Genomic DNA, 48025 nt, shown 5'->3' on the forward strand with positions numbered 1-48025 from the left:
CGTGGTGCTTGTGGGTCCGTCGGGTGGCGGCAAAACCACCCTTGTAGAAGCCCTGTTGGTCGCCGCCGGTGTGTTGACCCGAAGCGGCTCGGTCGCCGACGGCAGCACGGTCTGCGACTATGACGACGCCGAGATTCGTCAGCAACGGTCGGTGGGCGTTGCCGTGGCGTCCCTGTCGCACGACGGCGTCAAGGTCAACCTGGTCGACACACCCGGATACGCCGACTTCGTCGGCGAGTTGCGCGCCGGGCTGCGGGCCGCGGACTGCGCGCTGTTCGTGATCGCGGCCAACGAGGGCGTCGACGAGCCCACCAAATCGCTGTGGCAGGAATGCAACCAGGTCGGCATGCCCCGCGCGGTGGTGATCACCAAGCTCGACCATGCCCGCGCCAATTACGCAGAGGCGCTGGCAGCCGCACAGAATGCGTTTGGCGACAAGGTTTTACCGCTCTACCTGCCCACCGGCCTGCCCTCCTGCACCGGCCTGATCGGACTGTTGTCACAGCAGCGCTACGAATACATTGACGGCACACGAGCCGTGCGGCCACCGGATTCCTCTGACGCCGAGCAGGTCGAGGAAGCGCGCGGCACCCTGATCGAAGGAATCATCGAGGAGTCCGAGGACGAGTCGCTGATGGATCGCTATCTCGGGGGCGAGGCCATTGACGAATCTGTGCTCATCGCGGATCTGGAGCGGGCCGTCGCCCGGGCCTCGTTCTTTCCGGTGATCCCGGTCTGCAGCAGCAGCGGCGTCGGCACCCTGGAATTGCTGGAGGTCGCCACGCGCGGCTTCCCCGCCCCGAGGGAACACCCGCTGCCGGAGGTCTTCACGCCGGTCGGTGCGCCGCACGCCGGCCTGACATGTGATCCGGACGCGCCGTTGCTCGCAGAGGTGGTGAAGACGACGTCGGACCCGTACGTGGGCAGGGTCAGCCTGGTCCGGGTGTTCTCCGGCACCATCAGGCCCGACACGACGGTCCATGTGTCGGGCCATTTTACGTCGTTCTTCGGCGCGACCAACGGCAACGGCCATACGCACCCCGACCACGACGAGGACGAGCGCATCGGATCGCTGTCCTTCCCGTTGGGCAAGCAGCAGCGCCCGGCGGCAACCGTGGTGGCGGGCGACATCTGCGCGATCGGGAAGCTGACCCGGGCCGAAACGGGCGACACGCTCTCGGACAAATCCGAGCCGTTGGTGTTGAAGCCCTGGACCATGCCCGAGCCCCTGCTGCCGGTCGCCATCGCGGCGCACGCCAAGACCGACGAGGACAAGCTCTCGGTGGGGCTGGGACGGCTGGCCGCCGAAGATCCGACGCTGCGGATCGAACAGAACTCCGAGACACACCAGATCGTGCTGTGGTGCATGGGCGAATCGCACGCCGGCGTGGTGCTCGGCGCGCTGGCCAATCGGTACGGGGTCACCGTCGATACCGTCGAACTGCGGGTCCCGCTGCGAGAAACGTTCGGCGGCAAGGCGAAAGGTCATGGCCGCCACGTCAAGCAGTCCGGCGGACACGGCCAATACGCGGTGTGCGACATCGAAGTGGAGCCGCTGCCGGAAGGTTCGGGGTTCGAGTTCGTCGACAAGGTGGTCGGCGGGGCGGTGCCGCGCCAATTCATTCCGAGCGTGGAGAAAGGCGTGCGCGCCCAGATGGAGAAGGGCGTGCACGCGGGCTACCCGGTGGTCGACATCCGCGTCACGCTGCTCGACGGCAAAGCACACAGCGTCGACTCGTCGGACTTCGCGTTCCAGATGGCCGGCTCCTTGGCGCTACGGGAGGCCGCCGCGGCGACCAGGGTGACGCTGCTCGAGCCCATCGACGAGATCTCGGTCCTGGTACCCGACGATTACGTCGGTGCGGTGATGGGTGACCTGTCCAGCCGCCGCGGCCGGGTGCTGGGCTCCGACACCGCGGGCAACGACCGCACCGTGGTCAAAGCCGAGGTGCCCCAGGTGGAACTGACCCGTTACGCCATCGACCTGAGGTCGCTTGCGCACGGCGCGGCATCGTTCACCCGGTCGTTCGCCCGTTACGAACCCATGCCGGAGTCCGCTGCCGCCCGGGTGAACGCCGCCGTCTAGGGCGCCGCCCCGTCAGGCCTTGCCCGATGACGGCGACCCGTCCCCCGCAAGCGGGAGGTGCCCCCGGCGACAGAACCGCTCGGCCACCGCGCGGCGGTCCAGCGAGCCTTTCGCGGTGTGCGGCAATTCATCGGACTGCAAAAACTCGGCCGGCACCTCGAAGGGGGCCAACCGGTCCCGGCAGAACGCCGCCAATTCGTCGGGCGTCGGCGCGGCCGTTCCCCGCGCGACGATGACCGCGGCCACCGACTCGCCATACAGCTCGTCCGGCACACCGAACACCCCCACCTCGAGCACGTCGGGGTGGCTGGCCAGGACGGCCTCGACGCGCTCCGGCGAAATCTTCTCCCCACCCCGGTTAATCAACTCCTTGATTCGCCCGCGGATGACGAGATCGCCGGCCGGCGACAGGGTGCCCAGGTCACCGGTGTGCAGCCATCCCTCGGTGAAGTTGGCGGCGGTGATGGACGGGTCGCCGAGGTAACCGCGCACCACGGTGGGGCCGTGCAGCCAGACCTCGCCGACCGTCCCCGCGGGCAGCGCGCGACCGTCGGGCCCGACGATCCGGATTTCCGGACCGGTCGACCGGCCCACCAGGCCTGGTGTGGCACCGGGGTTTTCGCTATGCCCGGCACCGTCGATGGCCGTCGTTGCCACCTGGTGGGTCGACTCGGTCATCCCGAACGCGCACACCACCGGCGCCGAAAACGTGTCGTGCAGCGCCTGCGCCGTTTCGGCGGTCAGCGGCGCGCTGCAACTACGGATGAACCGCAGGGCGGGCCTGCTGCCCGGCTGCTCGGTTCGGGCGCGCTCCAACAGGATTTGATGGATCGTCGGGACGGCGGTGTACCAGGTGGCGCCCACGGCCTCGATGTCATCCCAGAACGTGTGGGCGGAGAACTTCCCGCGCGCCGGCAGCAGCACCGCTCCCCCGGAGACCAGCGTGCCCAGCAGCGCGGCGAGCAGCCCGTGCCCGTGGTAGAGCGGCATCACCGCCACCGTCGCGTCGCTCGGACACAGCCCGTACCCGGCGACGATGGCGCCCACCGAGCCGGCGATGTTGCGGCGCGTCCACGGAACCATCTTTGGCACACCTGTGGTTCCGCCGGTGAACATGATCATGGCGTCGTCGTCGCGCAATCCCTCCGGTGCCGCCACGTCGCGCCGGGGCGCCGCGGCGGCGTCCAGGCTGACCGCCGGGGCGGTTCCGTCGGGCCCGACCGTCACCGCGATAGGCCACCGCGGCGGCGCGGCCTGGTCGGTCTCGGCCTCGCCGGGCTGGTCCACGAGCACCACCCGGGCACCGACCGCCTCGCTGCGGGCATGCTGATCGGCCAGGGGAAGAGCCGGATCCAGCGGCACCACAACGAGATTCGCGCGCGACGCCGCCAGCAGCCCGACGACGAACTCGGCATTGCTGCCGGCGCGCAGCGCAACCCGGTCCCCCGGCCCCAAGCCGCCGTCGATCAACCGTGCGGCCAGATCATCGACGAGCGTCATCAGGTCGCGGTAATTCACGGGGATGCGTTCGGCGGTGACAACCAACGCCCGTGCATCCGGCGACCGGCGTGCCGCCGCCTCGACCAGGTCGGCCAGCCCGGGGCTCGCGGACTCCGTCGGCCGCTGGCCGCTGTCGATCGCCTCAGATGTCATCGCCGCACTCCTTCCACTTCGACCATTCGATGCCAACCCTGCCGCGTGGCCTTCTCCACCGTCCAATATCGGTTAACTCACTACCGATAACCGCCGGCTATCGAAACGCTATTGCGACGCCTTGACCTGGCACGATAGACAACGCAAATCGCCGGATAGTGCCTTCGTCTTGGACATGCGGTATGGCTGGGGCCACAGTGATGGCGACAGCAGTACCCGCCCGGCGCGTCGACCCGCCGACCGCAAGCATCCGAGGAGTCGCCACATGTCCACAGCTTCGGCATCTGGAAACCCGGCGCCCGAGCCGACACGTCTGACCGACGGCTTTCACCTCGTGGTGGACGCGCTCAAGGCCAACGACGTCGAGACCATCTACGGCATCGTCGGCATCCCGATCACCGACCTCGCCCGCGTCGCCCAGGCGTCCGGAATCCGCTTCATCGGTTTTCGGCAGGAGACCTCGGCGGGGAACGCGGCCGCCGCGGCCGGATTCCTCACCGGCCGGCCCGGGGTGTGCCTCACGACGTCCGGGCCCGGCTTCCTCAACGGGCTGCCCGCGCTGGCGAACGCCGCCACGAATTGCTTTCCGATGATTCAGATTTCCGGCTCCAGCGATCGAGCGCTGGTGGATCTGCAGCGCGGCGACTACCAGGACCTCGACCAGCTCAACGCCGCGAAGCCGTTCGCGAAGGCCGCCTACCGGATCGGCCGGATCGAGGACATCGGGCGCGGCGTCGCGCGCGCCATCCGCACCGCGGTCTCGGGACGGCCCGGCGGTGTCTACCTGGACATTCCGGGCGAGGTGCTGGGCCAGGCCATGGACGCCGTCGCCGCGGCGGACACGATCTGGCGGGTCGTCGACCCCGCACCCCGGCAGCTGCCGGCGCCGGACGCAATCGAGCGTGCGCTGGACGCGCTGGCCCAGGCGCAGCGACCGCTGATCGTGCTCGGCAAGGGGGCGGCGTACGCCCGGGCCGACAACGTGATTCGCAGGTTCGTCGAGGCGACGGGCATTCCGTTCCTGCCGATGTCGATGGCCAAAGGCCTACTGCCCGATTCGCACCCGCAGTCCGCCGCGGCCGCCCGCTCGCTGGCGATCGCGCGCGCCGACGCCGTCCTGCTGGTCGGCGCCCGACTGAATTGGCTTCTGGGCCAAGGGGATTCGCCGCAATGGAGCCCGGGCGTCAAGTTCGTGCAGGTGGACGTCGCCGCTTGCGAGTTCGACAGCAACCAGCCGATCGCCGCCCCACTGGCCGGCGATATCGGCTCGGTTGTGTCGGCACTGTGTGACGGCGTGGCCGCCCGGCCGATCATCGCGCCACCGGAGTGGACCGGCGAGCTGGCCGAGCGCAGCGCCCGCAACGAGGCCAAGATGCGCGAGCGCCTGGCCGAGAATCCGCACCCGATGCGGTTTTACAACGCCCTCGGCGCGATTCGCGCTGTGCTGCGGGACAACCGGGACGTGTATGTCGTCAACGAAGGAGCCAATGCGCTCGATCTGGCCCGCAACGTCATCGACATGGAGCTGCCGCGCCACCGGCTCGACACGGGCACCTGGGGGGTGATGGGCATCGGGATGGGATATGCGATCGCCGCGGCCGTAGAGACCGGCAAGCCGGTGGTCGCAATCGAGGGCGACAGCGCGTTCGGCTTCAGCGGCATGGAGATCGAAACCATTTGCCGCTACCGCCTGCCGGTCGCCGTCGTCATCCTCAACAATGGCGGCGTCTATCGCGGCGACGAGGCCGCGCTCGGCACGGCCGCAATCGGATCCGATCCTGCCCCAACCGTACTGAACGCGCGGGCGCGCCACGAGCTGCTCGCGGAAGCGTTCGGCGGCAAGGGATATCACGTCACCAACCCGTCGGAGCTGCGCGCGGCGCTGATCGAGGCGATCGGCGCCGGCGGCCCGTCGATCATCGACTGCGAACTCGACCCGGCGGCGGGGGTGGAGAGCGGGCATCTGGCCAATCTGAACCCGGCCAGCGCGACAACACCGCGGGCCACGGTCAGCGCCGGCGGGTGAGTCCTACCAGCTGCGCGTCGAAGAACTCGTTCAGCGCCAGTTGCCCGGCGGATGTGGCCAGTGCGCGGGCGATCGGCGACCCGGGCCCGATGGAGTTGGTGGCCAGGGCGACATCGGCTTTGAGCACCGGATCGACCATTTCCACCGCCCGGATGTCGGTACCCAACGCCGACATCCACAACCACGTATGCGGCACGATCGACGCACAGTTGCCCGCCGACGCCTGAGCGAATAACGATGCCACAGAGTCGGTTTCGACCTGAGGGCGGACGGCGATGGAGTGGTCGGCGAAGGCCTCGTCGACGATCTGGCGATCGCGCATGTCGGGCGTGAGCAACGCCAACGGCAGCTGCGCGGCCTGGGCCCAGTTCATCGTCGCCGCACCGGATCCCACCATGTCCCCCGGCGCCAGCAGCACGTAGCGCTCCTGGTAGAGCGGAACCAGGTTGACGTCGTGCGCCTCGTCGGGCGCCGCGTGCACGATGGCGGCATCGAGCTCGAACTCGCGCAGGCGCCGGTACAGTTCGCTTGCCGCCAGCCGGGACAGGATGTGCACCTTGACCAACGGCTGTGCCGAACAGAACGCCGAGAGCACCAGGGACGCCGTCGTGGACGCAGTCGGGACGGTGCCCAGCCGCAGCGTCCCCGTGATGCCCGAGCGCACGGCGTCCACCTCGGCTTTGAACGCGTCGTGCTCGGCGAGAATCCGCCTGGCCCACACCACCAACCGCTCCCCTTCGGGCGTAAGGCCCTCGAAGCTGTGCCCGCGGTTGATCAGCGTGACGTTGAGTTCCCGTTCCAGCTTGGCGATCGCTGCCGACAGCGCGGGCTGGGATACGAAGCACTTTTCGGCCGCCCGGGCGAAGTGCCCCTCGGAAGCGACCGCAACGAAATACTCCAGTTGACGGAAGAGCACCCGCACTCCCTCGTATTCGGGCTCGGCCCTTGGGCACCGATCCCGCTGAGGCTAACGCGTTGCGGCGGGCGGGCCAAGCAGGTCCGCGCGCCGCGGTCCGCCCGGCTGCGGCGAAGGGTCGACGCACCCGGGCCGCCGGACGCCGCGGTCCCGCGAGAACCGAAGCATCGGTGCCGCTTTCGCGCAGGTGCGGCCCGAGTCCGATGCCCTGCCCGCGGGACGGCCCTCGGCCGCCGCGCTTTCCGGTTCGCTCCTGGCGCAACTGAACCCGATCGGTGACCGGATCGTTATCGTCGCGAGCGGACCGAGCTGTCATTGTTTGCTGAAACCGGTGATCGCTGGGTAACCAGTAGGATATTCGTGTGTTGATCGCACCATTTCGAAGGGTGGACGCTATGCGTCGAGGCGTTCGTTATCTAATTGTTATGGTCGCGATCACGGCGCTGGCCCTGGTGGGGCCGGTCGGTCATAGCACCGCCGCCGTGCCGTCGGCGCAACCCACCCCCGAAGTTGCCTCGGTTTTGCCCGCTAATGGCGCTGTGGTGGGGGTAGCCCACCCCGTCGTGGTGGCATTCACCGCCCCGGTGGCCGATCGGTCCGCGGTCGAGCGGTCGATTCACGTGACCTCGCCCAGCGGTACGCCCGGGCACTTCGAATGGATCCAGAACACGGTCGTGCAGTGGGTCCCAAACCAGTACTGGCCGGCCCACACCCACGTCTCGGTGGGCATTCAGGCCATGACGACCGGCTTCGATACCGGTGAAGCGCTGCTCGGCGTCGCCAGCATCTCCAAGCACACCTTCACCGTCAGCAAGGACGGAGAGGTGCTGCGCACCATGCCGGCGTCGATGGGCAAGCCCAGCCGGCCCACCCCGATCGGCAGCTTCACCGCGCTGGAGAAGCAGCGCACCGTGGTGATGGACTCGCGGACCATCGGCATACCGCTCAGTTCTCCCGAGGGATACAAGATCACCGCCCAATACGCCGTGCGCGTCACCTGGAGTGGCGTCTACGTGCACTCGGCGCCGTGGTCGGTCGATTCCCAGGGTTACGCCAACGTCAGCCACGGCTGCATCAACCTCAGCCCCGACAACGCCGCCTGGTACTTCAACCAGGTAAATGTCGGCGATCCCATTCAGGTCGTGGCCTGAGTCGCACGCTTACGCCGTCCGGGTTCACTGCCGCGCGACCTCCGCGGTGTGACAACCGTCACAACCATTGAACGGAAGCCCGGCCCATGGAGGTTCGTTCCGGTAGACGACCGGATCGAAGCGAGAGGCGGGCCATGACCGATGAAGCGAAGCGCGCGAAAGGTAGCTCCACGGGCCCGATCAGCGCGGTGCGGCAACAGGTAGCCCAACGCATCGGTGATCTGGACGCCCGCGACGAACAGTTCCGCACCACCAAACCCGAACCCGCCCTGCAGAGCGCGGCGCGCGAAACCGGCCTGCGGCTGCCGCAGATCCTGGAAATCTTTGCCCAGGGTTATGCCGAACGCCCCGCACTCGGCTGGCGCGCCCGCTCCTTGACCACCGACCCCGACACTGGCCGCACCGCCACGCAACTGCTGCCCCGGTTCGACACCATGACCTATCGCGAGCTGTGGGCCGATGTCCGCGCCATCGCCGCCGCATGGCGACACGCCCCCACCAACCCCGTTGCGCCCGGGGACTTCGTGGCCACCGTGGGTTTCGCGAGCGCCGAATACCTCACCATCGACCTGGCGTGCGGCTATCTCGGGCTGGTGGCCGTGCCGCTGCAACACAACACGACGGCGGCACGACTGAAGCCGATCGTCGACGAGGCCGAGCCATCCGTATTGGCCGCCGGTGTCGGCTATCTCGACCTTGCCATCGACGCGGCGCTCAACAGCTCTTCGTTGCGGCGGGTGGTGGTTTTCGACTACCAACCCGAGGTCGATGACCAACGCGAGGCCGTCGAACGCGCACAGGCGAAGCTGTCCGGCGCCGGCATCGCGGTGACCATCGAGACGCTCGCGGAGGTGATCGAGCGCGGACGGAGTCTGCCGCCGGAGCCGATGTTCACCGGCGACACCGATGAGCGGCTGGCCATGATCATGTACACCTCGGGCAGCACCGGACTGCCCAAGGGCGCCATGTACACCGAGCGAATGCTTTGCAAGCTGTGGACCACCGAACTGATGCCCGATTTCCCAGACACGCCGGTGATCAACGTGAACTTCATGCCGCTGAATCACCTGGGCGGCCGGATACCGTTGTCGACGGCATTCCAGGCCGGTGGCACCAGCTATTTCGTCCCGGAAAGCGACCTGTCGACGTTGTTCGACGACTGGAACCTGGTGCGCCCCACCGAAATGGGCCTGGTACCGCGGGTAGCGGAAATGCTGTACCAGCGCTACCAGAGTGCGGTCGACAGGCTCGATGCGTCGGGCGCCGAGTCCCCCGAGGCGCAGGCGCAGGCCGAGCTGCGCGAGCAGGTCCTCGGTGGACGCGTGGTGACCGCCTTCTGCGGCACGGCGCCGCTGGCGGCGGAGATGCGCGCCTTCATCGAGACCTGTTTGGACGTCCACGTTTTGGACGGCTACGGCCTGACCGAGGTCGGCATGGTGACCAAGGACGGGTGGATCACCCAGCCACCGGTGTTGGACTACAAGCTCATCGATGTGCCCGAGTTGGGGTATTTCCGCACCGACAAACCATATCCGCGAGGCGAATTGCTGGTGAAGTCGTTGACCGGCACGCCCGGATATTTCAAACGACCCGATGTCACCGCCAACGCGTTCGACGCCGACGGCTATTACCGCACCGGTGACGTGATGGCCGAGCTGGCGCCGGGCCGGCTCGCCTATGTCGACCGCCGCAACAACGTGCTGAAGCTGGCCCAGGGTGAGTTCGTCGCCGTCGCCCGCCTGGAAGCGGTGTTCTCCAGCGCGGCTCTGGTCCGTCAGATCTTCGTCTACGGCAACAGCGAGCGGCCCTATCTATTGGCCGTGGTCGTTCCAACCGACGATGCCGCACGAAGGTTCGCCGGCGACGCCGACGGGCTCAAGGCCGCACTCGGCGAATCCCTGCGCCAGACGGCGAAACTCGCCGAGTTGCAATCCTATGAGGTGCCCGTCGACTTCCTAGTGGAGACCGAGCGGTTCAGCGAGGACAACGGCCTGCTGTCCGGGGTTGGCAAGCTGCTGCGGCCAAAGCTGAAGGAGCGCTACGGAACCCGGCTCGAAGAGCTCTACGCGGAGTTGGCCGAGAACCGGGTGACCGAACTACGCGCCTTGCGCGAAGGCGCGGCCGACCGCCCGGTGATCGTCACGCTCACCCGCGCCGCCGAGGCGCTGCTGGGCCTGGCCGGCGGTCCGCCGTCGCCCGACGCGCTGTTCATCGATCTCGGCGGCGATTCCCTCTCGGCGCTCACGTTCTCCAACCTGCTGCGGGACATCTTCGACGTCGAGGTGCCGGTCGGGATGATCACCGGACCGGCAGCCGATCTGGGTCAGCTCGCGAAATACGTTGAAGCCGAGCGTGAATCGGCATCACGACGGCCGACGTTTGCCACCGTGCACGGGCGGGGTGCGACGCAGGTCCGGGCCGCGGATCTCACACTGGACAAGTTCATCGATGCCACCACCCTCGCCGATGCGTGGGCGCTACCGCGTGCGACGGGCACGCCGCACACCGTCCTGCTGACGGGTGCCAACGGCTACCTCGGACGGTTCCTGCTCCTGGAGTGGCTCGAGCGAGTAGCACAGACCGGCGGGAGAATCATCTCCATCATCCGCGCCGCGGACACCGCGGCTGCCGCCAAACGGCTGGAAAGCGTCTTCGACAGCGGAGATCCGCAACTGCTGGAGCGGTTCCGCGCCCTGGCCGCCGATCACCTCGAGGTCATCATCGGCGATATCGGCGAGCCAAAACTCGGCCTGTCGCAGGCTAACTGGGAGCGCCTCGCGCAAAGCGTGGACCTGATCGTGCACCCGGCCGCGCTGGTGAACCACGTGCTGCCGTACGACCAACTCTTCGGCCCCAATGTGGTGGGCACCGCCGAGCTGATCCGCCTGGCGCTCACGACGCGGATCAAACCCGTCACGTACATGTCGACCGTCGCGGTGGCCCTATCGGTCGATCCGGCCACGTTCGCCGAGGACGGTGACATCCGCACTGTCAGCGCATTGCGGCCGGTCGACGACAGTTACGCCAACGGCTACGCCAACAGCAAGTGGGCCGGCGAGGTGCTGCTGCGCGAGGCGCACGACCTGTGCGGATTGCCGGTCGCCGTATTCCGGTCCGACATGATCCTGGCGCACAGCCGCTACGCCGGCCAGCTGAACGTGCCGGATGCGTTCACCCGGCTGCTGTTCAGCTTGCTGATCACCGGCATCGCACCGGCCTCCTTCTATCAGACGGATCCACACGGAAACCGTGCGGTGGCCCACTATGATGGGCTGCCCGCCGACTTCGTCGCCGAGGCGGTCGCCACGCTCGGTGAGCAAATCGCCACGGCCGCTGGGGCTTCCGGGATTTACCGATCGTTCGACGTGATGAACCCGCACGACGACGGCGTCTCACTGGACGTGTTCGTCGACTGGCTGATCGCCGCCGGGCACGACATCGGGCGCATCGACGACTACGACGAATGGTTGAGCCGGTTCACCACGGCCATTCGCGCCTTGCCGGAGAGGCAGCGTGCGCATTCGGTGCTGCCGCTGTTGGACGCCTACCGGAAGCCGGAGACACCGCTGCGCGGGGCGCCGGCCCCCACCGACGTGTTCCGCGGGGCCGTGCAGGACGCGAAAATCGGTGCAGAGCAAGACATTCCGCATCTGTCGGCGGCGCTGATCGACAAGTACGTCGCGGATCTGAGCTTACTGGGCCTGTATAACGGCGCCTGAGCTAGGCGGGGAGCCCGTGTTTGATCGCAACATCCTGCTTGCGAGCGATGTCGAGGGCGACCGCCGGATCGATCGGGTCGTTGGGTGCACTGTCGAATTCCAGGGTGACCAGCGCCTTGCCTTCGGTGAAGACCAACACCGTCATCGCCTGGGAGTTGTCCGCCGAGGTCCCCGAAATCATCACCCCGTTCGCACCGACGGCCAGCGGCTGCCAGTTTCCGCTCACCTTGCCGTTGTAACTGCCTTGAGTGGTGGCTAATTCGGCCGCTGCCGCCGACGGATCGGCGGCGACCACGATGGTGTCCCACAACCGGCGACTGCTGTCGGCGTTGGCGAACAGCTGCGCGACCCCGGGGGCGTTGTTGGGGTTGAGCATCGGTGACTGGGGCGCGGTCAACCCGCCGCCGACATCGTTCGGCTTGATCAGCAAGAAGCCGTAATCCGATGGCTGACCCGACGGCGGGCCGGTGACCGCGCTCGAACCGGTCGACGTGGGGGCACTCGAAGACGACCGCGGGGCATGGTCGGCACCGCCGCATCCGGCGCTCGCGGCACCGGCCACGACGACGGCAACGGCGCAGCCGGCGATGCCGATCCGACCAACTCCCACGCGTGCCCCTCCCACGTGTCACCGGTATCCAACCCTCACCGCGGCTTGCGACACCGCGGGCGAATGGTGGTGTAGACCAGGCTTCCTACGAACATATGCCCACTCGACGTCCGGTGGGTAGCACTTCGGCGTGCTTATGCTGACGTGGGTAACAGCATCTCGCGCAGAAGGAGATCGATATGACGGCCGCAGCGGCGCGCGCAGTACGGTTCGACCGTTACGGGGGACGCGAGGTGTTATACGTGGCGGACATCGAGATGCCCTCCCCCGGCCCAGGTGAGGTGGTCGTCGACGTGCGCGCCGCGGGGATAAACCCCGGCGAGGCCGGCATCCGGACCGGGGCGATGCACGAGATCTTCCCCGCCACCTTCCCCTCCGGCCAGGGCAGCGACCTCGCCGGCGTCGTTACCGCCGTGGGGACGGGCGTCACCGAGTTCTCGGTCGGCGACGAGGTGCTCGGATTCAGCATGCGCCGGTCCAGCCACGCCACCCACACCGCGGTTCCGGTGGGCCAATTGATTCGCAAGCCTGCTGAACTCCGTTGGGAGGCAGCGGGTTCGCTCTACGTGGTCGGCGCGACGGCCTATGCGGCCGTGCATGCGGTGGCGCCGCAGCCGGGTGAGACGATCGCCGTGTCGGCCGCCGCGGGCGGGGTGGGCAGCCTGGTCGTGCAGCTGCTGGTGCTGCGTCAGGCCCGAGTGCTCGGCATCGCGGGGCCGGGCAACGTCGACTGGCTGCGCTCGCGGGGGGTCATTCCGATCGCCTACGGTGACGGGCTCGCCGAGCGACTGCGTGCGGCGGCGCCGAACGGGATCGACGCCTTCATCGATCTGTTCGGCCCGGACTACGTCCAGCTCGCGGTCGATCTCGGCGTGGCACCCGAGCGGATCGACACCATCATCTCCTTCCAGAAGGCCGGCGAAGTGGGCGCCAAGACCGAGGGCAGCATGGAGGCCTCGACGCCCGAGGTACTGGCCGAGATGGCCGAGCTGATCGTGTCCGGCGCCATCGAGTTCGACATTGCCGCGACCTACCCACTGGACCGGGTCGCCGACGCCTATGCCGAGCTCGAGCGGCGGCACACCCACGGCAAGATCGTCTTGCTGCCGACCAACTCACAATGAGGCGGCCGGGCCGACGACGCCGGCCTGCATGATCTTGATGATGACGAGGGCGACCGCCACCACCAAATAACCCCGCAGCGTGAACAGCCCCGCCCGGCGCATCGGCGACATCGCCGGCCGATCGAGCAACGCAAGGTTGGGCGTTTGCCAGCTCGCGCGGTCCTGGCGACGTATCGCGCGCCGCTCGGCGCGCGTCAGCGACGCCGCATCGTCGAGTTCGTCCACCTCCTCCGGGTCCAGGCCGCCCCCGAGCGTGCGCACAATGGCCTCGGCCTCGGCCAGATTCCGGTGCCGCCGCCCGACGACTATCAGCACCGCGCCGCCGACGATGCCGACCGCCGCACCGGCCGCCAGCCCCGCCTCGATGGTTTCGGTGGCGAGATCGGGGAAGAAGGTGGTCGCCGTCAATGCCAGCGAGAGCAACACCAGACACCACACGATGGTCCACGCAATGACGTTCTGCCGCACCGTGTTCACCCACGGCCCCAGCACCGCCCGATCGTTGCACAGCAGCACCAGGAAGACGGTCGCCGAAGGCAGCAGCACACCGGCGAGGGCCTGCACGCCCTGGGTCACCAGGCCCAGGATGTGATCGGGGCTCAAGGAGATCGCCGCCGAGACCCCGAGCAGCAGCGCGTAGCCGCCGTAGAACAGCGGGGCCTCGCTGATCTTCCAGTGCAACGAGTGCCGCTTGCCCATGGCATCACCGACCGCATAGGTGGTCGCCAGCCCGACGGCGTTGGCGCCGATCAGCGACGCATCCAGCAGGATGATGGCGAACAGCACCCCGACCGCTCGCCCCACGTGCTTGGACAGCGCCGAGGCCACCGCGCCCCCGTCGGTGAAGTGACCCGCATCGGCGGTACCGGCCAATCCGAATGCCGCCACCGCCATCAGAGCCGTCGCACCGACCATGACCACGACGATTCCGATGGCTAAATCCGCTCGGCCGTAGGGGATCCAGCGGGCGGTGATGCGTTTGTCCACCACGTTGGACTGCTGAAAAAACAGCTGCCACGGCGCGACCGTGGTGCCCACGATCGCCACCACCAGCAGCAGCACGGTCGAGTTGAGCCCGCCGGGGAATTGCGGGATCAAGCCGGCGGCGGTGGCTTTCGGGTCCGGCTGCACCAACAGCACCATCGGCACGATCAGCAGATTCACCGCGATCAGGAAAAACATCAGGCGCTCCCAGCGGCGGAACGACCCGCCGGCCACCACGGCGAACAGCAGGACGGCGGCGGCCGGGACGGCGACGATCGTCGGGCAGCCCAGAAAGCCGAGAGCCAGTGAGACGCCGATGAATTCGGTCACGATGGTCAAGGCGTTCAGGATCAACAGATCCCCGACGCTGAAGGCGCCCCAGAACTTGCCGAACCGCTCGAAGATCAACCGAGCGTGGCCGACCCGCGCCACCGCGCCCAGGCGCAGCACCATCTCCTGGTTGACGTACAGCACCGGAATCAGCAGCGCCAGCGTCCACCACAGGCCCATGCCGTAGTTCTGGCCGGCCTGCGCGTAGGTTGCGACGCCACCGGCGTCGTTGTCGCCAACCATGACGATCAGTCCGGGACCAGAGATGACCGCCAGCGTCCGCAGGCGCCGCCAGCGTCCGCTGAACACCCCGTAACCGCCGGTCCCGTCGCGCCGGATGCGCCCGAACGCGCCGACGATGTCGCCGGCGTGCGTGGAATCCAGCACGGTGGCGCTTTGGGCGCCGCGGGCGTGGATCGAAGTCATCGAATCCTCGCTATCTCGAACAGTTCTCACACCGGGGTAAGGCGTTTGAGGCGGTCGCGGTTGCGGCGCTTAACGCGACGGCGACGAAACGGCTCAACGGTGGTTGCTGTCGGGGGCCGAGGCGTGTCCGCCCAGCGACGCGGTGACCACCGCGATGGGCATCCTCGAGACGTACAGGTTGGCCCGCTCTTGCGGAGTCAGGCCGGCCCGCAGGTGGAACCTGTCGGCCAACAACCGGCCCGCACGCAGCACGGACCGGCCGCGCATCCTGGTAGCAATGGAAAAACGGTGCGTAACAACAAAAGCCATGATCATCTCCTGCCGATGGGACCGATCGGCATCGGCATGGCGGTTCAGCCGCGCGAGACCGGGCGAGGGTCAGGCGGTGAAAGAAATGCCGGAACCGGATCGGGACAAGACGGATTTCGGATAGGGACTATCGCCGGGACTCATCTCGCCCTCACCTCCTCACGGCCAAGACACACGCGGGTGTCACCACATTCACCTGAACGAGAGAAGCAGAAGACCCGCGACACCTGCCGCGGGCCGCACCCCTCTCGTCGGAGCTTCGGCACTGCACGGCGTATCCGGCCTTAACCGATGGTCGCGACCCGCCACGCCCGGCTGCGCCGCGCTTGCGATCGCTCCTCGTCCGGAAGCCACTTGGGCTCAACCCTTAGTCCGGGAAGAGCTGTCCTGACCCGGGGCGTCTCTCGACGTTCGGGGTCAGTGGCCTGTATCCATGCAGACGCCTCACCTACCGAGGTGCCAGCGGTGTCCATAGTGACACCGCGGTCGCGGACTCGTCAAACGCATTGACCGTTCCCTGCCCGTCCACCGCGGCGCTCCCAGCGTCCGCTCAGGCCGCGCGCTTAGGGTCAACGTCATGACCACAACGTTGCAGGATGGCCGGGTCGCGTCGGTACTCGACCGCATGTACGCCGAGTCGAAGAACCAGATGTCGCTGTTGCGCGAGCGGCGCGGCACCTTCGATCGGCCGATGACCGCGCAGGAGCGGGCGGAGGCGATGAGTGAGTTCTACATCCCGGTGACACCGGAGGCCGGCCGGCTGCTGTATTCGCTGGTCCGGGCCACCCGCCCGGCCACCATCGTCGAATTCGGGATGTCATTCGGCATTTCCGCCATACACCTGGCCGCCGCGGTACGCGATAACGGCACCGGCCGGGTGGTGACGACCGAACTGAGCGACACCAAGATCGCCGCAGCCAAGCAGACGTTTGCCGAGACCGGCCTGGACGACGTCATCACCATCCTCGAAGGCGATGCGCTGTCCACGCTGGCGGATTTGCCGGGACCGGTCGATTTCGTGTTGCTCGACGGCTGGAAAGACCTGTACCTGCCCATCATCGAACTGCTCGAGCCGCGGCTGTCGCCCGGCGTGCTGGTCGTCGCCGACAACACCGGTTCGGCCGACACGCAGCCGTATCTGGACCGGGTGCGCAACCCCGACAACGGCTATGTGACCTTCAACTTCGCGGTTCGCGACAGCGACAGCATGGAGATCAGCTGCCGCACAGGCGGTTAGGGGTTACCTCAGCGATTCCTCGAGCCACGGCGTCAGCCACTTCACGCCTTCGGGGGTGAGGTGGACGCCGTCGCTGCGCACCTTGATGCCGTCGACCTTGGCGGTATAGACACCGTCGGGACACAGCTTCTTGTTCAGGTCGAGGATCGCGACGTTCGGGTGGTGGCTGACGGTCTTGCGCAGCATGGCGTTCCACAGGTTGACCCGCTCCGGCTGATCCTCCGGATAGAGCCGGCCGTCCGGCTTTTCACCGCCCCGGCTGTAGGGGACGGTGGCGACCACCACGTGGACACCGGTGGCACCGACGATGGTCAGCGCCCGTTCGAGCTCGCCATTGAGGTAGGCGTCGAAGGTCGGGTCGCCGATGTGGGTCCACTGCCCCTCGTTGACCCGGTCCACCGTTTCCCAGCGGCCGATGATCAGCAGCGCGACGTCCGGCTGGTCCTGGCTGACCTGCCTCGACCAGCGGATCGGCCACCCGTCGCACTCCGATCGTTGCTCGAGGGTCTGGCCGATGTAGCGGTACGGTGTGCCGCGCACCAGGCTGCATCCGATGACGGTGTGATCGAGAAACACAAATCCCGGCGTCGGGGGCAGGTAATGCATCCATGTCCACCCGATCGAATCCCCGAACACCGAAACGGTGAACGGCCGGTTGGCATCTCGGGGCCGGCTTGGTCCGGGCGGCGACGGCGAGACCGCCGCGACCGCCGAGACGCCGGGCGGCAGACCGACCTCACGCAGGCCGGGCCCGGTGCCCACCGGAACCACCAGCAGCGTCACCGCGGCGGCGCTTGCCACGGTCGCGGCGGCCAGCGGCAGCAACGGCACCCGAGCCGGTCGCCAGCGCCGAATGGGTTGCTCGAGCAGCCAATACGACACCGCGGCCACCGCCAGCGTGGCCCCACAACGCGCGGCGAACAACGGCAGCCCGGACCATCCGGTGCGTTCGCCGTTGAGCGCCAAGAAGATTGGCCAGTGCCACAGGTACACGCCGTAGGAAATGGTTCCCAGCCACACCAGCGGCCGCGACGCAAGCGCGCGGGCGGCGAGTCCGCGCTGCTCCAGCGCGACGGGTGCGATCACGACCACGGCCGCAATCGCGACCCCGATCAGCAGGCCGTGCCGGAATTCGCCGCTGGCGCCGGTGGCGTAGTGCGTCGCCGCCGCCAGTCCCGCCAGCCCCGAGACCGGCAGGATACGGGCCACCCGGCGGCCCCACCGGGTACGGATCATGCACCAGCCGCGATTCATCGAGGGCCAGTCCCGAACCAGCAGGGCGGCCGATGCGGCGCCCACGAGCAATGCCTGCGCGCGGGTGTCAGTGCCGAAGTAGATCCGGTCCCGGGTGCCGTCCGAGGCCATCACGATCGCGACCGCCGCGGAAGCCAGCGCGCCCACGGTGGCGATCAGAAACGTGGCGAACCGCACGCCGCCGACGGTGGCGCGGGTGAAGCGGCGCCTCGCGCGGGCGGCCAGCAGCAGCGTCACCGAGATCAGCAGCACCGGCCAGACGACGTAGTACTGCTCCTCCACCCCCAGTGACCAGGTGTGCTGCAGCGGCGAGGGTGGTGCGCCCTGGGTGAAATAGTCCGTCTTCTGCGCGACAAAGCGCCAGTTCGCCATCCACACGAAGGCCGCGATCGCGTCGTCGCGCAGGCCGGTCAGCGACCGGTCGGGCAGCAGCTGGCGGCCCGCGGCCACGGTGAGCACCATCAGCACCAGCGCGGGCAGCAATCGTCGCGCGCGCCGAATCCAGAAACCGGCCAACTCGATACGGCCGGTGCGCCCCAGCTCGTCCAGCAGCAACGAGGTGATCAGGAATCCGCTGAGCACGAAGAACACGTCGACGCCGACGAATCCACCGGTGACGCCGGGGATGCCGCCGTGCCCGGTCAGCACCAGTGCGACCGCGATCGCGCGCAGCCCGTCGAGCGCCGGGATGCCACTGGCTCGCTCGGGCCGATCCCAAATCGCCAGCCGGCCGACCCGGCGCACGGGGGCGACCCATCGGGGCCGAGAACGACGAGCCGGTGCGGGGTGCGACCCGCCCGGCTCGATACTTGGTGTCAGCGCGCCGTAACTACCATTTCGCCCGGCGCCATGGTTGATGCCGATACGTCGCTGCCCCTCCTGTTGATTTCAGCAAGCCAGCCTAGAGGCGGGCGCGCCGGATCACGTGGAGGACACGCGAGGTGTCTTGTGCCGTGCCGCGTTCGGGTTTCGGCCCGAGGCGTCAGGCCTCGTCGGGCGCGTGGCCCAGGATGCTCTTGACTTCCAGGTACTCGTAGAAGCCGAACTCGCTCCACTCGCGACCGTTGCCGCTGCGTTTGTAGCCGCCGAACGGGGCGTTCATGTCGAAAGCGTGATTGATCGTCACCCATCCCGCGCGGATCTTGGCGGCGACCTCACGCGCGGTGTTCAGGTCGGCGCCCGACACGAAGCCGGCCAGGCCGTACTGGGTGTCATTGGCGATCTCGACGGCGTGGTCGAGGTCGTCGTAGCCGAGGATGCACAGCACGGGCCCGAAGATCTCCTCGCGGGCGATCGTCATGTCGTTGGTGACATGTGCGAAGACGGTCGGCTTGACGTAGTAGCCCTTGTCCAGCCCGGCCGGCCGACCCGGTCCTCCCGCGATGACGGTCGCGCCCTCGTCGACGCCCTGCTGGATCAGGCGCTGAACCTTCTCGAACTGTGTCCGCGACGCCACCGGCCCGATCGCCGTCGCCTCGCCACTGCCCACCGGGATCTGTTCGGCGGCCTCGCGCGCGATGGCAATGGCCTCGTCCATCCGGGATTTCGGCACCAGCATGCGCGACGGCGCGTTGCAGCTCTGCCCGGAATTGGGCATCATGTTGGCCACACCGGCCCGGACGCCCTCGGCGAAGCCGCCGTCGTCGAGGACGATGTTGGGGCTCTTGCCGCCGAGTTCCTGGGTCACTCGCTTGACGGTAGGGGCGGCATTCCTGGCGACCTCGACGCCGGCGCGGGTGGATCCGGTGAACGACACCATGTCGATGTCGGGATGGCTCGCCAAGGCCACTCCCACGCCCGCGCCGTCCCCGTTGACCAGGTTGAACACCCCGGCCGGCACGCCTGCAGCGTCCAGGATTTCGGCGAAGATGTAGGGCGAATACGGCGCCACCTCAGACGGTTTCAGGATGACGGTGCAGCCCGTCGCCAAGGCCGGGTAGACCTTGACCGCGACCTGGTTGATCGGCCAGTTCCAGGGCGTGATCAAGCCGCAGACGCCGATCGGCTCCCGGGCGATCAGGGTCGCGCCCTTCTGTTCGGAGAACGGGAAGTTCTTCAGCACGTCGATGGCCGTGGTCAGGTGGCCTATCCCGAGGAAGACCTGGGGCCCCGCGGCCAGCGAGGGCGGCGCGCCGATTTCCTCGGTGACCGCCTCGGCGAGATCGTCCGCGCGCTTCTGGTATTCGGCGAGGATGGCCTGCAACAGGTCCAGGCGCTGTTCGCGGGTGCTCTTCGACCAGCCGGTGAAGGCGCGCCGGGCGGCGTTGACCGCCACGTCGACGTCGGCGGCCGACCCCAGCGAGATCTTCCCCGAAACTGCCTCGGTCGCGGGGTTTTCCACATCGAAGGCGTTGGGCCGCACCGGGTCGACCCACTGCCCGTCGATGTAGAACTTCAGGTATTCGCGCATGACATCGATCCTCTTTCTTACGGCGGGCCCTACTGAGTGCCTTCGGCGTACCAGGTCCGGAATCGGTCGTACTTGGGCATCTCCTCGGAATTGGCCTTCGGATCGATGCAGACGTGCACCACACCGACCTTGCCACTGGCGTAGGCGCGAGCGATCGCCGGGCCGATCTCGGATTCCTTCTCGACGTACTCACCATGGCAACCGAAGCCGTCGGCGACCTTGTCCATCCGCACGTCCTTGCTCCAGTGCACACCGGGCTGCGGCGACGGCTGGGAGAAGGTGCGCTTGTACACCCCCACTTCCAAGCCCCACTGGTGGTCGACGCCAACCACGCATACCAGCGGAAGATGCTGCCGCGCAGCGGTTTCCAGCTCGGCGATATGGAACAGAAACGACGAGTCGCTGGTCAGCAGCATCACCGGCCGCTTGCCACCCTCGGCGACGGAGGCTCCGATCGCGTACGGCAGGCCGGTGCCCAGGTGTCCGAAGTTCTGGTTCCAGATCACGTCGCGCGGCTTGGACTGCGAGTAGGTCCAACCGAAGATCACGGTCGCGCCGCCGTCACGCACGAGAATGCCGTCGTCGAGTTCGTTGAACGCCTTGGTGGCCTCGACGACGTAGCGCGCGGGGTGGATCGGCGAACGCCCGGACGGTGCCGATTCCGCCATGTCCGCAAGCTCTTTCGCGTCCTTTTCGATCAGCGCCTGCAGCGCGGGCGCGGCCTGGCGCGGGGAGTCCTTGAGCGCGTCGACCAGCTGCGGCACCACCCCGCGCAGGTCGCCCACCAGTGCCACGTCGAACCGGCGGTTGACGCCGATGGCGGCCGGGTCCTGCTCGACGTACACCCATTTGCGGTTCGCGTCGTTGCCGGCCCAGTGCTGGGTCCGGCCGTAGTGCATCGGCTCACCGAGTTCGGTCCCCAGCGCGACGCACAAATCGGAGTGTTCGACGGCCTCGTTGGCGGCCGGAGAGAACAGGTAGGGGAACGTGCGGTCCTGCAGTCCCGGGATGAAGGAGGTGCCGCCGGAGGTCTGGATCACCGGGCAGGCCATCAGCTCGGCGAGCTCCTTGACCTGCTGCTGGGTGCGGGAGGTGTGCACGCCGTGGCCGACCAGCAGGATCGGGCTTTGCGCCGCACGGATCAGCTGCACGGCCTCGGCCACCTCGCGGGTACCGGCGCCCTGGTTGACCAGCCGGTAGGCCGACGGTGGCGGCGCGGCGTCGACGTCGAGCTCCTCGAGGATCACGTGTGACGGGAACTCCACGTAGGACGGACCCGGCGTGCCCGACATGGCCCTGCGAATGGCCTCGTGGATGATCTCGTCGGTCTGGTCGGCGTACTCGATCGAGCTGCTGTACTTCACCGACGCGGCGAAAAGCGGTTCCTGCTGCGCGAATTGGATGCGGCCGCGCCGCACCCGGCGCTCGGTCACCCGGGCCCGCTGCCCGCCCAGGAAGATCACCGGCGAGTTCTCCACCAGCGCGCACTGGAGCGCCCCGGCGATGTTGGCCATGCCCGGGCCGAGCGTGCCGATGCACAGGCCGGGTTTACCGGTCATGCGCGACGCGGCCTCGGCCATGAATCCGGCGCTCAGTTCGTGATGGGGAGCCACCACCGACCACCCGCGGGCGTCCGCCTCGGCGAACATGTGGACGAAGTTCGGGTCCGGGATGCCGAACAGGGTGTTCACCCCCTCGGCCTCGAACAGGTCGAGAATGCGCTTGTAGACGGGCACGGCCATGGTCAAAGTTCCTTTCCCTCGCGAGCAGACGCAAAAGCACCTTCTGACACGGCGTGTCGGGGACTTTTGTGACTGCTCGCGTCGATTTCAGCGAGCACTTCCGCGGTGTGGGCGCCGAGTTCGGGTGCCGGCCCGGCGACCCGACCCGGTGTCCGCGAGAACCAGGTGGGCACCCCGGGGAAACGCACCGGCCCGTGCGGGCTGTCCACCGTCTCGAACATGCCGACGGCGTTCAGATGCGGGTCGTCGAAGAGTGCTCCCGGTGTGTTCAGTGGCGCGGCCGGTATCTCCAGTTCGCGAAGGAGCGCCAGCCACTGCGCGGTGGTCCGCTCTTTCATCGTCTCGGCGACCAGCCCGTAGACGGTGTCGATCTCGCGGGCGCGCTGCTCCAACGTCGAATACTGATCGCTGGCCCACGGGGGCGCGACGGCTTCGACGAACGCGTTCCAGTGCTTGTCGTTGTAGATCAACGCGGCGATGTGGCCGTCGCTGGTGTGGTACGGGCGGCGGTTGGGCGCCACCGTCCGCGGATACACGGCGGGCCCGAGCGGAGGGTCGAACAGGGCGCCGTTGGCGTGTTCGACGAGCATGAACGAGGCCATTGTTTCGAACATGGCGACCTCGACTTCTTGCCCCTGCCCGGTGCGTTCGCGATGGAACAGCGCCATCGTCGTGGCGTAAAGCGCCGTCAGCCCGGCGATCTTGTCGGCCATGATGGTGCCGACGTAGTCGGCCTCGCCGGTCAACTGCTGTTGCACCGCCGGCAGGCCGCACTCGGCCTGGATGGTGTCGTCGTAGGCGGGGCGGTCGCGGTCGGGTCCGCGGCGCCCGTACCCGTAGCAATTGGTATAGATGACCGCGGGATTGATCGCGGCGACGTCGTCATAGCCGAAACCGAGCTTGACGATCGCCTTGGCCCGCATCGAGTGGATGAACACGTCGGCCGTCTCGAGAAGGGCGCGCAACGCGCCGGCGCCGGCGTCGGTCTGCAGGTCCAGCACAACGCTGCGCTTGCCCCGATTGACATTGACGAACACCCCGCTCATGCCCCGGGCCGGGCCCACCGAGATGTAGCGGGTGCTATCGCCTTGCGGTGGTTCGACTTTGATGACGTCGGCGCCCATGTCGGCCATGATCTGCGTGCAGTACGGCCCCATCACCATCGCGGTGAGGTCGATGACGCGCAGCCCGGCCATCGGGCCGGCGGGGCTAGCCATGCGGCGCTCCTCTCACACCGAGCGTGGGGGATATGTACGAAAAGTAGGCCGATCGTGTACGTATGCCCCACACTCGGCGCGGTCGAGTCAGCACCCTAGCCATTGAGCGCTCCTTGGTCGGTGCAGCGGTGCGCCAGCTCGAAGCTGTAGCGGATGTGCTCGTTGTGTCCGTCCGGGACGACCGGGAAGATGAGCGGTGCCTGGACGTATCGGATCGCGTCCAAGTGGTCGCCTACCTCCTCGATGGTCCATGACGGCCGGCACACGCCCGGGCTTTCGGCGATCACCGCCCGCGCCACCCGGCCCGCCAGCGCGATGAACAGCTCACCGGTGACCGAACAGGACTCGTGCGCGAGCCAACCCACCACGGGCGCAACGAGTTCCGAACCCATCGGCGGATAGGCCGAGGTGTCGATGCCCTCGGCCATGCGCGTCACCGCGGCCGGCACGATCACGTTGCACCGCACCCCCTCCGCGGCGCCTTCCAGCGCTACGACATTGGCCAGCCCGATCACACCGGCCTTGGCCGCCGCGTAGTTGGCCACGTCGTGATTCCCGTACAGCCCGCCGATCGACGACGTCAACACGATGCGGCCGGAGCCCGCCTCGCACATCAGCGGAAACGCGGGCCGCACAACGTGAAACGCGCCGCGCAGGTGCACATCGAGCACGGCGTCGAAGTCCTCATAGCTCATCTCCTTGAGCGAGGCGCGGCGAACGTTGCCGGCGTTGTGCACCAACACGTCGACGCGACCATAGTGCTCGAGCGCGGTCGCGATGATCTCCTGGCCGCCTTCGCGGGTCGCCACCGAGGCGCCGCAGGCGACGGCCTCGCCGCCGGCCGCGGTGATCTCGCCGACCACCCGCTCGGCCGGGCCGGAGTCGGCGCCTTCACCGTCGAGGCCGCCGCCGGCGTCGTTGACCACCACCTTGGCCCCGCGCGAGGCGAGCAGTCGCGCGTACGCCCGGCCCAGCCCGCGGCCGGCCCCGGTCACCACGGCGACGCGGTCGTCGAATCGGAGTTGGGGTGCAACGGTTTCGGTCAAGTGCCGAGCACCAGCCCTTCCAGCTCACCCTTGTCGCGCCACACCCGCAGCAGGTCGTCGAAGGCGTAGAAGCCGGGGCCGTACGGCTCGCCCAGGTGCGACCGGATTCCCTCGCCCCCGCCACCGCCTTCGTTGTTGTAATAGCCGGGGGTGCACTGGGCGTCGAACGCCGAATTGTCCACCGCCGTTTCCCGGATCGTCGCGCACCACTGCTCCTGCGCCGCTTGACTGGGCTCCACGGTGGTGGCGCCGCGCTTCAGCGCCTCGGCGATGATGTACGCGATGTGCTCACCCTGCAGCTCGTAGTTGGCCGCGATGTTGGCGGAGATGCCCACCTGGGTGAAGCCGGTATAGAACTGGTTGGGGAAGCCTCGGCTGGTCATCCCGTGCAGCGTCTTGTAACCGTCTCGCCAGTAGTCGAAGAGCGAGAGCCCGTCGCGTCCCTGGATGGTCTCGATCGAGTAGCGGCGGCTGATTTCGGTGGTGATCTCGAAGCCGCTCGCGTAGATGATGCAGTCGACCTCGTACTCGACGCCGCCCGCGACCAAGCCCTTTTCGGTGATACGTTCCACGCCTTTGGAATCGGAGACGTCGACGAGGGTTACGTTGGGCCGGTTGAACATCGGCAGGTACTCGTCGTTGGACAGCGGTCGCTTGCACAGGAATCGGTAGTAAGGCTTGAGCGACTCGGCGGTCTGCGGATCCTCGACCACCGCGTCGATGCGGCGGCGCAGCCGCTCCATCAACTTGTAGTCCTCTTCCTCGCGGATCGCCATGAACTGCTCCGGCGTCAAGGACGCGGGGTCGGGCAGGGCGAGCACCCGCGCGGCGGTGTTGCGCCCGAGCTCGGTCCAGAAGTCGCACACCAGATCCGGCTGGCCCAGCGCCATGCCCTCGAACGTCCAGGAGTGGAAGTTGCGCTGCCGCTCCCGCTGCCAGCCCGGCCGCAGCGTCTTCACCCATTCCGGATCGGTGGGCGCGTTGTTGCGCTCGTCGACCGTCGAGGGTGTGCGCTGGAAAACGTAAAGGTGCTGGGCGTCGCGCGCCAGGAACGGGGTGATCTGGATCGCGGTGGCGCCGGTGCCGATGACGGCGACCTTCTTGTCGGCGAGCTTGTGCATATTGCCGCCGGTATCACCGCCGGTGTAGTCGTAGTCCCACCGCGACGAGTGGAATGAATGGCCCTTGAAGTCCTTGATTCCCGGGATGCCGGGCAGCTTCGGGCGGTGGAAGGGGCCCGACGCCAGCACGACGAACCGGGCGCGGATGTCGTCGCCGCGGTTGGTGCTGATCCGCCAGCGCTTGATTTCTTCATCCCACCGCAGGTCGCGGACCTGGGTCGAGAAGATCGCCGAATCGTAGAGGCCGAAGTGCTTGCCGATGTTGCGGCAGTGCTGGTAGATCTCGGCGCCGTCGGCGAACTTCTTCGACGGCATGAAATCGAGCTCTTCGAGAAGCGGTATGTAGCAGTATGATTCGTTGTCGCACTGGATGCCGGGATAACGGTTCCAGTACCAGACGCCGCCGAAGTCGCCGCCGAGTTCGATGACGCGGACGTCGTCGACACCCGCTTTTTTCAGGTGGGCCGCCGACAGCAGGCCCCCGAAGCCGCCGCCCAGGACCGCGACGTCGATGTCCTCGCGAATCGGCTCACGCGGGGTCGCGGGTGTGTAGGGGTCGACTTCGTAGTAACCGGCGAAGTCGTCCTCCAACTCGATGTACTGCTTGGAACCTTCCTTGCGGAGCCGCTTCTCGCGCTCCTGACGGTATTTCTGCCGCAGCGCCTCGATATCGATGTCATCGGGCGTCTGCGTCGGTTCGCAAGTTTCGAACATTGTCATTCGCCGGTAAGCTCCTGCGGTTTGCCGGTACCCATGTACTTCGACAGTTGGTAATGAAGGTTGACCGTGCTGCGTTCTCGGTACGGATTGGGTTTGGTGCCGCCGAAGCCGAGAGACTTCATGCCCTGCTGCACGGCGGCCATGTTGGAGAAGTCCTGCGGTAGCACCGATCGCCACCGGGGGTCCCCGACCGGGGTGTACTCCCATTCCGTCTGGGGCTCTTGGCCTTTGGGGTAAAGCTCGAAGACCGACACCTCAAAGATGCACTTGTCCGGGTTGTAGCTGGGGTGGGGCCGCGCGCCGTAGCACAGCGCGCTGGTCAGGCCCTGACCGATCTGGAAATTGGGGAAGATCTGCCACGCGGTGCCGGCCTGGCCCAGGATGTCGGGCGGAATCGTCGGCCAGATCACGCCACGGGCCTCGTCGTCGCGCCGTGCCGAGGCCAGCCAGTGCTCGAGGACCTTGTCGGCCGGTGTGCCCTCGGGCAATTCGTCGACCAGCCGCTTGGCGGCGTTCACCAGCGTCTGGGTGGTGGTGGCGTTGGTCTCCTCCATCGTGTACACCTGCATCTGGGCGGTGGACACGCGCGGATCGGCGCCGATGCCGAGGCGGATCTTGGACTTGGTGGCCTCGAGATCGTCCGGGGCGTCATAGCCGATGTTGCTGTGCTTGCCCTGGGCCTTGGCCCAGCCCTTGAATTCGCCGAACTTGTTGAACTCCGGATGCGTGGTGTAGACGTGGTAGGTCTCGTTGAAGGCCTCCAGCGCCACCTTCCAATTGCAGTCGAATTCAAGCCATTTGCGCCATTTGTAGCGCATGTTCTCACACCCGAACGGGTCGAGAATCTTCGCGGCGGGGAACAGGTAATCGGCCAGCGGCTCGCAGTCGGGGTCCATGTTGATCCACAACCAACCGCCCCAGGTGTCGACCCGCACCGGTCGGAGGTGGGTGCTGTCGGGCGTGAGCGCGCCCTGCCAATCCTGCCGTTCGCGGATATGGGTGCACGCCCCGTCCAAACCGTAGGTCCAACCGTGGAAGCCACAGACAAACGACTTGTGGGCTCGGCCGCGGGCGTTCTTCGCGCCCCCGGGGGTGTCGATCAGCCTGCGGCCGCGGTGCATGCAGACGTTGTGGTGGGCCCGGAATTCATTGCTGCCGGTGCGCACCACGATGATCGAGTCGTCGAGGATGTCGTAGGTCAAATAGCTGCCCACGTCGGGCAACTCCTCGACGCGGCCCACCTGCTGCCATACCTTGCGCCACAGCTTGTCCCGCTCGGCGCGGGCATAGTCCTCGGAGATGTAGGCGTCCACGCCGATGGTCATCGGCTGCGAGAGTTCATCGGCCGCTTGGTGATTCGCGCCCTTGGCCAGATCGGTCATCACATCCTCCTGATCGCCGCGCGGAAGGATTCGTCATGCAGGAACAGCGACGTGTTGTCGGCGCCGAGGTGGCTCCACTTGAGGTCCAGCCCGCCGTCGACGAGCAGCGTCTGACCGGTGAGGTAACTCGACAACTTCGAGAGCAGGAACAGGATGGGGCCGGCCTGCTCCTCGGGCCGCCCACGGCGGCCCATCGCGATCGCCTGCCGGTCGCGATCGGGGTCCTCGTCGACGTACGTGCGTGAGGCCGCCGTCTCGGTGACGCCCGGAGCCACGGCGTTGACCCTGATTCCCGCCGCCGCCAACTCGAGTGCCATCGTGCGGGTCATCGCCACGATCGCGGCCTTGGCCGTGCCGTAGGCGATGTGGAACGGCGCGGTGTTCATGCCGCTGATCGAGGAGATCGACACGATCGACCCCTGCTTCCGCTGCGCGACGAGCTCGCCAGCCACGGCCTGACTCATGAAGAAGGCCGTTTCGAGATTGTCGGCGAAAATCTTGCGCCAGTCGCCGCGCGCCACCCGGGTCGACGGCATCCACGTCGACGGCTCGGCGCCGCCGGCGACATTGACCAGGCCGTACAGGTCGCCGTCGGCGCGGCGGGCGTGGTCGAGCACTGCGGCGATGCCCTCGTCGGTCGACGCGTCCGCGGCGACGGGCAGCACGGGCAGACCCTGCTGTGCCAGCGGGGTGATGTGCTCGTCGAGGTTTTCCTTCGACCGGCTCACCGCGATCACGGTGGCCCCGGCCCGGGCGGTCATGGCCGCTACGGTCGTGCCGATGCCGCCCCCACCGGCGCCGGATACCACCACGACGCGCCCGTCGAGTCCCAGGAAATCCCCGTGATCGGCCATGACCTGCTTTCCCCTGCCGCCGGGGTCGCGCCGCCCGCAGCGGGATCAATGCTCAGTTTGTCCGGACAAAATATCCCGTTTTGTCCCTTGGAGAACACTATTCCGATCGTCGGACTTCGCTGTCAAGATCGGCCTGATGCGCCGCGGCGGCTATTGTCTGGACTAGGAGGAGTTGATAGCGTCCAGCCCAAACCGCTGACGGAAGGACCTCGGCGAGCCATGCCCATCTCCACGCAGGCATCGCGGTACCCAGTGGCGCATCCCGTCGACGTCGCGCACGGCTGGGAACTCGAGTGGGTCACCGCGCCCAGCCGCTTGTTCGGCGCAAACGGTCTGCGCACCGGCCCGGACGGTCGGATCTACATCGCCCAGGTGACCGGCAGCCAGATCAGCGCGCTGGACCACCGCACCGGGGAACTGGTGACCGCCAGCCCTAAGGGTGGCGACATCGTGGCGCCCGACGATGTCGCGTTCGACGCCGCCGGCAACCTGTACGCCACCGAGGTGATGGACGGCCGGGTCAGCGTGCGCGACACCGGCGGGCGAACGCGGGTGCTGCGCGACGACGTGCCGTCGGCCAATGGCATCACCTGTTACCGAAACCGGCTGTTCATCGGTGAATGCCGGGAAGGCGGACGGTTGCTGGAATTCGATTTGGCGGGCGGCCCGCCGCGGGTGCTCTTGGAGAACGTGCCCTCCCCGAATGCGATGGAGGTCGGCCCGGACGGGCTGCTGTACTTCCCGGTGATGGGGGCCAACGAAATCTGGCGCATCGACCCCGACGGGGGCGAACCTCAGTGCGTGGCAACCGGTCTCGGCGTGCCCGACTCGGTCAAGTTCGACGCCCAGGGTCACATCGTCTCGACGCAGGTGGCAACCGGTCAGGTGCTGCGCATCGATCCGCGCAGCGGCGACCAGCGTCTGCTCGCCCAGCTCAACCCGGGGCTGGACAACTGCACCTTCGTCGGCGATCGGCTGTTCGTCTCCAACTTCACCGGCGAGATCACCGAGATATCGCCCGACGGCACCGCGCGACCCGTGCTGGCGGGCGGGCTCAACTGGCCGTTGGACCTCGCGCTGGGCCACGATGGGCAGCTCTACGTCGCCGACGGCACGTACTTCTACGTGGCCCTGCCCGACGGGTCCCTGCACGTCGCCGGAATGTTGTTCAGCCCGGGCTATCCCGGGTTCCTGCGCGGTGTTGCGGCGAGCGGGCCCGGCGAGTTCGTCGTGACGACGTCCGGCGGCCAGGTCAGCCGGTACCGGCCGGAGGCAAGCGAAACCGTTGTGCTGGCGGAAGGTTTCGACCAGCTCTACGGCGTCGCCCTAAGCCCCGGCGGTGTGGTGTTCGCGGAGCTGGGCACCGGGCGGGTGCTGTCATGGGAGTCCGGCGAGGTCGAGGTGCTCGCGACCGGGCTGCGTGAACCGGTCGGCGTGGCGATCGACGCGGACGGCGCCGCCCTGGTGGCGGAGGCCGGAGCCGGCCGAGTGGTCCGGCTGAACGGGTCGAACACCGACAGCATCGTCGCCGATTTGCAACGCCCGCAGGGCATTGCGGTCCGCGACGACGTGCTCTACGTTGTCGACGCCGGCGCCAAGGAGCTGATCGCGTTCGACCTGAGCACCGGCGCGCGGCAGAAGATCGCATCCGGGCTGCCGATCGGCGCCCCGCCGGGCGTGACGCCCAAACCACTGCGTGGCATGCCGCCGTTCTCCGGGCCGCAGGGCCCGTTCGCCGGCATCACGGCCGCGGGTGACGGGACGCTGTATGTCTCGGCCGACGGCGACGGCAGCGTGCTGGCCTTGCGCCCGACCCCGGGCGGTCCCTGATGCCCCAGGCCGTTGCCGGCGATCACCGCTACCTGCAGATCGCGCGCACGCTGCGCAAGGAGATCGTCGATGGCGTGTACCCGGTGGGCTCGCAGCTTCCCACCGAGCACCAGCTGTGCGAGCGCTTCGCGGTGAGCCGCTACACCATCCGGGAGGCACTGCGCCGGCTGCGCGAGGACAATCTGGTCGCGTCCCGGCCGAGGGCGGGCACCCGGGTGGTTCCCCGACCGGCGTCGAGTTCCTATGCCCAGGACGCGATGTCGATCGAAGACCTGCTGGCGTTCGCGGCCGGCGCGCAGCTGACCATCGAATCCAACGCGATGGTGACGATCGACGGCGAGCTGGCCGCTCGGACCGGCCTCGAGGTCGGCTCCCAGTGGTTGTCGGTGCGCGGCTACCGGCAGGAGGACGACGCCTCGGTGCCGATATGCCGGACGGAGTACTACATCAATCGCGGTTTCGCCGCCGTCGGCAGGCTGCTGCAACGCCACGTCGGCCCGATCTTTCCGTTGATCGAGGACCTGTTCGGCGTGAGCGTCGCCCAGCTGCACCAGGAGATCGCCGCCGTCCTGTTGTCACCCGAGCAGGCCGACGGACTCGGCGTGGAGGCGGGGACGGCTGCGCTGCAGATGCGGCGCACCTACACAACCTCCGACGGTGAGGTGGCCCAGGTGACAATCAACACCCACCTGTCGTCGAGGTTTCGGTACGCGATGACCATGCGTCGCGTGGACGAATAGGCCGCCCAGAGATGAGGTCACGGTGACCGCCCGGGCGCCCCACGCTTTAGACGCCTACCAGCGCGGGTTGTGGGTGCACACCACGCTGGCCGATGCGCTGCACGCGGCCGCGCAGGCCTCGCCCGGGCGAATTATTCTGATGGACAAGGATACTCGACTGGACTGTGCCACGCTCCACACCCAGGCCAACGCGCTGGCGACCGCGCTGTTGGCGCGCATGCCGACGGGCAGCGTCGTGTCCTTCATGTTGCCGAATTGGCACGAGGCCGCGGTCATCTACCTGGGCGCGACACTGGCCGGAATGGTGGTGAATCCGATCCTGCCGTCGCTGCGCGACCACGATCTGCGGTTCATCCTCGATGACGCCGGCGCCGCCATGCTTTTCGTCCCGCAGCGCTACGGCGGCCACGACTACGCGGGGATGCTCGAGCGCGTGACGGCCGCAATGAGCCGTCCGCCGGAGGTGGTGGTGCTGCGCGGTGACGCCGGTCGGCACACACCGTATGGCTCGCTGTTGGGGCGGCCGCCGTCGGCTGCCGCGGCGCTTCCGGTGCTGGACCCCGACTCCGTGCGGATGATCCTGTACACGTCCGGCACCACGAGCCGCCCGAAAGGTGTGCTGCACACCCACAATTCGATGCACGCCCTGATCTGCCAGATCCGCGACCACTGGATGATCGCGCCGGGTGACACGTTCCTGGTGCCGTCGCCGGTCGCCCACATCGGCGGCTCGATTTATGCCTTCGAATGCCCCCTGTTGCTGGGCACCACCGCGGTGCTGATGGACCGGTGGGACGCATCGGAGGCGGTAGCTCTGATGGACTCGCGGCGGTGCACCCACATGGCGGGGGCCACGCCGTTTCTGCAGCAGCTGTTGTCGGCGGCCGAGCGCGCCGGCACCCGCCTGCCGGACCTGAAGGTGTTCATCTGCGGCGGCGCGTCGGTCTCGCCCGCGCTGATCCGCCGTGCAGCAGACTATTTCGAACACGCGGTGGTCACCAGGGTGTACGGCTGCACGGAAGTGCCCGTCACGACCGTCGGCGCTCCCCGGCCGGACGAGGCCGGTGCCGCGGCGGACACCGATGGCAGGCCCGGCATCGCCGAGATCAAGCTCGTCGCCCACCAAGCCGCGCCCGCCGGCGACGGTGAGATCTGTGTGCGCGGCCCGCAGATGTTGCGGGGTTATCTGCACCCCGAAGATGACGCCGAGTCTTTCGATGGCGCAGGCTTTTTCCGCACCGGCGACCTTGGGCGCTGGGTGGGCGATGGGTACCTCGTGGTGACGGGCCGTGCCAAGGACGTCATCATCCGCAGCGGCGAGAACATTTCGGCCAAGGAGGTCGAGGACCTGCTAGCCGAGCATCCCGGCATCGCCGAGATCGCGGTCGTCGGACTGCCCGACGAGCGCACCGGCGAGCGGGCGTGCGCGGTGATCGTTCCCTCCGGCACCGAGCACCCGGACGTCGCGAGTCTGCTTGCGCTGCTGGTGAGCAAGGGCGTCGCCAAATTCAAGGCACCCGAACAGGTCGTGATCGCCGACGCCCTGCCGAAGAACGACGCCGGGAAGGTTCTCAAGCATCGGATCCGGGCGTCTTTACTACAGACGGGAACCAAGGATGAGTGAGATGCAAGTCGCTATCGTCACGGGAGCCAGCAGCGGTATCGGCTTGGGCTGCGCGGTAAAACTCGCCGAGATGGGCATGGCGGTCGTCGGCACCGGCCGCGACCGAGACCGGCTGGCCGAACTCGAAAAGGCGATCGGCGACCCGGATCGCGTCGCCGCCCTCGCGGTCGACTTGACCGATGACGACGCGCCGCGCCGCATCGTGGACCTCGCGGTCGACCGGTGGGGCCATATCGACTTCCTGATCAACAACGCCGGGGTGGGCAGCCCCAAGCCGCTGCACGAAACCGACGACGAAACCCTGGACTACTTCCTGGGTTTGATGCTGCGGGCGCCGTTCCGACTGGCGCGCGAGGTGCTGCCACACATGGGGCCCGGGTCGGCGATCATCAATGTCACCTCGACATTCGCGGTCGTCGGCGGCCTGCGCGGCGGCGCGTATTCCGCCGCCAAGGGCGGCCTGACCGCGCTGACCACTCACATCGCCTGTCAGTACGGCGCGTCCGGCATCCGGTGCAACGCCGTCGCCCCGGGGGTGACGGTGACGCCGATGGTGGAGAAGCGCCTAGAGGACGAGCGATTCCGCAAGATCAACACCGAGATGACGCCGCATCAGCGGCTGGGCCGCATCGACGACATCGCCGGCACGGTCGCGTTCCTGTGTTCGCCGGGTGGAAGTTTCATCAACGGTCAGACGATTGTCGTCGACGGCGGATGGAGCTCGACAAAGTATCTCTCCGAGTTCGCGTTGTCATCGCGGTGGGTCGAGGGATGAATCTGTTCGCCATGCTCGACCAGGCCGCGACCCGCTTCCCCGACCGTGGCGCGCTGTACTTTGGGGAGCGCCGCGTGTGCACCTGGATCGAATTGCGGGACCGGGCCTTACGGCTGGCCACGTCGATCCGCGAGCAGCACGGCGCGGGCGCTCGACTCGCGATCGCGACCCACAACCGCCCCGAGGTCGTCAAGTTGATGTTCGCGATCTGGGCCGCCGAGTGCGTCGTCGTCCCGATCAACTACAAGCTGCATCGGCGCGAGATGGCGCAAATCCTCGACGACGCGGGCGCGGCACGGGTGTTCGCGTCGCCGGCCATCGGCGCCGAGCTCGCACCGGTGGCCGCGACGCCAACGGAAATCATTGATTCCGAGGAATATTCGCGACGATTCGCCGCGCACCCCGCTGCGCCGCCGCGCACCGACCCCGCGACACTGGCGTGGCTGTTCTACACCAGCGGAACCACCGGCCGGTCGAAGGGCGCGATGCTTTCGCACCGCAACCTCACGGCGATGACGCTCGCGCACCTCGCCGACATCGACGCCCCGGACGAGGGCTGCAGCCTGGTGCACGCGGCACCGATGTCGCACGGCTCCGGCCTCTACATCCTGCCGTACGTGCTGCGCGGCGCCCGCCAAATCCTGCCCGCCTCGGGCGCATTCGATCCCGACGAGTTCCTCGACCTTTGCGAACATCACCCGTCCGCCAGCGCCTTCTTGGCCCCGACCATGGTGCAACGGCTGGTCGATACCGGCCGCAGCCGCCCGGCCAATCTGCGGACGATCGTCTACGGCGGCGGTCCAATGTACGTCGACAGCCTGCGCAAGGCGATCACGGCGTTCGGCCCGATCTTCGCGCAGATCTACGGGCAGGGCGAATCGCCGATGACCATCACCGGGCTGCGCCGCGTCGATCACGAGTGCGACGACGACGCGATCCTGGGATCGGTCGGGTATGCGCGGTCGGGGATGGAGGTCGCGGTGCTGCGCGCCGACGGCAGCGCGGCGCCCGTCGGCGAGATCGGCGAAATCGTCTGTCGCGGTGATGCGGTCATGTCCGGATACTGGCGCAATCCCGAGGCGACCGGCGACGCGCTCAAGGACGGCTGGCTCTACTCCGGCGACATGGGTTCCTTCGACGCGCGCGGCTTCCTCACGCTGCGGGATCGGTCGAAGGATGTCGTCATCAGCGGCGGCAGCAACATCTACCCGCGGGAGGTGGAGGAGGTGCTGCTCGAGCACCCCGGCGTCGCCGAGGCGTGCGTGGTGGGCACCCCCGACGAGGAGTGGGGCGAGGTGGTGGTCGCGTTCATCGTCGGCGCGGTCGAACCCGCGGCGTTGGACGCACACCTGCTGGATCGCATCGCCCGCTTCAAACGGCCCAAGCGTTACGAGTTCGTCGACGAGTTACCGAAGAACAGTTACGGCAAAGTGCTCAAGCGCGAACTGCGCGCCAGCCTGGCGCGCTAAATCCCGCCATGCCACACGAAATCAAGGGGAGGTCGCCAATGAAATGTCGTGCCGCTGTCATCCGCGGGGTCGGCCAGGACTGGGAGATCCGCGAGATCGAGCTGGACCCGCCTCACGCGGGCGAAGTCATGGTGCGGATGGCCGTCGCCGGTATCTGCCACTCCGACGACCATCTGTTCACCGGCGACGTGGTACCGACGGCCGAGGCGATCGCCGCCAGCGGCCAGCCGGCGCCGGACTGGTTCCCGCTGCTCGGCGGTCACGAAGGTGCCGGCGTCGTCGAAGAAGTCGGGCCCGGCGTGACGTCGGTGCGGCCGGGGGACCACGTGGCGCTGTCGTTCATCCCGGCGTGCGGCAGTTGCCGCTTCTGCGTGAACGGGCAGAGCTACATCTGCGACATCGGGGCGAGCCTGTTCGTCCGGGAGATGCCGACCGACGGAACCTGCCGCCGGCACCTGGGCGACGAAGACCTGTTGGCCTATGGGCAGCTCGGCACGTTCGCCGAATACGCGGTGCTGTCGGAGAAGTCGGTCATCAAGATCGACGACGCCATTCCTTTCCACGCCGCCTCGCTCGTGTCGTGCGGGGTCAGCACCGGCTGGGGCTCCGCGACGATCTCGGCGGGAACCGAACCCGGCGACACCGTCGTCGTCCTCGGCGCCGGTGGCGTCGGGATGAACGCCGTGCAGGGGGCGCGCGCCGTCGGTGCGAAGTATGTCGTCGCGGTGGATCCGGTTGAGTCCAAGCGTGATTCGGCCAAAATCTTCGGCGCCACGCACACCGCCGCCTCCGCGCAGGATGCCATACCGCTGGTCAACGAGATCACCGCGGGGCTGATGGCGGACCGCGTCGTGATCTGCCCCGGCGTGGTGCATGTCGACTTGTTGCCGTTGGCGATGGCGCTGCTGCGCAAGGGCGGGGTCTGCGTGCTCACCGGCATCACCCCGTTCACGGAACCGCCGGTTCCGCTGGTGCTGCAGGAGATGACGCTGTCGGCCAAGCAACTGCGGGGCGCGCTGTACGGCGGGATGAACCCGCGCACCAGCGTGCCGATGCTGTTGTCGATGTACCAGGCCGGCGCGGTGAAACTCGACGAGTTGGTCACCCGCCACTATCGGCTCGACCAGATCAACGAGGCGATGACGGATTTACGTGCAGGCCGCAACATTCGCGGCGTCATCGATTTCGCCGGCGGGTGATCACGGGCGCAACCCTCGCTCAACCGGACTCGAAGTGGCTCCGGATGCCGGCCAGCATCTTGACGTGCGCCTTAACTCCTTCTCGGATGGTCACCCCCGCCAATGGCCGCGGGGCGGTGATCGAAATCCGCTCGGTGACCCGGGTGCCGCCGTCGACCGGATCGAAACTCACAGTGCCGCGCAACCGGACCCCGGGCGACTGGTCGGCCTCGGTCAGCACGTCGCCGTTGACCGGCACACGCAATCGGGCGTGATAGCCGGTGCGAATGGTGAATGGTCCCAGAGGAATTCGATCGATGACGCGGTAGGTCTGCTCATAGCCGTCCGGGGTCTGGCCGCGGGACACGGTTTCCACGGACACGATCAGCGGGTGCACGAGCTTGATGTTGTCCAGGTCCACATAGAAGTCGCGGACGGCATCGGGCGGCGCGGGCACGTGCTCGCTCAGCGTCCGGTCGGCGTGGACGGTCCACCAGCTCATGAGGGAGAACCTAGCCCGACGACGATGCGTGCCGCGACGCGGCGCGAGAAGGAGTTGGGCAATCGAACCTAGCCCGACGACGATGCGTGCCGCGACGCGGCGCGAGAAGGAGTTGGGCAATCGAACCTAGCCCGACGACGATGCGTGCCGCGACGCGGCGCGAGAAGGAGTTGGGCAATCGAACCTAGCCCGACGACGATGCGTGCCGCGACGCGGCGCGAGAAGGAGTTGGGCAATCGAACCTAGCCCGACGACGATGCGTGCCGCGAGGCGGCGCGAGAAGGAGTTGGGCAATCGAACCTAGCCCGACGACGATGCCGCGCATACCGTGGACCCACGAGCGAGTGGAGACGACATGGGCACCCAAGACAACGTGGTCGAGCGCTACCTGGATCGCCTGGCCGCGCACGACTGGGACGGACTGGCCGACACCATCACCGAGGACGGCCTGACCCGGCAGGGGCCGTTCTGCGACATCGTCGAGGGCAAAAAGCGCTATGTCGCCTACTTGCGCAAGGTCTGCACCAGCCTCCAGGGCCATCGGTTGGAGGTGCGGCGGGTCTCGCATGTGGATTCGCGAGTGTCCTACGCCGAGCTGTCCGAGACATTCGAGATCGATGGCGTTGCGACCACGTGGCCCGAGTGCATCCTCTTCGAGCAGGCCGACGATGGATTGATCTGTCACGTCAGCGTGTACTTCAAGCAGCGGCAAGCCGATCCCGCATAACGGTCTATTCCCTCGCCTGCCGAATTGACCTAACGTGTCATGAATGGAGGCAGATGGAACTCCGGAGTCGGTGCCGGTCGAGAAATTGCACTCGGGCGACCCGATCACCGATTGTGGTCAGCGGTACATCGTTCTCGAATCGAAATCCTTCAGCGATAGCTGCGTGGTGCTCGAGCTGGAGTCCAGGGTGGATCACCAATTGCAGGTCATCGAGAAGTCGTTCCCGACCGGATACCAGGTAGGCAGGGCGAACCACCGAATTCTGTAGCGAATTCCCATCGCCCAATATTGCGCGAGTAGCCGGTCGACGGCTACCGCGCATTCGCGTTCTCGGGCTCTGTAACCGGCGCGCGAAACGCGCCAAAATTGCTGCGGTGCTTAGCTTTCGCGCGGCGGCCGGATGTCGTTGGGATCGTTGGGGTCCGGCTCGCCGAACCAGCGTGACGGCTCGTGCACGCCGTACGCGTCGTTCCAGTCCCACCACTCGTAGGGGGCGCTCTGCGGGTAGCCCTGCGGCGAATCCTCCCAGTTTTCCTGGCGTCCCAGCGCGGTCATGTCGAGCAAGCTCCACGTCGTTCCGAGCGCCTCGTCGCCGCGATTGTTGATGAAGTAGGTGCGGAACACCCGATCGCCGTAATGGATGAAGGCGTTGGTGCCGTGCCATTCGTCCACGCCGGAATCGCTATCGAATTGATCGGTGATGGTGTACCACGGCATCTTCCAGCCCATCCGCGCCTTGAGTCGCTCGATGTCGGCCTGCTGTGCGCGCGAAGCGAACACCAGCGTGGTGTCACGGGCGTTGAGGTGGGCCAGGTTGCCGACGTGGTCGGCGATCATCGAGCACCCTCGGCAGGCATGGTCGGGCCAGCCGTGGATGTCGGGCCCGTAGAAGGCGCGATAGACGATGAGTTGACGCCGGCCCTGGAACAGGCCCAGCAGGTCGACCCTGCCCTCGGGTCCCTCGAATTGGTAGGTGGAGTCGACGGCCGTCCACGGCATGCGGCGCCGCATGGCCGCGAGCGCGTCATGGGCCCGGGTGAGTTCCTTCTCCTTGGCCAGCAGTTCCTGGTGCGCGCTCGCCCACTGCTCGGCCGACACGATCGGCGGTGTGTTCATCACTGTGCCTCTCAATGGCTAGATGTTCAGGTCAGCGGCGAAAGACCGGCGGCGGTGAGCAGGTAGGCGTCGTGGTCGCCGGCGGCGCCGGTGGCGATCTCGAGCACCGATTTGCCCACCTGTTCGGCGGTGAGCGCGGGCCCGGCGGCCTGCACGAAGGAGTCGATGTCGACGCCTTGTCGCTCGGCGTAGGCCGCGACGGCGGCCGCGCCCAAGTCGGTGGCCGGCGTCAAGCGCGGCAGCACGGCGGTGAAGCCGATCCCGAGGCCCGCGCGTTGCGATTCGGTGGCGGCGTAGCTGGTGATGAAGCTGACGGTCGCCTTCGCCCCCGCATAGCCTCCAGACAGCGGTGATCCGTTCACCGCGGCGCCGCTGGACATCACGATCACCGAACTGCCCGGCGCCAGCGGGTGCCGCAGGACACGGTGAACCCAGTGAAACGCCTGCGCGACGTCGGAGTTCCAGTTCGCGCCGAACGTCTCCCAGGTCTGCTCCTGCAACGGCGCCATCCGCGGCGTCGCGCCGGCGCATAACACCAGTGTGCGCGGCCGGTATTCGTCGATCAGGCGGTCGGCCGTGGCCGGGTCGGTGGCGTCGGCCACCACGGGGGTGAAGGCGTCGCCGAGCCGGGTGCGCACCTCCTCGAGTTGTGATCGGGTGCGCGCGACGCCGGCGACCCGCGCGCCGGCCGCCACCAACGCGGCGGCGATGGCGCGGCCGAACCCGCGGCCCGCGCCGGTCACGATGGCGGTGGTGTCGGCGAGCCCGTCGGCGTGGGCGGTGCGGGACTGGTTCATGGTGTTCTCGCTCTCTGCTGTGGGTGCTGCGGCCGGGCCGCATCTTCACTAATTCAGATACGGCGCGGCGGCCGGCTTCATCGCGCGCGGCCCGATGAATTTCGGTTGCCCGATGTCTCTAAGGGAGTAGGTTCTTCACCCACCGATAGGAGAGGCTCGTGCCGGCGCAGGAGGATTTCGTCGAGCAGGCGGCGCCTTTTCGTGCCGAGCTGATCGCGCACTGCTATCGCATGCTGGGTTCGGTGCACGACGCCGAAGACCTCGTCCAGGAGACGTACCTGCGGGGCTGGCGCGGCTATCGGGCGTTCGAGGAACGCGCGGCGTTGAAAACGTGGCTGTATCGCATCGCCACCAACGCCTGCCTGCGAGCGCTGGAGAATCGCGCCCGGCGCGTGCTGCCGATGGGCGTGGGCGACGGATCTGTCGATCCCGACGCAGATTTCAACGCGAAGGCCGGCGCGCACGCCTGGCTCGAGCCGATGCCCGACGCGATGATGTTCAAGAGCCCCGAAGACGACCTGACCGCAAAGCAGAGCGTGCGGCTGGCCGTGATGACCGCCCTTCAGGAGCTTCCGGCGCGGCAGCGCGCCGTGCTGATCCTGCGCGACGTCGTGCAGTTCAGCGCCGCCGAGGTTGCCGAGCTCCTCGAGACCACGCCCGCGGCGGTCAACAGTTCGCTGCAGCGCGCCCGGGCCCGCCTTGCCGAACTCTCGCCCGCCGAGGACACCATGTCCGAACCCGGCGATGCCGAGCGCCGCGAGCTGCTCGACCGGTATTGCGCGGCATTCGAAAACGCGGACATGGCGGCTCTGACGGCGCTGCTGCAAGCGGACGTCAAGCTTGAAATGCCGCCTATGCCAGTGTGGTTCACCGGTCGGGACGCCGTGCTGCGGTTCCTCGCCCGACGCGCCCTAGCCCCGCCCGGCGACATCGTGATGGTCCCGACAGCCGCGAATGCGCAACCCGCCGTTGCCGAATACCGGCGCAGCGCCGACGGGGCGATGCGGGCGCATTCCATTCACGTCTTGACCACCGGCGCCACCGGCGTCGCGAGCATCACCGTCTTCCTCGACGCCGGGTTGTTTCCCACGTTTGGTTTGTCGGCAACCCGGTAACCTTGGAGCAGGGACGTAATCGCACCCCTTTCTCTCTAAGGGAGGCCCGACCTGCATCGTCATCGGTGTCGTCGCACGGTTTACCTTCCCGGCCGTGGTGTGGACAGGTCCACCACACGTCAGGATCATTAGGCGCGGTAGACGTAGTGAAGGGTGACGAGTGAAGATTCCCGGCGTTTCCAGCGTCGTCGCGGGCATGGCCGGCGGAGCCGCGCAGGTGGTGCGGGCCGGTGTGTCCACCGCCGCGGGGGCGGCGGGCGCGCTGCAGACGTTGGCCAGTCCGGTAACCGACCTCGCCGGCCCGGTCATCGACTCGATTGCTCAAACGACGGGCCGGGCGATCGGACTGAACGGTTCGTCCGGCGGCTCCCCCGCCGAGATATTGCCGCCGGTGCGCTGGCACAGCGGAAACCGAGTGCACCTGGATCTGGATCCGCTGCTGCCCTTCCCGCGTTGGCACGAGTACGCGCCCGCCGTGGAGGAGCCGGTGCGCCGGATCCCGGGTGTGGCCAAGGCCCATGTCGAGGGCTCGCTGGGCCGCTTGGTGGTGGAGCTGTCCGACGATGCGGACGGCCACGCGGTCCTGGACGAGCTGCGCGCCACGGTCTCCTCGATCGCCTCGGACATCACCTGGTCGAAGTCGGAGTCATCGCCGATGTCCGCGCCGTTCGCCGACCCGGGCAACCCGCTGGCCATCTTGGTGCCCCTGACCGCGGCCGCAATGGATGTCGTCGCGATGGGGGCCGCGGTCACCGGATGGGTGACCCGGTTGCCGGCCGCGCCGCAGACCACCCGGGCCGCGGCCGCCCTCATCAACCATCAACCGCGGATGGTCGCGATCCTGGAGGCGCGGTTGGGCCGGGTCGGCACCGACATCGCGCTGGCCGCTACGACGGCCGCCGCCCACGGTTTGACGCAATCGTTCGGCACACCGCTGCTGGATCTGACGCAACGCACGCTGCAGGTCTCCGAGGCGTCGGCGCACCGCCGCGTGTGGCGCGACCGCGAACCGCAGCTGGCCTCCCCCGAGCGGCCGCAGGCCCCGGTTGTGCCCGTCATCTCCTCGGCCAAGTCGGAGGTGCCCCGGCACAGCTGGGCCGCGGCGGCCGCCGGCGAGGCCTCCCACGTCGTGGTCGGCGGCACCATCGACGCCGCGATGGACAAGGCGAAAGGCTCGATGGCCGGGCCGGTGGAAAGCTACGTCGATTCGGCGGCCAACGGCTCGCTGATCGCCGCGGTCAGCGCGCTGGTCGCCGGCGGCGGCACCGAAGACGCGGCCGCGGCCATCGAAGCCGGGGTGCCCAGGGCCGCGCACATGGGCCGCCAGGCGTTCGCGGCGATATTGGGCCGCGGGCTCGCCAATTCCGGGCAACTGGTCCTCGACCCGGGCGCGCTGCGCCGCCTGGACCGGGTGAAGGTGGTCGTCATCGACGGCGCCGCGCTGCGCGGCGATCACCGCGCGGTCTTGCGGGTCCGCGGAGACGCTCCCGGCTGGGACGACGACCGGGTCTACGAGGTGGCCGACGCGCTGCTGCACGGTGAAGAGGCACCCGAGCCCGACGCCGACGAGCTACCCGCGACCGGCGCTCGGCTGAAATGGGTTCGCACCCAAGGACCTTCGGCGACGCCCGCGCAGGGCCTGGAGAGGGCCGAGCTGATCGTCGACGGCGAGTGCGTCGGCCGCGTCGACGTGGGCTGGGAGGTCGATCCCTACGCGATCCCGCTCTTTCAGACCGCGAACCGCACCGGCGCGCGGGTGGTACTACGCCACGTCGCGGGCACCGAGGACCTCACCGCCAGCGTCGGCACCACGCACCCGCCCGGCACGCCGCTGCTCAACGTCGTCCGCGAGCTGCGCGCCGACCGTGGACCGGTGTTGCTGATCACCGCGTTGCATCGGGACTTCGCCTCGACCGACACCCTAGCGGCGCTCGCGATCGCCGATATCGGTGTGGCCCTTGATGATCCGCGCGCCGCCACGGCGTGGACCGCCGACATCATCACCGGCACCGATCTGGCCGACGCGGTGCGCATCCTCTCGGCGATCCCCGTGGCCCGGTCGGCCAGCGAATCGGCGGTGCACCTGGCGCAGGGCGGAACCACACTGGCCGGTCTGCTGCTGGTCACCGGTGAACAGGAGGCGGGCACCAGCCCGGTGAGCTTCCGCCGCTGGCTCAACCCGGTCAATGCCGCCGCGGCCACCGCGCTGCTGGCGGCAACCCTCTCAGCCGCCCGGGTGCTCCGGCTGCCGGACCCCACACCACAACCGCTGACCGCCTGGCATGCACTGGATCCCGAGATCGTCTACTCGCGGCTGGCCGGCGGCGCGCGGCCGATAGCCGTCGAGACCGAGCCGTCCTGGCGGCGCCGCCTCGACGACCTGTCGTACAGCCCGGCATTGCAGCCCCTGCGCAAGCCCCTGCACAACGCGGTTCGGCTGGCGGCCGCCACCCGCACCGAGCTCGCCGATCCGCTGACCCCCATCCTGGCCGTCGGCGCGGCGGCCTCGGCGATCGTCGGCAGCAACATCGACGCGCTGCTGGTCGCCGGCGTCATGACCGTCAACGCGATAACCGGTGGGGCGCAACGGCTCCGGGCCGAGTCGGCCGCCGCCGAGCTGTTCGCCGAGCAGGACCAGCTGGTGCGCCGGGTGATTGTCCCGGCCGTCGCGACGACCCGCCGCCGGCTCGAGGCCGCCCGACACGCGACCCGCACGGTGACGGTGTCCGCCAAGTCGTTGCGGCCCGGCGACGTCATCGACCTGGCCGCACCGGAAGTGGTGCCCGCCGATGCCCGCCTGCTGATCGCCGAAGACCTCGAGGTCGACGAGTCCCTGCTGACCGGCGAATCGCTCCCGGTCGACAAGCAGGTGGATCCCGTCGCGGTCAATGACCCCGACCGCGCCAGCATGCTGTTCGAGGGCAGCACCATCGTCGCCGGGCATGCCCGGGCGATCGTGACCGCCACCGGGGTGGGCACCGCCGCACACCGCGCGATCTCGGCCGTGGCCGACGTGGAGACCGCGGCCGGAATTCAAGCCCGCCTGCGGGATCTAACCAGCAAGGTGCTGCCCCTGACGCTGGCCGGTGGCGCGACGGTGTCGGCGCTGGCGCTGCTGCGGCGCGCGACGCTGCGCCAGGCTGTCGCCGACGGCGTCGCGATCGCAGTGGCCGCCGTCCCCGAGGGCCTGCCCCTGGTGGCCACCCTGTCCCAGCTCTCGGCCGCCCAGCGGCTGACCGCGCGCGGGGCCCTGGTCCGCGCGCCGCGCACCATCGAGGCGCTGGGCCGCGTCGACACCGTCTGTTTCGACAAGACCGGCACGCTCACCGAGAACCGGCTGCGCGTGGTGTGCGCGGTGCCCGACGACGTCGACCCGCACGATCCCTTCCCCAAGCTGACCGACCCGGAATCGGCCGGGCTGTTGCGGGCCGCGGCGCGCGCGTCGGCTCAGCCGCAGGAGGGCCAGGGGCATGCGCACGCCACCGACGAGGCGATCCTGATTGCGGCGAGTTCGCTGAACGGCCAGAGCGATTCGGACTGGGCGATGGTCGCGGAGGTGCCGTTCGAATCCAGCCGCGGCTTCGCCGCCGCGATCGGCACCGTGGGCCACGACAACGGCCAGCCCGAGGAGGCGCCGGTGCTGGTCCTCAAGGGGGCCCCCGAGGTCATCCTGCCGCGCTGCAGGTTCGCCGACCCGGAAGCCGACCGGGCGCGGGCCGAGGCGGTGGTGCATGGCCTTGCCGAGCAGGGGCTGCGGGTGCTCGCCGTGGCGCAGCGCGGCTGGAAGCACGAGACCGACGACGACGACACCGACGCCGACGCTGTGGACGCCGCGGCGAAGAACCTCGAGCTGCTCGGCTACGTCGGTTTGGCCGACACCGCACGGGCGTCGGCGCGTCCGCTGATCGAGGCGCTGGTGGACGCCGACCGCGACGTGGTGCTGATCACCGGCGACCACCCCGTGACCGCGCGGGCGATCGCCCGGCAGTTGGGCCTGCCAGAGGGCGCGCGAGTAATCACCGGCGCCGAACTCGCCGGCCTCGACGAGGACGCGTGCGCCAAGCTGGTCGCCGACGTGCAGGTGTTCGCCCGCGTCAGCCCGGAGCAGAAGGTGCAGATCGTGGCCGCCCTGCAGCGCAGCGGCCGGGTGACGGCGATGGTCGGGGACGGCGCCAACGACGCCGCCGCGATCCGGATGGCCGACGTCGGTATCGGGGTGAGCGGCCGCGGTTCCTCGGCCGCCCGCGGCGCCGCCGACATCGTGCTGACCGACGAGGATTTGGGCGTGCTGATGGACGCCCTGGTCGAGGGCCGCAGCATGTGGGCCGGCGTTCGCGACGCCGTCACCATCCTGGTCGGCGGCAACGTCGGTGAGGTGCTGTTCACCATCATCGGCACCGCCTTCGGCGCCGGGCGCGCCCCGGTGGGAACCCGTCAGCTGCTGTTGGTCAACCTGCTCACCGACATGTTCCCCGCGCTCGCGGTCGCCGTCACCTCGCAATACGTCGAACCCGACGAAGCCGAGTACGAATCGGCCGAGGCCGCCGAGGAGGCGCGCCGCCTGCACCGCCGCACCGTGCTCACCGGAGCCACGCCCTCGCTCGACGCCCCGCTGATGCGCCAGATCGTCACGCGCGGCGCCGTCACCGCCGCCGGGGCGACGGCCGCCTGGGCGATCGGACGCTGGACACCGGGCACCGAACGTCGCACGGCGACAATGGGTTTGACGGCGCTCGTGACGACGCAGCTGGCGCAGACGCTGCTGACACGCCGGCACAGCCCGCTCGTCCTGGCGACCGCCCTGGGCAGCGCCGGCGTCCTGGTCGGCATCGTGCAAACCCCGGTGATCAGTCAGTTCTTCGGGTGCACGCCGCTGGGGCCGGTCGCCTGGTCCGGAGTGCTGGGTTCGACGGCGGGGGCCACCGCGATCTCGGCGCTGGCACCCAATTGGCTGGCCAAGCAGGTCGCCGCCTTGGAGCCCGGCGAAGAGTGAGCAAGCGTTCAGCCGGATAGCTCTCTGCGCAGCACCTTGCCGGTCGGGTTACGCGGAATGCTGTCCACGATGTTGATGTCGCGGGGCTGTTCGAAGCGAGAAACCCGACCCTTCAGATATTCGCGCAGCTCGTCCGCGTCGATCCCGCTGCCCGGCCGCGTGACCACATACGCCGCCAGGCGCTGACCGAACCGTTCGTCGGGGACTCCGATGACCGCGTTCTCGACGACGGCGGGGTGCTCGGCGAGCGCGTTTTCGACCGCACGCGGGTAGACGTTCTCGCCGCCGGAGATGATCATGTCGTCTTCGCGGCCGACGATGAAGAGCCGGCCCGCGTTGTCCAGATAGCCCATGTCGCCGGTACTGGTCATGCCGTCGACGACGGCCTTGGCGGCGCCGTCGGTGTAGCCGTCGCTGGTCAGCTCGCCGCCGACGAAGATCCGCCCGGTGACCCGCGGCCCGACCGGCCGGTCGTTCTTGTCGAAGATCCGCACCGGGCATCCCACGACCGGTCTTCCGACGGTTTCGGGCGCTTCGCGCAGATCGGCCGGCGTGGCCAGCGCACCGATACCGACCTCGGTGGAGCCGTAGCCGTTGTACAGGATGTCGCCGTAGGCATCCATGAACCGCTGGCCCAGCGTGGGGTCGAGGCGGTCGCCGCTGGAGATCACCGTCCGCAAGTAGGGCAGCGGATTTCGCGCCCGCACCCGCTCGGGCAGCTCCAGGATGCGCGCGAGCACCACCGGCACCGCGGTGAAGGAGTCGGCGCGATGCAGCGACGCCTGGGCCAGCGCGGCTTCGGCGTCGAACTCCCGGCGCGTGAGCACGGTCCCCCCGAGCGCCAGGGTCAGCATCAGCATGCCCAGCCCCAATCCGTGAAACATGGGCATTGCCACCGAGATTCGCGACGCGGCGCGCAGTCGGGTGCGATCGAGGATGGTCACCCACACGCCCACCGCGGAGCGCATCTGCGGTGTGCGGGGCACCCCTTTGGGTGTGCCGGTGGTGCCCGATGTCAGCAGCACGATGCGGCCGGGGGCGGCGACTTGCGGTCTGCGGGCGCCCTCGTCGGTGCCGGCCGTCGCCGGATCGACGGTGCCGACCGATTCGTCCGCGGCCCGCAGCCGCCCGCCGAACTCGCTCTCGGCGACCACGGTGGAGATGCGGTGCGCTTGCAGCGCCGCCGCCAGCGCGTCGCTGCGGAACTCCGTACTCATCGGGACGACATCGGCGCCCCGCAGGGCGGCGGCGAACACACCCGCCACGAAACCCCGTCCGTTGCGGCACATCACCCCGACCGCCTGCCCGGGTGCGACGCCGTCGTCGGCCAACCGCCGGGCCAGCGACTCGGTCACTTGCTGCAGCTGGCGATAGCTCAGCGCGCCGTCGTCGTCGACGATCGCCGTGCGGTCGGGCCAACGGGCCGTCGTGACCGCCAGCAGCGTGTAGGGATTGGTACCGCCCCGGCGTAGCTCGCGAAGAAGCCGGAACCCCGCGAGCGGCGCCGGCGGACTCAACAGGCCCGAGCGCAGCAGGGCCCGGGCGGCGGTGGGAATCACCCGGTCATTCGTCATTGTCGGCCTCGTCGGTGTCGGACTCGCTGAAGAACCGGCGGTGCCACAGTCGGGCGGCGTAATCGGCCGGCCCGGCCAGCAGCACCGAGGCCAGTTCGGCCGGTAGCACCCAGGGCGGTTCGATGGTGCGGGGCCGCTCGATGATCGCCTTGGCGATCGCGTCGGCGGCCTCGTCCGCCGACAGGCCGGGGAGGCGGCCGAGCAGCGGGGTGGGCGCGATCATCCTGGTTCGGACCAGCGCGAAGTAGACCGTGGTCACATCGACGCCGTCGGTGTGCAATTCCGGAGCCACGCTGCGCAACCAGCGGTCGAAGGCGCTCTTCGACGCCTGATAGGCACCCCATTGCGGGCCCGGCGCCACCCGCACGGCAACACTCGAGACGTTCACGATGTGCCCGCTGCCGTTGCCGCGCATGGCCGGCAGCAGGCCCAGGAGCAGCCGCACCGGCCCGAGGTAGTTGATGTCGATCGTGCGCTGGAAGTCGTGCGGCCGGTCGTACTGGTCATGCAGGGAGCGGCGCAACGATTTGCCGGCGTTGCTCACCACGATGTCGGGCGGGCCGTGCTCCTCGGTGATCCGCTTGGTCAGGGCGCTCACCGCGGATTCGTCGGTGAGGTCGGTCGGGTAGGCGACCGCTTGGCCCCCACCGGCATTGATCGACGCGGTGACGTCGCAGAGCCGTTCCTCGGAGCGGGCGACGACCAGGACGGTCGCCCCCGCGGCCGCCAGGCTGCGCGCGGTCGCCTCACCGATGCCGAAGGACGCGCCGGTCACCAAGACGGTTTTGCCGCAGACCGCCATGCGCAACCTGTCGGGATCGGACACCCGCGCCGGGTTGGCCAGGTGGTCCGTGACCGTGTTCAGGGCCTGCGTTAGTGCGTTCAACATCGCCGCCGCATCCGCTCGAGCCGTCTGCCGAGGTCGGCTGTTGCTTCACCGTAACCCCGCTCGTAACTACGAGTAGCAGACCACACCGCGGTGCGGGTCCGCGCTCCGGCCCGGTGGTGTGGCCCACCGGGCGCCCGGCGACCGGCGGGCACGACCGACCCGGGAGCCCGCGCCGGATGGCGTCGCGCACAACCAATCTCAGCCCGTCGGCAGTCGCGGCGGTTAGATTTATGAGAACACGGTAATTTCGGTGTTTCGGGTGTTTAAGGCGCGTGTCGGCTGGGCACAATGGCGGCATGATTGCACGTCACGTCGTTCGTTCCCTTGGTTCAGCAGTAGTTCTCGCAGCGTCGGGCGTGGCCGTGTCGGCCCTGACGTC

The 48025-nt window shown here is 68.3% G+C and carries 34 protein-coding genes and 1 riboswitch (1 of these 35 only partly in view); of the genes, 16 read left to right on the forward strand and 18 right to left on the reverse strand.

Annotation, left to right across the window (positions count from 1 at the left end):
* Positions 1–2086, forward strand: the 3' portion of a protein-coding gene (locus BST14_RS06420; RefSeq protein ID WP_083063739.1) for an elongation factor G-like protein EF-G2. Its footprint begins 74 nt before the window's first position; only the last 2086 of its 2160 coding nucleotides appear in the window; its start codon lies off the left edge, out of view; the stop codon is at positions 2084–2086.
* A 12-nt stretch (positions 2087–2098) separates the two neighbouring features.
* On the opposite strand, the gene BST14_RS06425 is transcribed toward BST14_RS06420, so the two are convergent.
* Positions 2099–3739 carry a FadD7 family fatty acid--CoA ligase gene (locus tag BST14_RS06425; protein WP_083063740.1) on the reverse strand — a complete coding sequence of 547 codons (1641 nt, stop codon included), beginning with the start codon at positions 3737–3739 and terminating at the stop codon, positions 2099–2101.
* A gap of 265 nt (positions 3740–4004) precedes the next feature.
* Between BST14_RS06425 and oxc the strand changes: the two genes are divergently transcribed.
* The gene (oxc, locus tag BST14_RS06430) at positions 4005–5765 is read left to right on the forward strand and encodes an oxalyl-CoA decarboxylase (RefSeq protein WP_083063741.1); all 1761 of its coding nucleotides are present in this window, start codon (positions 4005–4007) and stop codon (positions 5763–5765) included.
* Here the strand turns inward: oxc and BST14_RS06435 are convergent.
* Positions 5749–6681, reverse strand: a complete 933-nt coding sequence (locus BST14_RS06435) for a LysR family transcriptional regulator (RefSeq protein WP_083063778.1) — start codon at positions 6679–6681, stop codon at positions 5749–5751. The two genes, oxc and BST14_RS06435, sit on opposite strands and share 17 nt — an antisense overlap.
* A gap of 395 nt (positions 6682–7076) precedes the next feature.
* Here BST14_RS06435 and BST14_RS06440 point away from each other — a divergent pair, with 395 nt between their 5' ends.
* Both BST14_RS06440 and car read left to right on the forward strand, forming a co-directional pair.
* On the forward strand, positions 7077–7832 hold the full coding sequence (locus BST14_RS06440) for a L,D-transpeptidase (protein ID WP_083063742.1): 756 nt from the start codon (positions 7077–7079) through the stop codon (positions 7830–7832).
* A 134-nt stretch (positions 7833–7966) separates the two neighbouring features.
* Positions 7967–11551: a carboxylic acid reductase gene (gene car, locus BST14_RS06445; RefSeq protein ID WP_083063743.1), complete on the forward strand. Its 3585-nt coding sequence runs from the start codon at positions 7967–7969 to the stop codon at positions 11549–11551.
* A gap of 1 nt (position 11552) precedes the next feature.
* Here car and BST14_RS06450 read toward each other — a convergent pair whose 3' ends face one another.
* Complete coding sequence (locus BST14_RS06450; RefSeq protein ID WP_083063744.1) at positions 11553–12161, reverse strand: hypothetical protein; 609 nt, start codon at positions 12159–12161, stop codon at positions 11553–11555.
* A gap of 179 nt (positions 12162–12340) precedes the next feature.
* Between BST14_RS06450 and BST14_RS06455 the strand changes: the two genes are divergently transcribed.
* On the forward strand, positions 12341–13285 hold the full coding sequence (locus BST14_RS06455) for an NADP-dependent oxidoreductase (protein ID WP_083063745.1): 945 nt from the start codon (positions 12341–12343) through the stop codon (positions 13283–13285).
* Here BST14_RS06455 and BST14_RS06460 read toward each other — a convergent pair.
* Together BST14_RS06460 and BST14_RS29400 are read right to left on the reverse strand one after the other, a co-directional pair.
* Positions 13277–15025 (reverse strand): NRAMP family divalent metal transporter, encoded by a 1749-nt coding sequence (locus tag BST14_RS06460; protein ID WP_083063746.1) that lies wholly within the window; start codon positions 15023–15025, stop codon positions 13277–13279. The genes BST14_RS06455 and BST14_RS06460 overlap by 9 nt on opposite strands.
* 93 nt (positions 15026–15118) lie before the next feature.
* Positions 15119–15334 carry a hypothetical protein gene (locus BST14_RS29400; protein ID WP_142279287.1) on the reverse strand — a complete coding sequence of 72 codons (216 nt, stop codon included), beginning with the start codon at positions 15332–15334 and terminating at the stop codon, positions 15119–15121.
* 236 nt (positions 15335–15570) lie between these two features.
* Positions 15571–15797: riboswitch (M-box (ykoK) riboswitch) on the reverse strand.
* Positions 15798–15911: 114 nt separating this feature from the next.
* Between BST14_RS29400 and BST14_RS06465 the strand changes: the two genes are divergently transcribed.
* Positions 15912–16571, forward strand: coding sequence for an O-methyltransferase (locus BST14_RS06465; RefSeq protein ID WP_083063747.1), 660 nt, complete (start codon positions 15912–15914; stop codon positions 16569–16571).
* A gap of 3 nt (positions 16572–16574) precedes the next feature.
* Here BST14_RS06465 and BST14_RS06470 read toward each other — a convergent pair whose 3' ends face one another.
* The 8 genes from BST14_RS06470 to BST14_RS06505 all read right to left on the reverse strand — a co-directional run bounded on the left by BST14_RS06470 (position 16575) and on the right by BST14_RS06505 (position 28317).
* Complete coding sequence (locus BST14_RS06470; protein ID WP_083063748.1) at positions 16575–18569, reverse strand: acyltransferase family protein; 1995 nt, start codon at positions 18567–18569, stop codon at positions 16575–16577.
* A gap of 238 nt (positions 18570–18807) precedes the next feature.
* Positions 18808–20235 carry an aldehyde dehydrogenase family protein gene (locus BST14_RS06475; protein ID WP_083063749.1) on the reverse strand — a complete coding sequence of 476 codons (1428 nt, stop codon included), beginning with the start codon at positions 20233–20235 and terminating at the stop codon, positions 18808–18810.
* A 29-nt stretch (positions 20236–20264) separates the two neighbouring features.
* The gene (locus tag BST14_RS06480) at positions 20265–21977 is read right to left on the reverse strand and encodes a thiamine pyrophosphate-binding protein (protein ID WP_083063750.1); all 1713 of its coding nucleotides are present in this window, start codon (positions 21975–21977) and stop codon (positions 20265–20267) included.
* Positions 21978–21979: 2 nt separating this feature from the next.
* Positions 21980–23173, reverse strand: coding sequence for a CaiB/BaiF CoA transferase family protein (locus BST14_RS06485; RefSeq protein WP_083063751.1), 1194 nt, complete (start codon positions 23171–23173; stop codon positions 21980–21982).
* A 116-nt stretch (positions 23174–23289) separates the two neighbouring features.
* A complete protein-coding gene (locus BST14_RS06490) occupies positions 23290–24240 on the reverse strand; it encodes an SDR family NAD(P)-dependent oxidoreductase (RefSeq protein WP_083063752.1) in 951 nt (316 codons plus the stop codon).
* Complete coding sequence (locus tag BST14_RS06495) at positions 24237–26081, reverse strand: flavin-containing monooxygenase (protein WP_083063753.1); 1845 nt, start codon at positions 26079–26081, stop codon at positions 24237–24239. Before BST14_RS06495 ends, BST14_RS06490 begins: the two co-directional genes overlap by 4 nt.
* Positions 26078–27463, reverse strand: coding sequence for an aromatic ring-hydroxylating oxygenase subunit alpha (locus BST14_RS06500; protein WP_083063754.1), 1386 nt, complete (start codon positions 27461–27463; stop codon positions 26078–26080). The genes BST14_RS06495 and BST14_RS06500 overlap by 4 nt, the downstream gene beginning before the upstream one ends.
* On the reverse strand, positions 27463–28317 hold the full coding sequence (locus BST14_RS06505) for an SDR family NAD(P)-dependent oxidoreductase (protein ID WP_083063755.1): 855 nt from the start codon (positions 28315–28317) through the stop codon (positions 27463–27465). The genes BST14_RS06500 and BST14_RS06505 overlap by 1 nt, the downstream gene beginning before the upstream one ends.
* Before the next feature lie 219 nt (positions 28318–28536).
* Here BST14_RS06505 and BST14_RS06510 point away from each other — a divergent pair, with 219 nt between their 5' ends.
* From BST14_RS06510 to BST14_RS06535, 6 genes are read left to right on the forward strand one after another with little or no spacing between them, the layout of a single operon-like run.
* Entirely contained in the window at positions 28537–30147 is a 1611-nt protein-coding gene (locus tag BST14_RS06510) for an SMP-30/gluconolactonase/LRE family protein (RefSeq protein ID WP_083063756.1), read from the forward strand.
* Positions 30147–30887, forward strand: coding sequence for a GntR family transcriptional regulator (locus tag BST14_RS06515; RefSeq protein WP_083063757.1), 741 nt, complete (start codon positions 30147–30149; stop codon positions 30885–30887). Before BST14_RS06510 ends, BST14_RS06515 begins: the two co-directional genes overlap by 1 nt.
* A 22-nt stretch (positions 30888–30909) precedes the next feature.
* Entirely contained in the window at positions 30910–32511 is a 1602-nt protein-coding gene (locus BST14_RS06520; RefSeq protein WP_083063758.1) for an AMP-binding protein, read from the forward strand.
* Positions 32504–33286 (forward strand): SDR family NAD(P)-dependent oxidoreductase, encoded by a 783-nt coding sequence (locus BST14_RS06525; RefSeq protein WP_083063759.1) that lies wholly within the window; start codon positions 32504–32506, stop codon positions 33284–33286. The genes BST14_RS06520 and BST14_RS06525 overlap by 8 nt, the downstream gene beginning before the upstream one ends.
* Positions 33283–34755, forward strand: coding sequence for an AMP-binding protein (locus BST14_RS06530; protein WP_083063760.1), 1473 nt, complete (start codon positions 33283–33285; stop codon positions 34753–34755). Before BST14_RS06525 ends, BST14_RS06530 begins: the two co-directional genes overlap by 4 nt.
* 38 nt (positions 34756–34793) lie before the next feature.
* Positions 34794–35954 (forward strand): NDMA-dependent alcohol dehydrogenase, encoded by a 1161-nt coding sequence (locus tag BST14_RS06535; RefSeq protein WP_083063761.1) that lies wholly within the window; start codon positions 34794–34796, stop codon positions 35952–35954.
* A gap of 19 nt (positions 35955–35973) precedes the next feature.
* Here BST14_RS06535 and BST14_RS06540 read toward each other — a convergent pair whose 3' ends face one another.
* A complete protein-coding gene (locus BST14_RS06540) occupies positions 35974–36435 on the reverse strand; it encodes an SRPBCC family protein (RefSeq protein WP_083063762.1) in 462 nt (153 codons plus the stop codon).
* A gap of 355 nt (positions 36436–36790) precedes the next feature.
* Here BST14_RS06540 and BST14_RS06545 point away from each other — a divergent pair, with 355 nt between their 5' ends.
* Together BST14_RS06545 and BST14_RS06550 are read left to right on the forward strand one after the other, a co-directional pair.
* Positions 36791–37162, forward strand: a complete 372-nt coding sequence (locus BST14_RS06545) for a nuclear transport factor 2 family protein (protein WP_083063763.1) — start codon at positions 36791–36793, stop codon at positions 37160–37162.
* A 43-nt stretch (positions 37163–37205) separates the two neighbouring features.
* Complete coding sequence (locus BST14_RS06550) at positions 37206–37430, forward strand: hypothetical protein (protein WP_083063764.1); 225 nt, start codon at positions 37206–37208, stop codon at positions 37428–37430.
* A 110-nt stretch (positions 37431–37540) separates the two neighbouring features.
* Here BST14_RS06550 and BST14_RS06555 read toward each other — a convergent pair whose 3' ends face one another.
* Positions 37541–38278 carry a DUF899 domain-containing protein gene (locus BST14_RS06555; RefSeq protein WP_083063779.1) on the reverse strand — a complete coding sequence of 246 codons (738 nt, stop codon included), beginning with the start codon at positions 38276–38278 and terminating at the stop codon, positions 37541–37543.
* A 26-nt stretch (positions 38279–38304) separates the two neighbouring features.
* Positions 38305–39075, reverse strand: coding sequence for an SDR family NAD(P)-dependent oxidoreductase (locus tag BST14_RS06560; protein WP_083063765.1), 771 nt, complete (start codon positions 39073–39075; stop codon positions 38305–38307).
* Between the two features lie 158 nt (positions 39076–39233).
* Between BST14_RS06560 and BST14_RS06565 the strand changes: the two genes are divergently transcribed.
* Positions 39234–40190 carry a sigma-70 family RNA polymerase sigma factor gene (locus BST14_RS06565; RefSeq protein WP_083063766.1) on the forward strand — a complete coding sequence of 319 codons (957 nt, stop codon included), beginning with the start codon at positions 39234–39236 and terminating at the stop codon, positions 40188–40190.
* Between the two features lie 160 nt (positions 40191–40350).
* On the forward strand, positions 40351–45183 hold the full coding sequence (locus tag BST14_RS06570; protein WP_083063767.1) for a cation-translocating P-type ATPase: 4833 nt from the start codon (positions 40351–40353) through the stop codon (positions 45181–45183).
* An 8-nt stretch (positions 45184–45191) separates the two neighbouring features.
* Here the strand turns inward: BST14_RS06570 and BST14_RS06575 are convergent, their stop codons facing one another.
* The gene (locus tag BST14_RS06575) at positions 45192–46757 is read right to left on the reverse strand and encodes an AMP-binding protein (RefSeq protein WP_083063768.1); all 1566 of its coding nucleotides are present in this window, start codon (positions 46755–46757) and stop codon (positions 45192–45194) included.
* A complete protein-coding gene (locus tag BST14_RS06580; protein WP_083063769.1) occupies positions 46747–47646 on the reverse strand; it encodes an SDR family NAD(P)-dependent oxidoreductase in 900 nt (299 codons plus the stop codon). Before BST14_RS06580 ends, BST14_RS06575 begins: the two co-directional genes overlap by 11 nt.
* Positions 47647–48025 lie beyond the last annotated feature (379 nt).

Source organism: Mycobacterium arosiense ATCC BAA-1401 = DSM 45069 (genome assembly GCF_002086125.1).
Lineage (GTDB): Bacteria > Actinomycetota > Actinomycetes > Mycobacteriales > Mycobacteriaceae > Mycobacterium > Mycobacterium arosiense.

Coding starts and splice junctions, on each gene's coding strand:
- BST14_RS06425 (WP_083063740.1), bottom strand. CDS start 3,739: ATGACATCTGAGGCGATCGACAGCGGCCAGCGGCCGACGGAGTCCGCG.
- oxc (WP_083063741.1), top strand. CDS start 4,005: ATGTCCACAGCTTCGGCATCTGGAAACCCGGCGCCCGAGCCGACACGT.
- BST14_RS06440 (WP_083063742.1), top strand. CDS start 7,077: ATGCGTCGAGGCGTTCGTTATCTAATTGTTATGGTCGCGATCACGGCG.
- car (WP_083063743.1), top strand. CDS start 7,967: ATGACCGATGAAGCGAAGCGCGCGAAAGGTAGCTCCACGGGCCCGATC.
- BST14_RS06455 (WP_083063745.1), top strand. CDS start 12,341: ATGACGGCCGCAGCGGCGCGCGCAGTACGGTTCGACCGTTACGGGGGA.
- BST14_RS06460 (WP_083063746.1), bottom strand. CDS start 15,025: ATGACTTCGATCCACGCCCGCGGCGCCCAAAGCGCCACCGTGCTGGAT.
- BST14_RS29400 (WP_142279287.1), bottom strand. CDS start 15,334: ATGGCTTTTGTTGTTACGCACCGTTTTTCCATTGCTACCAGGATGCGC.
- BST14_RS06465 (WP_083063747.1), top strand. CDS start 15,912: ATGACCACAACGTTGCAGGATGGCCGGGTCGCGTCGGTACTCGACCGC.
- BST14_RS06475 (WP_083063749.1), bottom strand. CDS start 20,235: ATGCGCGAATACCTGAAGTTCTACATCGACGGGCAGTGGGTCGACCCG.
- BST14_RS06480 (WP_083063750.1), bottom strand. CDS start 21,977: ATGGCCGTGCCCGTCTACAAGCGCATTCTCGACCTGTTCGAGGCCGAG.
- BST14_RS06485 (WP_083063751.1), bottom strand. CDS start 23,173: ATGGCCGGGCTGCGCGTCATCGACCTCACCGCGATGGTGATGGGGCCG.
- BST14_RS06495 (WP_083063753.1), bottom strand. CDS start 26,081: ATGACAATGTTCGAAACTTGCGAACCGACGCAGACGCCCGATGACATC.
- BST14_RS06500 (WP_083063754.1), bottom strand. CDS start 27,463: ATGACCGATCTGGCCAAGGGCGCGAATCACCAAGCGGCCGATGAACTC.
- BST14_RS06505 (WP_083063755.1), bottom strand. CDS start 28,317: ATGGCCGATCACGGGGATTTCCTGGGACTCGACGGGCGCGTCGTGGTG.
- BST14_RS06510 (WP_083063756.1), top strand. CDS start 28,537: ATGCCCATCTCCACGCAGGCATCGCGGTACCCAGTGGCGCATCCCGTC.
- BST14_RS06515 (WP_083063757.1), top strand. CDS start 30,147: ATGCCCCAGGCCGTTGCCGGCGATCACCGCTACCTGCAGATCGCGCGC.
- BST14_RS06525 (WP_083063759.1), top strand. CDS start 32,504: ATGAGTGAGATGCAAGTCGCTATCGTCACGGGAGCCAGCAGCGGTATC.
- BST14_RS06530 (WP_083063760.1), top strand. CDS start 33,283: ATGAATCTGTTCGCCATGCTCGACCAGGCCGCGACCCGCTTCCCCGAC.
- BST14_RS06535 (WP_083063761.1), top strand. CDS start 34,794: ATGAAATGTCGTGCCGCTGTCATCCGCGGGGTCGGCCAGGACTGGGAG.
- BST14_RS06540 (WP_083063762.1), bottom strand. CDS start 36,435: ATGAGCTGGTGGACCGTCCACGCCGACCGGACGCTGAGCGAGCACGTG.
- BST14_RS06545 (WP_083063763.1), top strand. CDS start 36,791: ATGGGCACCCAAGACAACGTGGTCGAGCGCTACCTGGATCGCCTGGCC.
- BST14_RS06550 (WP_083063764.1), top strand. CDS start 37,206: ATGGAGGCAGATGGAACTCCGGAGTCGGTGCCGGTCGAGAAATTGCAC.
- BST14_RS06555 (WP_083063779.1), bottom strand. CDS start 38,278: ATGAACACACCGCCGATCGTGTCGGCCGAGCAGTGGGCGAGCGCGCAC.
- BST14_RS06560 (WP_083063765.1), bottom strand. CDS start 39,075: ATGAACCAGTCCCGCACCGCCCACGCCGACGGGCTCGCCGACACCACC.
- BST14_RS06575 (WP_083063768.1), bottom strand. CDS start 46,757: ATGACGAATGACCGGGTGATTCCCACCGCCGCCCGGGCCCTGCTGCGC.
- BST14_RS06580 (WP_083063769.1), bottom strand. CDS start 47,646: ATGTTGAACGCACTAACGCAGGCCCTGAACACGGTCACGGACCACCTG.